Raw genomic sequence first — 56,411 nt, forward strand, 5'->3', positions numbered from 1 at the left:
CTGTAACGGTCCTGAAGGGGCGATACAGAGAGGAGATGAGCCAGATGGGAAAACAACCCTTCCTTTTGTGGACGAACCTCGTCCCTTAGGAATTGATAACCGTTCTTTTTGACTTTCCTCGTAGTCACACCGTGTTGAAGAACTTTGCTGTTCTGCGGATAGTCAGGATCGATGACGATGAGCCATCCCTTCAACAGATGAATACAGCCGTAGAACAGCAGCAAGGGCTTAATGGACAGGGGTGTCTTCGCGGCCGATTCATAAAACAAGCGTGCTTGTTTCCATGTGTATAGAAAACGCGTGCTTTGTTGAAAAGCGAGTCGCTCAGCCTGCGAGATACCTTTGCTGTGATAGTGTTTGTATAAAAAAGCGCGTGCCGCCGGTTCTGTTTCCAGCAAGCGCAAAGAGGACCAGGCATCCATTTCCATCACCTTTCTAACATTCGTGTATGAGAGCGCTTTCTTGTTATTTTTTTTGATTTATCTGGATAATTGCTTAGATAACCGAACATTAAAAGGTTACCTTGACAGTAAATTAAGCCGTTTGTTACACTTGCATAAAACATTTTGGCGAAAGGAGCTCATACCTGTGCGGGAAGACAAATTCGTAAAAGAGGGCTTAACGTTTGATGACGTTCTCCTTGTTCCAGGAAAATCAGAAATTTTGCCTCGTGATGTAGATACATCGACAAGATTGAGCGAAAAGGTCGTCTTGAACATTCCGCTGATCAGCGCGGGAATGGACACGGTAACGGAGTCTGCACTAGCGATTGCAATGGCCAGACAAGGCGGAATCGGGATTATCCATAAAAACATGACAATCGAGCAGCAAGCCAGTGAGGTTGACCGGGTAAAACGCTCTGAAAGCGGAGTCATCACCAACCCGTTTTCCCTCAGTTCGGAGCACACCGTCGCAGACGCGGACGCGTTGATGGGCAAGTACCGCATCTCCGGGGTTCCTATTGTCGACAGCCAAAATCATCTGGTCGGAATTCTTACCAACCGCGACCTTCGTTTCGTTCATGACTTTTCGATTCCGATTAAAGATGTAATGACGAAGGAAAATCTGGTGACAGCTCCAGTAGGGACTACCCTGCAGCAGGCTGAAGCCATTTTGCAAAAATACAAGATCGAGAAGCTCCCGTTGGTGGACGAGCATAATGTGCTAAAGGGCCTGATCACCATCAAGGACATCGAAAAAGCGATTCAGTACCCAAATGCAGCCAAAGACCAGCAGGGACGTCTGCTGTGCGGCGCGGCTGTAGGTGTATCCGCCGATACTTTCGAACGCGCAGAAGCATTGGTGAAGGCGGGCGTTGACGTTCTGGTCGTGGATACAGCGCACGGACACCACATCAACGTCAGCAACGCAGTGAAAAAACTGAGACAAGCATACCCGGATCTCACCATCGTAGCCGGTAACGTAGCGACTGGCGAAGCCACTCGCGATTTGATCGAAGCCGGTGCGTCTGTCGTAAAAGTAGGGATCGGACCCGGATCAATCTGTACGACGCGCGTTGTGGCGGGGATTGGGGTACCGCAAATTACAGCCATTTACGACTGCGCCCGCGTAGCCAGGGAATACAATATTCCAATTATTGCCGATGGCGGGATTAAATACTCCGGTGATTTGCCAAAAGCAATCGGTGCAGGCGCATCAGCGATCATGATCGGCAGCCTGTTTGCCGGAACAGAAGAAAGCCCGGGCGAATTCGAGATCTTCCAAGGCCGCCGCTTCAAGGTATACCGCGGCATGGGCTCCATCGGTGCGATGAAAGCCGGCAGCAAGGATCGCTACTTCCAGGAAAACGCGCAAAAGCTCGTTCCTGAGGGTATCGAAGGCCGCGTACCTTACAAAGGACCATTGGCCGATGTCGTCTATCAACTGATCGGTGGCCTCCGCGCAGGTATGGGCTACTGTGGTACGAAAAACATTCAGGAGCTCATCGACAATTCCCGGTTCATCCGGATTACCGGAGCTGGTTTGCGCGAGAGTCATCCGCACGATGTTCAAATTACGAAAGAAGCGCCAAACTACTCTATTTCGTAGGACTATCGAATCAAAAACCCCTTTCCGTTTGCGAAAGGGGTTTTTTTCTAGCCATTCCTACCGGGAAACTAGTGGAAACAAGCTTCAAGTGGGGTTGCTTTCTATGGTACACTTACAAATGTGTGTCCGTGCCTTTAGTGGCCAAGACCGACAGAAGTGGGAGGGTGAGAGATTCAAATGAAACCGAGAACATGGACGAAGCGATTGACGGGTCTGTTCCTTTCTGTCGCTGTTTTTATCACTGCGTGGGGTTCCATGACAGCAAATGCAGGAGCTGCCCCGCAGGCTGACTTGCAGTTGGCTGCCAGCTCGGCAATATTGGTAGAGGTATCAACAGGAAAAGTACTTTACAGCAGTAATCCAGACCAACCGTTGCCACCAGCGAGCATGAGTAAAATGATGACAGAATATCTCGTGCATGAAGCGGTGAAACAAAAGAAAATTAACTGGGACGATAAAGTTCCGGTCAGTGAATACGCGTTTTATATTGCCAAAATGCCAGATTCTTCGGGCGTCTATCTAAATATGGGGGAATCCCATACCGTTAAAGAATTGTACAAGGCAATGGCCGTCGTATCTGCCAATGATGCGACTGTACTTCTGGCGGAAAGAATAGCAGGCAGTGAACCAAACTTTGTCGCGATGATGAACAAGAAAGCCCAGGAACTTGGGATGAAGAACACGAAGTTTGTTACATCGACCGGGCTGCCTGCCAATGAGCTTGGCCCTTACTCCGTAAAAACCGACCAAACAGAAAACTTAATGTCTGCACGTGATTCGGCCATTCTGGCTCGCGCTCTGATCCGCGACTTCCCGGAAGCGCTGGAAATTTCTAAAATTCCTCGTCTTACCTTCCGGGCAGGTATGCCAAATGAGATGAAAAAGCCAAACTACAATTGGATGCTGCCGGGACTAAACCAATATTATGAAGGTGTAGACGGTTTGAAAACAGGTCACACAGATGCTGCGAGATATTGTTTTACCGGTACTGCTGTTCGTGGAGACATGCGATTAATCAGCGTGATCATGGGAGCAGGAAGTGAGACCAAGCGTTTTGTCGAAACGAAAAAACTGCTTGATTACGGCTTCAGCAACTTCAAGCTAACCAAACAACTCGACAAAGGCGTGCCAATCAAGGGGTATGAAACCGCTCCTGTGAAAAACGGCGTGGAGCTGACTGTGCCGGCAGTTACAAGCAATGCGGTAATGACTCTGACAAAAATCGGGTCAGAGAGCAAATTCACCCCAACCGTCACGTTCCAGGAGCTCACTGCTCCATTGAAAAAAGATCAGGTAATCGGAAAGGTAGCCTTTGTAGAAGAGGGAACAAAAGAAACCGACTACCTGCAGCCAGAGGACATGGCCAAGGCTGGAGTCGACCTCGTAGCTGGACAAGAAGTCGAGGAAGGCAGCTGGATCCGCCTGTTCTTCCGCAGCATCATCCAGTTCTTTAGCAATATTTTCAGCAGCTTAACCGGCAAATAAGGTTGTACCCAAAATCAAACTTGGATTACAATGGTGAATATTAAGACAGCCATTACAATGTGATGCAGGCATTACAAGACAATTGGGTAGGGGGCTTAGAAATGGTACAAGTAGGAACTTCCCGCGTTAAAAGAGGTATGGCGGAAATGCAAAAAGGCGGCGTCATCATGGACGTTGTCAATGCGGAACAGGCAAAAATTGCAGAAGCAGCCGGCGCTGTTGCCGTTATGGCACTGGAGCGCGTACCGTCTGATATTCGTGCAGCAGGCGGGGTAGCCCGGATGGCTGATCTGGGTATCGTGGAAGAAGTATTGAATGCTGTATCGATTCCGGTTATGGCAAAAGCTCGGATCGGACATTTCGTCGAAGCTCGCGTTCTCGAATCCATGGGTGTTGACTACCTCGACGAGAGCGAAGTCCTGACTCCTGCTGATGACATGTACCATATCAATAAAAAAGAATTCACTGTCCCGTTTGTCTGTGGCGCACGCGACCTCGGCGAAGCTCTTCGCCGCATCGGTGAAGGCGCGTCCATGATCCGTACCAAAGGTGAACCAGGTACAGGAAACATCGTGGAAGCTGTTCGTCACATGCGCACCATGCAGTCGCAAATTCGCAAAGTGCAAAGCATGTCCTACGATGAATTGATGGCAGAAGCGAAAAACCTCGGTGCTCCTTACGATCTGCTGGAATACGTACACAAAAACGGCAAGCTGCCAGTGGTCAACTTCGCAGCAGGCGGTGTAGCGACCCCTTCCGATGCGGCTCTGATGATGCAGCTCGGCGCTGATGGCGTATTCGTAGGTTCCGGTATTTTCAAATCGGAAAATCCGGAGAAATTTGCTCGCGCGATCGTAGAAGCAACCACACACTACACTGACTATGAACTGATTGCCCGCGTCTCCAAAGGACTGGGTACAGCTATGCCGGGTCTGGAAATCTCCAAGCTGCGTGAAGCAGACCGCATGCAAGAGCGCGGATGGTAAGGTGACCGATCATGAAAATTGGCGTTCTTTCCTTGCAGGGAGCTGTCGCTGAGCATATCCGCATGCTGGAGGCAGCAGGTGCGACGGCAGTTGCAGTTAAAAAGGTGGACGAGCTTGAAGATCTGGACGGATTGGTCATTCCCGGCGGAGAGAGCACGACCATCAGCAAGCTGATGCATAAATACGGTTTTATCGAAGCGCTGCGCGAGTTTGGCCAAGCAAGAAAACCGATATTCGGTACATGTGCGGGAGCGATTTTGCTCGCCAAACGCATAAACGGCCAAGACGACTGCCATCTCGGATTGATGGATATCAAGGTGGAGCGCAATGCCTTTGGCCGCCAAAAGGAAAGCTTTGAGGTCGAGCTTCCGGTCGCAGGAGTAGCGGCGGATTATCCAGCCGTTTTCATCCGCGCGCCGTATATCATGGAAGTAGGCGAAGCCGGTCAGGTACTTGCCAAGTATGAAGAAAAGATCGTGGCTGCTCGGCAAGGACATTATTTGGCGGCAGCATTCCATCCGGAGTTGACGGAGGATGCACGGCTGCATCAATACTTCGTCGACATGGTGAAGGAATACCGCGGCTGATTGTCCGTAAAAGATGCATGTCCAAAACCGGTACCGATAATGGTGCCGGTTTTTTTCACGATCTTTACACAGGTATAGAACCTGTAGTACAGTTAACAATAGAAGATAACAAACAAGGAACGCGATGAAGAGACTAGTACTTTGCAAGCGCTTGGCCCAGAGAGTCGGTGGCAGGTGAAAACCGACCCAGTCTGCAAGGGAATCCATCTCTGAGTGGCAAAGGATCAACTTTGCCCGGCACCGCCCCGTTACGGCGGATTCAAGCGGGTATATGCCGGGAAACGGAAGCAGGCATATATCAACAAGGGTGGCAACGCGGGTTACCAACACTCGTCCCTTACCATAGGGGACGGGTGTTTTTTCATTGCGTGCAAGAAGAATCAACGATGTTGGAGGGGTATCTATGTTAGATGTAAAAGTGTTGCGCAACGATTTAGACGGAGTAAGACGCCGTTTGGCGGATCGCAATGAGGATATTTCTGCACTGGATCAGTTTGCCGAGGTGGATGAAAAGCGCCGCCAGTTGATCCAGGAAGCGGAAGGCTTGAAGAACAAACGAAATACCGTATCCGAACAGGTAGCGGTATTGAAGCGCAACAAAGAGAACGCTGACCATCTGATCGCAGAGATGAAGGAAGTAAGCGACCGAATCAAGGTGCTGGACGAAGAACTGCGCCAGCTCGATGAACAGCTTGAGCAAATTCTGCTGAGCTTGCCCAACCTTCCTCATGAGAGCGTTCCGGTAGGCACGTCGGAGGATGACAACGTCGTTGCCTGGACGTGGGGCGAGCCAAGAAAGTTTTCTTTTGAGCCCAAACCGCACTGGGAGCTTGGTCAAGAACTGGGCATCATCGACTTCGAAACAGCGGCAAAGGTGACCGGCAGCCGATTTGTTTTCTACAAAGGACTGGGTGCCCGTCTGGAGCGCGCGCTGATGAACTTTATGCTCGATCTGCATACGACGGAGCACGGCTATGAAGAGCTTCTGCCGCCGTATATCGTGAACCGGACAAGCATGACGGGAACAGGTCAATTGCCAAAATTCGAGGAAGACGCATTTAAGCTGGAAGGACCAGATTACTTCCTGATCCCGACAGCAGAGGTGCCGGTAACCAACATGCACCGCGACGAGATCATGGATGGTGCAGAGCTGCCTCGCTACTATGCGGCATACAGCGCTTGTTTCCGTTCGGAAGCGGGATCGGCAGGCCGCGATACGCGCGGACTGATTCGCCAGCATCAATTCAACAAGGTCGAGATGGTGAAGTTCGTCAAGCCGGAAGATTCCTATGAGGAACTGGAAAAGCTGGTGAAAAATGCGGAGAAGATCCTGCAGCTGCTCGGTCTGCCTTACCGTGTCATGAGCATGTGCACCGGCGACCTCGGGTTTACAGCGGCGAAAAAGTACGACCTGGAAGTGTGGATTCCGAGCTACAATACGTACCGGGAGATCTCGTCCTGTTCCAACTTTGAGGATTTCCAGGCGCGTCGGGCCAACATTCGTTTCCGCCGCGACAGCAAATCGAAGCCGGAGTTCGTGCACACATTGAATGGATCGGGACTGGCGATTGGCCGGACAGTTGCCGCGCTGATGGAGAACTATCAGCAGGAGGACGGCACCATCCTGATTCCGGAAGTGCTTCGTCCATATATGGGTGGTCTGGAGAAAATCGCTCCCAAATAATGCAGATCAAAATGATTTCTGGCTATCTAGAAAAGCAGTTTTCTGTTCTAATACAGAAAGCTGCTTTTTTGTCTGCAAAAACAAAGAGTTAAATGAGTGGCGGAATTTTTAGAAAATGTGTTGCACAACAGAAATGACTGTTATATAATAACTTCAAACATTACGAATATTGTATTAATACAGTTGATGGGAGGAGTTAACGATGAATTGTTATCGTTGTGAAGGAAACGGTGAGCAGAATTGTCCCCAGTGCGGCGGCGCCGGGCGCGATGATCACGGGTCAGCATGCCATCACTGCCATGGTGACGGATGTATCTCCTGCAGTCATTGCAGTGGAAGCGGGCTATTGGATTAAAGCCATTTTTTTTGAACCTACTGTACTATAATACACAAAGATTAATTTACCTGTATTATAACGTTTCCTGCACAAGGAGAGGAGGAGATCATATTGACTGCGATTCAAACCAATCAGTACCCGGCAGATGTTTTGATTACAGGCGAAATGCCGCCGCAGTACGCCGATATACTTACGCCGGAAGCGATCTCGTTTCTGATCAAGCTGGAGAGCGCCTTTGGCGGCAGGAGGAGTGAGCTCTTGGAGCTGCGCAGAAAGAAGCAGGAGTTCATCGACTCAGGGCAGCTTCCCGATTTTTTGCCTGAAACAGCCCATATTCGCAACGGCGATTGGAAAGTGAACGATTTGCCGACCGATCTCCAGGACCGGAGAGTGGAGATTACCGGTCCTGCCGGAGACCGAAAAATGGTCATCAATGCGTGCAATTCCGGAGCTCGGGTATTCATGGCTGATTTTGAAGACGCCAATTCTCCCACATGGGCCAATACGATCGAAGGCCAGATCAACATGCGGGATGCCGTAAGGAGAACGATTTCCTATACCAGCCCTGAGGGAAAACAGTACGCCCTCAAGGAGAAAACAGCCGTACTGATTGTAAGGCCGCGCGGTTGGCATTTGGATGAAAAGCACATAAGGCTTCACGGAAACCCGATGTCCGGCAGCTTGTTCGATTTTGGCCTTTATTTCTTCCATAATGCCCGGATATTGCTCGATTCGGGAAGCGGCCCCTATTTTTATCTGCCCAAGCTGGAAAATCATCTGGAAGCGAGGCTCTGGAACGACGTCTTTTGCTTTGCCCAGGATGAGTTGGGCATACCGCGAGGCACTATCAAGGCAACGGTTTTGATCGAGACGATTTTGGCCGCTTTTGAAATGGAAGAAATCCTGTACGAGCTGAGAGAACACAGTGCAGGGCTAAACTGCGGCCGCTGGGATTACATCTTCAGCTACATCAAAAAGCTGCGGAACCGGCCCGATGTGATTGTGCCTGACCGGTCAACGGTGACTATGACGGTGCCCTTTATGCGGGCGTACACGACACTGGCGGTCAAGACCTGCCACAGGCGGGGAGCACCATGCATCGGCGGGATGGCCGCACAAATTCCGGTAAAAAACGACCCGGCAAAAAACGAGGAAGCGCTGGCAAAAGTGAAAGCAGACAAAGAGCGGGAGGCGTACGACGGACACGATGGAAGCTGGGTGGCCCACCCCGGACTGGTTCCGGTGGCGATGGAAGTCTTTAATCGCCTGATGCCGGAAGCAAACCAGATCTGGTATAAGCGCGAGGACGTCCATGTAACTGCCGCTGACCTGCTGGCCGTACCGGAAGGCCAGATCACCGAAGAAGGAGTCCGCACCAACATCAGGGTAGGGATTCAGTACATCGAGGCATGGCTTCGCGGCTATGGCGCCGTGCCGATCAACAACCTGATGGAAGACGCCGCAACAGCGGAAATTTCCCGCGCTCAGGTGTGGCAATGGATCAAGCACCGCCGGGGTGTTTTGCCGGATGGCCGCAAGATTACGACTGCTTTGGTCACCCAGTGGCTGAGCGAAGAGCTGCAAACCTTGAAACAGCAAATCGGCCAGGAACGGTACGAAACCGGCAAATACAAGCTGGCAGGGGAATTGTTCCTCCAGCTGGTGACGGCCGACGAGTTTTCCGAGTTTTTGACCGTTCCAGGCTATGCCTATCTTGATTAAAAAAAGGGAGTGGGAGAAATGAACAAACAAGAGGCTATTCGACAATTAGAGGAAAGCTGGAAGACAGACCGGTTTAAAGGGGTGCAGCGTCCGTATACGGCGGAAGATGTAGTCAGACTGCGGGGCTCGGTCCAAATCGAGCATACGCTTGCCCGGATCGGGGCAGAGCGGCTGTGGCAGTTGCTCAACACGGAGCATCACATCAAGGCGCTTGGCGCTTTGACCGGGAATCAGGCGATCCAGCAAGTAAAAGCGGGATTGAAAGCCATCTATCTAAGCGGCTGGCAAGTAGCCGCCGACGCCAATCTGGCCGGACAGATGTACCCGGACCAGAGCCTGTACCCGGCAAACAGTGTCCCGCAGGTGGTCAAACGGATCAATCAGGCACTGCAGCGGGCAGATCAGATCCAACAGTCCGAAGGGACGGGCGACACCTATTGGTTTGCACCCATCGTGGCAGATGCGGAAGCCGGCTTTGGCGGACCGCTCAACGTCTTTGAGCTGATGAAAGGCATGATCGAAGCGGGAGCATCGGGTGTACACTTTGAGGATCAGCTCGCATCAGAGAAAAAATGCGGCCATATGGGCGGCAAGGTATTGATCCCGACACAGGCGGCCATTCGCAACCTGGTAGCGGCCCGTTTCGCGGCAGATGTCATGGGTGTGCCGACTGTGATCGTAGCCCGGACCGATGCAAACGGAGCGTTTTTGATCACAAGTGACATCGACGACAGCGACAAGCCGTTTTTGACCGGGGAGCGGACACCAGAGGGCTTCTTCCGAATGAGAGGCGGACTCGATGCCGCGATCGCCCGCGGACTCAGCTATGCTCCATACGCCGATTTGATCTGGTGCGAAACGTCTGAGCCGAACCTCGAGGAAGCACGCCGTTTTGCCGAAGCGATTCACGCCAAATACCCTGGCAAATTGCTGGCTTACAACTGCTCGCCGTCCTTCAACTGGAAGAAGAAGCTGGATGAAGCAGACATCGCCCGTTTCCAAAACGAGCTGGGCGATATGGGCTACAAGTTCCAGTTTGTCACGCTGGCCGGCTTCCACGCCCTCAACTACAGCATGTTTGAACTGGCACGGGGCTATCGCGACCGCGGCATGGCTGCTTACTCTGAGCTGCAGCAAGCGGAGTTTGCGAGCGAGGCGTACGGCTACACGGCTACGCGCCACCAGCGGGAGGTAGGCACCGGGTATTTTGATGAGGTCGCGCAGGTAATTGCAGGAGGCACATCGTCGACGACGGCATTGACTGGTTCTACTGAGGAAGAGCAGTTTACTCACCATTAAGGTGTTTAATTAAAATAAATAAAAAGGGAAAGGACCAGGGATAAGCTCTCTGGTCCTTCGTTTGCAAAATGCGCGAAATCGCCCTATAATAGAAGGAGTGTAAACGAATATGTCCCCGTAGCTCAGCAGGATAGAGCGTCAGTTTCCTAAACTGTAGGTCGGAGGTTCGAATCCTCTCGGGGACGCCATTGGAAAAGTAGAAATGGCGCGGGTCTTAGTCGGATGGCTAACCGCGCCATTCTTCTGTAAGTGCCTGTTTGCAAACATTTTACAAACTTTTATTAAACTAAAGTGCATGTTGGTACATTACAACTGAACGGCTGAACCCGAAAGGATGTAATTTGTAGAAGATACCGGAACAACTGATAAAATACAAGTATCCCTGTCTACGGAAGACAAACATAACCGGTAATTTAAGCCCTCCTACGGATGTAATAGTCTATGATTATTCTTCATTATGATATCTCCAGTTGGTTGTTTAGCTTTACTGTCAACATTAGATACCTTGGACCGATTCTTTCAACTTAAATATTGGTATAACCGAAAACTTTGGTGTGATTGATTGGATACTTAGAAAGGAACTGTCCACCCGATGTAAAGACTAGTTGCGAAAGCCAAATATATGGATCGGTTTTATAATCGTCGGAGAAATGATACCACCCTCGAACGCTATTGGAAATTTAAAAGATGTAAAGTGACTTAGATGTAGAGCGGTTATGTAAATTAATTCGTAAAGAGAGCGAAAAAAAAGGTGAAGTGACTGTATTGGTCACTTCACCCATATATTTATTAATCAATTTCTCGGAAGTAGTCGTAAAGACCAGCGACAATTGCGAATGCCGCTCGCTCAACTTCCTCATCATCATCGTACCAGGATTGGTTGATCTTTCCGGTTTCAATTAATGCTTTTGCTCCAGCAACCTTAGTATCCCTCAATATTGCAAGGTCAGCCTCACCATACCCTGTATTACCCATAAAGGTTGCGTATTTTCTTGCAAGATTTTCAGCCAAAATCTTGGAAGCTTTTCCTTTCTCGGGATAAAGGACACCAACTCGGCTAATCAACCGCTCAGTATTTACATGAATACTAAGCAATACGTCAATACCCTTACCGGAGTACCTTTCATTAATGTATTTTACCCGCTTGTTGATATCGTCATCTAAATTTTTACCACCAAAGTCCTTATCACGAGTACGAGTCATGTAGACGGTTGCCCCTTCTTCTTCAAGCAGGTTTTCGAGAGCTTTACTAATCTTCAGAGTACAATCTTTTTCTTGTCGACCTTTATATGTCTTACCAGAAAATTCGCCGCCATGTCCTGGGTCGATAAGAATCTTTTTTCCACTCAAATCCATTTGAACTCCACCTTTATAAATGAGATAAAGTAATCTGGCCAGAAATTACTTTTCGTATATATAAAGTGAAGTTTCTAGTGATTTTACAACCCGGGATGAGTGTTTTATTTTTTTCTTATACTCTGGTAGTAATCCTCAATTTTCTTTTCAAACGTTTCCACCTTGCTAAAATCAATATTTTCTAACTTTGCTTTACCTCCCTCAAGATCACTTTTATCATAGTATGTTGTTTCTATAGTATCTTTCCATTCTTGGAGCAAATCCCCAATTCTGGTGGAATTCTGAGATAGGTAAATACCTTGTTGGTTATTTTGCACCTCGCTAAGCAAAGAGAAGACCTGTCTAAACTTATATGCTACGTTGTGAAGAGAGTCATTCCCCAAAATGCTATCAATGCTCATGGAATATCCATATATCTCAACTAGTTTCTCATCAATTTTCTTAAATGTTTGACTGTTCACATTCTCTGATCTGAGCATATCCTCAACTTCTTGGGAAGAAGTCAGTAATAGGAACAAATTGTGACCTACTGTAGATTCCAACTTTAACTCTAGATGCCTTTTGTCGTGGTGAAGGCTAAAAATATAAACGAATAAAACGAGGATTATTGCCCCCACTGTAAGCGCCATCTTTCTTATGATAATCAACTCCTTAAAAATGGATTTTTAACGTGGGTTAATCTACATGATGACCATGCAAGAGTGATTATATATTTTTTTCGATTGCCACATCAACTGAGATTTGAACTATTTACCAAAAATTGTTACTGCTAAACGGGTGTATTTTATGAGTTTAAGAGATTCCAGACTGGAGAGGTTATCAGAAAGAAGATAAGCCCTTCTCCATAAGAGGGGCCTTTCTGTGCAAACATTGCAAACCCAATTGCAAACCAACTTTACGGAATGAAAGGGAAGTTATCGGATTGAAACCGAGTCAAAATTTAACTGTAGCAAGGGTTTTGATAGACTCTCAGGTACTCATCGGCATAGTCCGGAATGGACGGTGTATAATTCCTAAACTGTAGGTCGGAGGTTCGAATCCTCTCGGGGACGCCATTGGAAAACCGCATTGTGCGCGGTTTTTTTATTTTACAATCGTGTTTTCCCACGAGACTATGAGTCACTTTGGATTATGTTGAAACCATCTTGACCTACTTTTGAAACAGAACTGAGAAGCCTTTTTCCCAAACCCATGATAATCTTGTACTGTAAGCAAAATATGGAAATCCACCCGGAATCAATCCGAGTGGCTTTTTTGTTTTCTTACCATCCGATATCTGGCTTTCTCGCTTATACGATTCAATGGGATGGTGATGCTTTCAAAGGTGACTTTATTTGTTAAATACTGAGCGTAAAAAGTAACTGTAAGCTTATCAACGATTGAGAGTCTTTTTACGTTAAATGTAAAACATTCCTGTTTTTATGCACATCTAAATTGAGAGTTGTAGAGGAATGGGTGAGGTATAGGTAGCAATTCTGGACCTGTTGGACGTAGATCCATCCAAGATAAGCGCTTCTTTTAATTTCATAGCCGAATTGAATGAAGGAGATGACATTGAAGATCAGGAAAACTGGTAAAAGGCAAACCCGAACCTTGGCCTTACGCTAAAGCCGGAAACTCTGAATGAGGAATGGGAGTCACGCAAGCACATTCCAAAAGAGCGGTCAGACTGCATCACAAAGAGGTTCAACATCTTTGTCAAACCTGATGCAGGAATCCATCCTTTCATTATATAAACCATAAATTTAAGTCGAGCTGAATAAATTGGTTGAAAATATCGAAATATGTACAATAATCAAGAACGAAAGTGCCTGTTAATGATGGGAATAGATTGATTCATCATGGAAAGCCTCAACTTCCCACTAAAAAGGAGGCTTTGAATTTTGGAAATCAATTTATTAAGGGATAATGCAATCCGAAACAATAAAGTCATCAAATTATTTTTGGAAATACCTGAGAACAAAAGTTTATATGATCAAGTAATTGAATCAAAACATAATGAGAATGCACTGAAAGAACTCAATAAACGCTTTGTTGACTTTTACTTGGAGATCAGACTTGTAAAATACATTTCGACCATAATTCATAACTCTGTAATCGAGTTGGATTTACGAAGTAGTAAAAAAGAAAAATCCCTATTGCCATATGATGAGACGATACACGACAAGCATTTCTCTACTACGAACACAGCCCAAGACACAATTCTCGACAATAAAATACCTATCGAATGTTTCAAATCACTTACTAAAAAAGAAAAAAACATCATCTATTTTATTTTTTATAAGGAGCTAAAAGAAGCAGAGATCGCACGGTACTTAAACATCTCTCAACAGGCAGTTTCAAAAACAAAGCGGAGGGCACTACAAAAGATCAGAGAAGAACTGAAGAAGGAGGAACAACGATGAAATTACTTCAATTGGTAAGTCGAGCAAAGGAACGTGACGATGAAGCGATGATGGTGATAATTCAAATGTTCGAACCAAAAATCAGGAAATCTCTGAGCGGAATAAATTACGATGTGAGAGAGGATTACAGACAAGAAGTGTGTATAAGGATCATTAGAGGGGTTAGAAAATACAACCTTGAAAAAAAACCAGATCTTATAGATTACATCAATGGGTTAAAAAATAGACGGATAGAAAAGGCTTAATAAAAAATCTCTGTTAAACAAAATCCGCCGTTGAAGTGCACCCCTTAGAATGGACATTGGATTAAACCCCTGGTAAATCCGATGAAATTTAAGGGGTGCATTTTTTATGGTGAAAAAGGGGCAAACGTTTAGAAGTTATTCTCACGAATTAAAGGTGGAAGCCATACGACTGCATATCGAAGAAGGATGGACATACCGTCGAATCATGGAGCATCTGGGGATTCCGGACCGCCACCGGCTTAAAGTATGGATGAAAAAATATAAACAGTTAGGCGAATTTGGGTTGATGGATCAACGAGGTAGACGTGAAGAATATGTTGATCAAGATCGATATGTTAAAAAGCTAAAACGAGAGAACTCGATGCTAAAAAAGTGTTTGAAAATCTGGATGCGGGAGGTGCAGCCCATAAGTATGAGGCGATCAAGCAAGTAGCTGGTGAGTATACGACTAGTGAACTTTGCAAGCTGTTTGGAGTCTCAAGAAGTGGATACTATGCATACTTGAAACGGCAACAAGCGGACCGGGACAAGCCCGTGAAAGACCTCATCAAAGTAGTTTATAAGAAGTATGATGGTAAATATGGGTATCGACAAACCCAGCTGTTTCTCTTACGAGATCACGGGGTATGGGTCAACCATAAGAAGGTACTACGTCTGATGCAAGAAATGAAGCTCCGTTCTCGAATACGCCGCAAATATCGAGGTCACTATGCTTCAACCGAAGGTGGACGAGTCGCTGAGAATGTGATGCAGCGGAATTTCAAAGCGGATGCACCTAATCGAAAATGGGTAACCGATGTCACACAGTATCGTGTCGCGGATACGTGGCTCTACCTGTCTGCTATTAAGGATTTGTTTAATAATGAGATTGTGGCTTACCACATTGGAGTTCGCAACGACAATCAGTTGGTCCTACGGACCTTTGAGAAAGCCTTTAAAAAGACGAAAGACGTGACTGGACTGATCGTTCACAGCGATCAGGGATTCCAGTACACGTCCTACGCTTACCACGACATGTTGCCGAAGGTTGGCGCCCAAATCAGCATGTCTCGGAGAGGCAACTGTTATGATAATGCCTCGATGGAGAGCTTCTTCTCGCATCTCAAAACGGAAGGGCTCTACCCTTATGATATCCGAAGTGTGGATGAGGCACAAAGGCGAATTGAGGAATATATTCAATTCTACAACCAAAGTCGACCACAACGAAAATTAAAAAGGCTGACGCCTGTTGAATTCAGACGTCAGCTGTCGGTCTAACGGTCGGGTTTTTTCTTACTGTCCACTAAATGGGGTCTTGACCATTATACGCTGGGGTGTTTTTGATACAAAAACGGAATACCTCGATGAAAGTTAATTGATAAGGTATTTACAAGATGAATATTAACTGCTTCTGCGATCACACCCTCAGAAAATAATTTTCATTCTCTACATAATCGTAGTAGGAGATGGTAAGGGTGACGAGAGATGAATGTAAGAAACTGTTGCAACGTATTGCTTGGAATCTGAATTACAGAGAAAGAAAACGTCTCAAAAAAGAGTGTCCTATTTTAGACGACTTTGGTAATCGGCAAAGTGCTTTCGATAATGTGGGAGACTCGTTTTTTGTCGATGAATTGTTGCAACAGCTTTCAAATGAAAAAGAGCGATACATCATTCGAAAAATCGTCTTAGAGGGATTTACAGGTAAAGAGATTGGTAGAGAACTTAACATGGGTGAGAGAGGAGTGATTCAATGCAAGAATCGCGGTCTAAAGAAGTTGAGGCAATATCTAACCACTCATTTAGCAGAATGATAGAACGAGCAAAATGTGGAGATAATGATGCGCTAACGATGCTTTTACTGAAGATGGAGCCAGAGATCCAACATTTAGCTGGTTTCCTGAAAATGTCGAAGGAAGATGGCATTCAAGAAATAAAAACGAAGTTTATCGAAAAGTTGAGGGGTTGAACAGATGTACTTTTTGGGGGAGTCAGAACAATCTTCAGCTTGATATGATATAAACCTCCAAAGTTACTTTGTGAAATACCCGTCATTTTTTTATGAAAGTTGTTCCGTTCTATCCCCAAAATTTTCCTAGATAGGTGAAAGCGACGATGCCCAGTTAAAACGTCGTTTATCACCAACAAAAGGGGAAATGAAGAATGGCTTATCAAGTGGCAGTTCGTGTAACAGCATTTATTCCAGAGGAATGGATTGAATTTATGCGAACCAGTAAAGTAAGAATTCTCTATAACGGGAATAATCGGTATTTCAAATATGATACACTAAACGATAAACATGCATATAAGTTGTGCTCACATGTACAGGTGGATTTTACCAATAAGAGAGTTTATCATTATCCTGGCGTAGGACCTACAATCGAGCGGACCGTCGATATTGAAACTGGTAAACCAATTCGCCCAGATATTACTGGTCAAGCATCTGATTCAGGGGTGAAATGTACTTTTTGGCAATTTAGTCCTAATGGTGAGCATGTAGACATCCTCTTAGAGGCAGCTGTAAATATTCCGACGTTTAATCCTTCACCGGATATTGACTGGAAATACAATATTCGGGTATATAGAGATGGAAAAGTAACTGTACAAGGAACACATGATGCTTATCCGGCTCATGAAATTTGGAAAAAGGTTGATAATGAAAGGCCACTACCTCTCCACACGTACGACCCAAGAAGTACTGGAGAAACCGTCTATACAGGTCTACTGAAATTCAATCAGAAAGTTAGTGTTATACGGGGTTAAAAAAAGGGATTTCACAAAAGGGTAATTCCAAAAGACAAAATCCAGAAAAGAGAACGAAAACCATCTCGTTTCACGGCCTGAAGTGGACGAGATGGTTTTATTTATCGCTTAATTACCCTGAAAGTGTGTAGGGGACAACCTCTTTTATTCTGTAAGTGTTTTTTTTGATAAAAACAACCCGATAGAAAAAGCAATGGCTGTCGCCGCAAAAAAAGAATAAAGTAATATAAACAATTCGGATTGGAAATACTGTGAATTTAAGTAAATGAAACCGAAACCACCCAAAAAGGGGACAAATGTAGATGGGATGATTCCAAACAGTATTAAGGTTATTCCCATTAATATTATTGAACGAATCTGAAACAACCGAAATAAAGACATAATAAAAAAATACGCTGGAAGAACAGTGAAAATGAAGAATAAGTTTATCCCTGTGAATAGTAAGTCGTATTCGCTCCCCTCTGGGATAGAGAGTAGGTTATACGTAGCCTTAAAAGCTAAAATACCAGTAATGTAACTGGCAACAACAATCAGTGTGTAAATTAAAAATCTCTTCATATAAAAATCAACCTCCTTTGTTAACTTCTTACAACAACACATTACCTAATAAGACGGATTTTATTGGCAAAGGTTTCAAGTGTATATCATTTAGGAAAGTTTGGTACCCTTTATAAATGTCTCAGCCCTACCCTTGAGAAGAGCTCTTTTTCTGCAAACATTGCAAACCAAATTGTTACGGAATTCAAAGGGTTACAGAGAAGTCGAAGGTTTTTATGAGTGGAAGATCACGGACCGTGGGAAACAACCGATGAGGATCACCATACGAAACGGGGAACCATACGCCTTCGCTGGTTTGTTCGACACCTGGACACGCCCAGAAGGTCAGAAAAATATGTACCTGACTGTATTAAGGAAATAATTGAATCAGCGTGAAAAAGCCCTTCTCTGTTGAAAAGGGCTTCTACACATTTTTCTACTATGGCTTCTACTATAGAAGATACAAACTAACGAGGCAGAATGGAGGGGATAAGGAGAGAACCTTGATTTTACAACGTTTTTTGAGAAAAGATAACCGCCGACAGACAAGACAAGACGCACCGCGTAAAATTCCTAAACTGTAGGTCGGAGGTTCGAATCCTCTCGGGGACGCCATTGGAAAAGTAGAAATGGCGCGGGTTTCAGCTGGATAGCTACCCGCGCCATTCTTTTGTTAATGTCTGTTTGCAAACATTTTGCAAACGTCGAAATTTCGGGCGCTTATTGAATACTTTTAAACTAATAATATTTTTCCGGTCCGTTTATTGCTTTCAGCAAACTGCACTGCTTCTTTTACGCAATGCAAAGCAAATCTTTCGGTAGGTGCTGTGAAATTAAGTTGACCATTTTGTACAAGTTCGATGACCTTCTCAAAAGTGTCGTGCCATCTAGACAAGGAAATTTGTTGAATCCAGTGTCGCAACAAGAATAATTGTGGATGAACGCTAAGTTCTTTTGAAATTCTCGCCCAATCTACTTGAGTCCCGGATAAAAGACCCAAAGCCAAGAAAGTCCCCCCGGGACGTGTTGACCGAGCCAACTCAAAACCATCTAAACCACCGATCGAATCAATAGAGGCATCAGCGCCTTGTCCATTTGTAACACTCATCGTTGCATCGTAAATAGACATTCTTGAGCTATCGATTACATACCACGCTCCAAGATTAAGCAACTCCTCTGCATATCGTGTATGACGGATGATCGCGATAACTCTGAACCCAAATAGAGAGGATAATTGAATGAATAGACGGCCAATTGATGAGTTAGCGGCATTGACTAGCAAAACCTGATCAGAAGTAATCTTTAACGTCTCCGTGCAAATAACCCACGCAGTTATTGGATTTATGTACAAGCGGCTGGCTGCATCATCGTTGATTTGGTCAGGAACCTCAATCGCTAAAACCGCTCTTGATATGACGTAATCTTGCCATGTCCCCGCACCTCGTAAGGGCAGAACACGTTTCCCTATTATGTTTATGGCAGGATAAAAGTGCAGAGAATTGCGGCGGAAAACTGCAGAGTTCCACCGCAATTCTGAGGCCATGAAAAAGGCACTTGCCAACATCCCCCTACAAAATCTACCCTTGGATTTGGCTAGAATCTGAGGGAGTGAGAGGAATGTTGAAAGTGCCACAACAACAGTATATCCGATTTTTGCGGGAAGTCGAAGGGTGTTCGATTCAGGAAATTGCGGAACGTGTCCAGGTGAATTGGCGAACCGCCAAGAAATATGCGGATCGCGACGATTGGAATGAACCGGTATGCAAGCGAAAAGGCCGCCATCCGGTGTTGGGACCGTACTTAGAGATTATTGACACATGGCTGGAGGATGATGAGCGTCTTCCACGCAAGCAACGCCATACAGCCGTCCGCATGTTTCAGCGGTTACGGGATGAGTACGGCTTCCCTGGCGGGCAGCGAACGGTATCCGAATATGTCTCCAAACGGAAGAAAGCCATGGCAGCCGAACGAGCCGAACATTTTGAGCGTTTGGAGCATCCAGGCGGGGAAGCCCAGGCTGACTTTGGGACGGTGTACGTGGTCAAGTCGGGAGAACTGGTGGAGCGGAAAGTATTGACCCTGTCGTTTCCGTACAGCAATGCCGCCTTTGTGTTCCCGGTTCCGAAAGAAAACACGGAATGCTTTCTGGAGGCCTTAGGGCGGCTATTTCAGCAAATGGGAGGGGTTCCTCGCAAGATTTGGTTTGACAACTTGTCCGCTGCTGTTGTGTCCATCCAGCAAGGCGGAAAACGAGAGTGTACGGAAGCGTTTCGGCGTTTCTGCGCCCATTACCGCTTTGAGCCCCTGTTTTGCAATCCATACAGCGGCCATGAGAAAGGCCATGTGGAAAACAAAGTGGGGTATGGACGCCGGAACTGGTGTGTTCCGCCACCGGTTATCGATACGCCGGAACAACTGGAGACGTATTTGGCGGAAGCTGCCCGTGCGGATATGCAGCGCCCTCACTATGTGAAAAAGCAAACCATTGCCGAGTTGTGGAAGCAAGAAAAATGCAAGCTGCTGACGCTGCCGACGACACCGCTGGAGATTTTCCGGCTGGAGACGTGCCACCTGAACAAATACGCTGAGCTGTCGTTTGACGCGGCTCTCTTCCCGTTGCCGCAGTGTCGGGCCATGCAGCCGGTTTTGGTGAAAGTCAAGTGGGATGTGCTGGAGGTGTTAACGGCAGACGGGACATACACCCCGATTGTGACATTGCCTCGTCCCTATACGGAGAAAGTCATTCCAGTAGATTGGAAGGCGGTATTGAAGAGATATGAAAAACGCCCGCGGGCGGTGATGTATTCTTCCTTTACCAATATGATGCCTCAGGCGCTCCAAACGTTTTTGACGGTGGAAGACATGAATGCACGAAAAGCACGAATTCGCCTGCTCCATCGATTGCTCGACACCTATACGTTGAAGGAAATCGGGCAAGTACTGGGAGAATTGTCGCATCAGCAAGAGCATCTGGCTGTTGCCTTGGAGCATGCCCTTTACGCGATAAAACACCCTGTTTTCCGCCCGGAACCGTTTTCAGAGTCGCATACACCCCCTGCCCTTCACGGGCAGATACCCATACTGGATGAGTACGACCGGATCCTGGGGGTGAGGGTGGAATGAGAGAAGAGCTGGCAAAGGTGTGCAAAACTTTGCATTTGGCGCATGTGATGGAAACCTATGAACAGGTGCCGTTTGAAGATCGGGAGAGCTTCTTGCTGGGAGTCTTGCGGATGGAGATTCAACGGCGGGAGGAGACAAAGCTGAAGCGACTGATAAAGAAAGCCGCGTTTCCCCAACTGAAGACACTGGAAGATTACGCTTTTGAGGCAGTCACCTTACCGGAAACATGTACAAAGGAGGGATTGATCGACCTACGTTTTTTGGAGCGCAAGGAAAATGTGCTGATGCTGGGAAAAGTGGGCACGGGGAAGACCCATCTGGCAACAGCGCTTGGCGTAGAGGCGTGCCGAAGGGGATATGCCGTTCGATTCTTCCGTGTTCCCGATCTGGTTGCGCTCTTGCAGGAAAAACACGCGAATGGGGCACTGATGCGGTTTCAAAAAGAACTGGCAGACTGTGAGTTGTTGATTTTGGACGAGGTTGGGTTTGTTCCCTTTCACCAAACGGGGGCTGAGCTGTTGTTTCATGTTATCTCGGCCTGCTATGAGAGAAACAGTGTGATTGTGACGTCGAATTTGGAGTTTGGGCAGTGGAATACGGTGTTTGGAGATACGCGATTGACGGCAGCCCTTGTGGATCGCCTCGTCCACCACGCCCATATTCTGGCGTTTACCGGAGAAAGCTACCGACTGCGCCATGCTCTATCCAGCATGAAGTCTTCCTAAATTCTTTTGTATTGATGTTGGCAGTGTTCTGCATAAATTGGCCGCCAAACTCTGCATTTTTGAGTTGCAAAATACACCCTATTAAAGTGGAGGAAGCTAAGGGACCTGTTTCTACAACGGTACCTACCCCTTCATATCCTGGTACTGCGGGCAGACATATTCGATGCCTATATGCACCACGAATTGAAATTAAATCAGAAGGATTAATAGGCCGAGCATCCATTTTTACCAAGATTTCATCTTGTTTCAAAGGTTCAATAATTCGCTGTTCTACTTTCTGTGAACGGCACTGTTAAAATCCTCAATAACGGCACTTGAAAATTCCCCACTTTCGGCAGAAAATCTCTCCCTGGAGGAGAGAAAATATGCTTAAGAATGGGGAGTTTTACTTGATCAAAGACATGAGACAAAGAGGAATGAATATCACACAAATTGCTGATTCATTAGGGAGGGATCGAAAAACAATTCGTAAGTGGCTGAAAAAGGATGAGCCTTCGAAATACCAACGATCTGTTAAAAAAACAAGCATTCTCGATCCATTTAAACCCTATATCAAAGCGAGAATGGAAGAAGGCTGCTTCAATGCTGTCGTTTTGTTTGATGAGATCAAAGCCCAAGGTTATCCAGGGCAAATTCGGCTCCTTCGCTCATTCATGGAACCATTGCGCCCGGTTGTTAAGACCAAGGCAACGCTCCGTTATGAAACGGCACCCGGAAAGCAAGCGCAAGTAGACTGGGGACATTTTAAGGTAGAGTGGAATGGTGGATATAAACGGCTGTACGCCTTTGTCATGGTTTTGGGATACTCGAGAATGTTGTATGTGGAATTTACAGAGAATGAACGGCTTGATACCCTCATCGGCTGCCACTTGCGTGCCATGCAATACTTTGGCGGCAGACCGGAAACATGCTTGTATGACAATATGAAAACCGTCATTGTCGGTTACGACGATCAAGGGCATGTATTGTGGAATGAACGATTTTCCCAGTTTGCAAGCCATCACGGTCTTACGCTGCGACGCTGCGCTCCCTACCGTGCACGAACAAAAGGGAAAGTGGAAAATGGAGTAGGATATGTTCGCAAGAACTTTTGGCCTCGGGTGCAGACGTTTACCAGCCTTCGTGACTTGAATCAGCAAGTACGTCATTGGTTGGATACGGTGGCTAATGTACGGGTACACGGCACCACGCATGAAAAACCAGTAGATCGATGTGTCAATATCGATTTAATTTTCCCCAAAACTATCGGTTGAAAATTCCCCATTTTTGTCGCTACTGGTTGTTTACTTCAGCAGGCTCCGGTCGAAAGAAACCTGCTTTTTTCTTTTCCTTAATGCGATAACTTTCCCCTTTGATATTGATCGTACTGGAATGGTGAAGCAGTCGGTCCAAAATCGCAGTGGCCAAAATGGTATCTCCGAAAATCTCTCCCCAGGCTCCGTACGATTTGTTTGAAGTCAAGATCAATGAACCTTTTTCATATCGTTCAGATACAATCTGAAAAAAGAAGTGAGCAGCAGTTTCGTCCATTTTGCGGTAACCAATTTCATCGATGATCAACAAGTCTGGTTTGGTGAGCGCCCGCATTTTTTGGGCAATCGTGCGATTGCCATGGGCCGTCTGAAGCGACTGTACCAGATCGTGGGCAGTGATAAAATAAACCGTATAGCGTTGCTTGATTGCTTCCAAACCAAGCGCTACGGCCAAATGAGTTTTACCGACACCGGGTGGCCCCAAGAAGATGAGGTTTTCCTGATGCTCAATAAAACCTAGAGTCGCCAAATCACGGATACGTCTTTCATCAATGGAAGGTTGGAAAGAGAAATCAAATTCGTCTAGTGTTTTTTTGAACGGAAGCCGTGCTAATCGAGTTCTTGTATGCAAAAATCGTTCGTATTTAGCCGCTAATTCCTCCTGCAGAAGCTTGTCCAAAAACTCCAAATACGATATGTTGTGTTTGGATGCTTCTTCGGCGTGATCGTGGAGGATCTCGGGGATGCGTATCCATCCAAAATGACGGGACGCTTCCAACAGGCGTTCTTGCAAGATCATTGCAGCGTCACCTCTTCTTCCGCCAGTTCTTCATACGCCGTAAGAGAGCGTTCCAACACTTCGGGTGTTGAATTCGCCATATAACGAGGTGTAGGTTGGGGAACCGGTTTGCTCGTAGATGTGCGAATTCCTTCGAAGTGTTTTTTTATGCTTACGGTCTGATGACGCCCCCACTGTTTGGAGTGTTCAGCGATTAGATGGCCATTGCAATAAAATCGCAAGACTCCATTTTTCTCATCTTGAATTTCTACTACTCGACCGATGTGCTCCCATGGAACAGAGTAACGATTGGCTTCAAAAGAAACATAAGCATCACTCATCACCTTCCGGTAATGCCGGTCCACAACAGCAAAAGGCACGTGGTTCAAAGGTTGGAGGTCTTCTACTTTCCATCGTTCATTCGGCATTTGATGGGTGGTTCCGTGAAGGCGACAATTTGCAACGGTGTCCAGCCAATAGCGTACTTGTTGATTGAGATCTTGTAGCCCGGTAAAAGTGCCGATGCGAGGCCAAAAGTTCTTTCTGAGATAACCCACCCCATTCTCCACTTTTCCCTTCGTTCGAGCCCGATAGGGCTTGCAGCTCAGCAGCTTGCACCCATAGTGGCTGGCAAAGCGGGCGAAACGCTCGTTCCAGATCACCCTACCATTGTCATCTCGACCAGAAACAACTGTTTTCATGTTGTCGTACAAACAACTTTGAGGGACACCCCCAAAGTACTGCCAAGCCCGAAGATGACATCCGATGAGAGTTTCCAGCTTTTCGTCCTCGGTAAATTCTACATACATCATGCGTGAATAACCCAGCACCATGACGAAAGCGTAAAGACGCTTTTGTTTTCCGTTGACATTTGCTCGAAAATGTCCCCAGTCTACTTGCGCTTGTTGTCCAGGTTTCGTTTCGTATCGTACGGTTACTTTTGAACGAAAGTGGGGACGCAGCGGCTTCATGAAGTCTCGTAAGATGGTGTCCTTTCCGGTATAGCCACGGGCTTTTATTTCTTCGAAGATGATGCGGGCATTTTGACAGCCCTCCGCCATACGAGTACGGATGAAATCCTTAAAAGGATCCAACTTGCTGGGACGTGGTTTGCGAGTAGGAAAGCTCTCTGGCGTATCTTTCAGGAGCCATTTTCGAATCGTTTTTCGATCCCGTCCCATCTCTTCAGCAATTTGGGTAATACTCATACCTTTCAGACGCATTTCTTTGATCACAAAAAACTCCCCATTTTTCACCATATTTACTCTCCTCCCGGAGAGTATGTCGGCTTTTTCTGGGGAATTTTAAACCGCTGATATTGGGGATTTTACAACCGATTTTGACAATGGAAACACGAACAGTTGAAGCCACTTAACCCGATCCCATTCGAAGAGGTAGAACGCCATACTCGAAGAGTATCGAATGATTCACTCGTTTCTTACGGAGGAAGCCGGTATTCAGTCCCCTATGTTTATGTAGGTCATACGGTAGAAGTACAAGATCTCCAGAATGGCCATATCCGGATCTATCAGGGCAACATGATCATCGCTGAACATCCTAAAGCTACTCGTACCAAGCAAGTCATAACCAATAAAAAACACTTCGAGGGGATTCAAAACCAAATTGGCGCGAAGGCTCCCCAACCTATGCCGCGTTTGGTTCCCAATCCAAGCCCCGAAGTGGTGGAACGTGATTTGTCTGTCTATGAGCAGTTTGCTGACGAGGAGGTAATCGTACAATGATACTCCAGGCCCGTTTAGAAGAAGCCTTTGTACAGATGGGATGGGTACGAATCCCGGAAATTATTCACCACCACGCAGAAGAAGCTGCTGCTCAGAATATATCGTATTTGGAGTTCTTGGACAAGCTTTTGCAAGAAGAAATCATGGCCAAGAGGGATCGGTTTATCCGCATGAAAACGCGATTGGCTCATTTACCCTACCATAAAACGTTGGAGCAATTCGATTTCAGTTTCCAGCCCTCCATTGATGAAAGACGGATTCGTGATTTGGCAACCCTCCGGTTTGTACAACAACAAGAGAATCTCATTTTACTTGGTCCGCCAGGGGTCGGCAAGACTCACTTGTCTGTTGCTTTGGCTCTCGAAGCTATCAAACAAGGGTTGACGGTTTACTTTACAACTGCTCATGATTTGGTTCAGACGCTCCAGATTGCTCATCAAAACAATAGCATCAAACAAAAAATGCGAGCATTTATAAAACCGAATGTACTCATCATTGATGAAATTGGATATCGCAAAATGGATGAAACCGCAGCTCACTTTTTCTTTCAAATTGTATCAGAACGTTATGAATCCGGCTCAATTATCCTTACTTCGAACAAATCCTATGGTTCGTGGGGAGAGATATTTGGGGATACAGTACTTGCTACAGCCATCCTTGATCGATTATTGCATCACTCCCACACGATCAACATTAAAGGGGAAAGTTATCGCATAAAGGAGAAGAAAAAAGCAGGTTTCTTTCGACCCGAGTCAACCGAAGATAAAACAGAATAAACGGAATTTTGGTCGCCACCCGCCCCCCTCAGAGGGGGCATCATTCAGATAAACCTATTGCCTATAATGGGGAAAATTCGAGTGCAGATAATGGGGAATTTTCATTTGCAGTTGACATTTCAACACGTTTTGGGGATCGCCAAATTGATAGTACCGTACAACCTGAGCATACATGATTTATTTTGCCCTCCCTTCTTCGACATAAACAAGGGTATAGGACACGAAGTCAGTTAGCAAGTGGAGGGTCTATTTAACAAAATCATTTATTATTCCGAGCGTGATGCTCCCCTACCTGCCGAGAAGGTAGCGTGCGAACCACCGGAAGGCTGATTTAACAAAGCAATCGATTTGTAATGGGGGGAACAAGAGCGGAGAAACAAATCATAGTTCGAGTCTTTTAAACTGCTGTCGATTATCAAATCCAACGCTCTGTTTTGATATCAGAAGGGCTGTTTACAGTAATTTTTACTGCCCCACCTGTCGGATATTCGGCGAAACATCTGCTCCCCCTTGATAAAAAGCAGCTTCCCTACGGTTTTAGCCGACCCACCGACGATATAATCTTGATCTACTTTTGAAACAGAACTGAGAAACCTTTTTCCCAAACCCATGATAATCTTGTACTGTAAGCAAATATGGAAAGCCACCCGGAATCAATCCGAGTGGCTTTTCTGTTTTCTTACCATGAATGTCCGGCTTTCTGGCTTATAACGATTCAATGGGGTGGTGGTGCTTTCAAAATAGTGAGCGTAAAAAGAGAAGCTTATCAATGATTGATTTTACCGTTAAGGACGAGTCCGGTATTCTCTGGATTTGCGAACGTCTCATGCCCTAAGTGACATGGAAAATTGCATTATGTTTACCGAAGAATGATCTGAAAAAGCGTGTTTTATGAAAAAATGTTAAGGAGAGATGTATATGAAAAAGATTCATTTGGTAACCTTTAAACACCATAACCAAGGCATGAACAAGACAAAACTTGAAAACCATGTGAGCAAGCATGCCGCGAATGCCGTCTCGAAAGGATTGGCTAAATGTCCGAATATTAAAAGTGACCTCCCAAATCTCCCCAGTGTGTTCATCATTGAAGATGCTGAGAACGCATTGTTGGACGAGCTTCGTAAAGATCCAGATGTAGTTGCTGTGACAGAGGACATACTTTACAAACCTGACATGGCACAATCTACAGAATGGTCACACGGATCAAACTTTATGGTTATTAATGACTACAGAACCCGTGGTTACACGGGTGCAGGGGTTAAGGTAGGTATTATTGATTCCGGTTGTGCGAATCACGAGGACTTGGTCTGGGCAGGACGCTACAATGCATATACGGCTGTTTATGGTGGTACTACACCAGCGTCTGCTGATTTTTTGGGCCACGGTACTGCTGTTGCAGGTATCATTGCCGCAAAAAACAACAGTGTTGGCTATCAAGGCGTTGCCCCAGATGTATCCTTGTATGGGGTAAAAGTAGACGCAAATAATGGTAAGGGAGGTTTCAATTCTTCCGCGATCATTAAGGGTGTAGAATGGCTTGTGTCTCAAGGAGTGAAAATTATAAATTGCAGCTTTAGTGGTGATCTGTATGATCCTGCATTGGAAGCAGCTTTCAGAAATGCTCACGATATTCATAATGTCTTGTTCATCTGCAGTGCTGGGAATAAAAGGGCAGAGGAATCCAACCCGAACGACAGTGTAGGTTACCCGGCTCGTCATGATTTTGTAGTGGCCGTAGCTGCTCTGAGACCAAGTAAGGAGCCAGCCTACTACTCCAGTCGCGGTCCAGAGGTTGACTGTGCGGCTCCGGCTGATTCTGTAATGACAACAAGACCAAGCGAGAATAACAAAAATGGAACGAACTTTAATGAGGTAAGTACCCTTTATACCTCCTTCAATGGTACTTCTTGTGCTGCACCACATGTGACTGGAATCGCTGCTTTGAACAGACAAGCTGATCCATCACTAACCCTCCCCGCTGACTTGAGAGCATCTTTTGAGATTACTGCGGAACGATTGGGTACAGGTACTAAGAATGCTGACTTCGGTTATGGTATGGTGAAGTCCCCTTGGACTACTCATCCTAACTACCCCGGTAAGCTAACGACGAACGCAATAACGCTGCCTGAAACAGGAATCACCGAGTCAGTCTCAAACGGGTTGGGGAAATTCTTTAAATTTGTACCTACTAAATCAACTCGTTACACGTTTAAGACTACCAGTTCGCTAAACTTATACATGCGATTGTACGACGCAGACTACAACCAACTTAGTCAAGATGATGACTCCGCAGGTAGTGGAAACCCGTCCATTACTCATTTCCTGAGTGCAGGCCAAACCTACTATGTCAAAGTTAGCGGATATAGTGGAAGCCAAAATGGCTCTTACTCGATTAATGTCATTGCTACAGAGCAAATCATCAGAGAAGACTTTGAGGATACCGTTTTTACTATCCCTTTCACAGGTGACTGGTACCGTTGGGCTTTCCCAGTCGGTGTTAACGACTCTGCCTCATTCAGAAGTAAAGCTTCTCTTGGCCACGGTCAGACTTCTCAAACATCCTTTAAAGTTACTGTACCATCTGGTAGAACAGCCAAGCTGAGTTTTTACTACATGACAGCATCCGATGTTAATGACAAATTCTACGCTACCGTAAATGGAACTGTCATCGTTACAGCGTCCGGAACAAACAACAATTTGACGAAGCACGAACATACCCTGAGTGCTGGGACTCACACCGTTGTGTTCAAGTTTGTAAGAGACGCAAGTGGTGACGGAGGTAGCAACCTTGCACTTGTCGATGATGTTGAGATCATTGGTAACGGTTGTACAGTATCGGCAGGATAATTTCGGGCCCTAATAATCGTTAGGGTTTTTATTATTTGCATTTTTGGAAGTTTCTTTCCCAAAAGTGGCCCAATAAAATAAAAATCTAATGTGAATGTCAACCAAAATGTTGACCACAGTGCTCATCAAAAAATTGACCACCATGGCAAAAATCAATCCACCCGTCGGGTGGGTAACTTTTTCATGATCACGATCTTTGAATGCTCTGCTTAAAGCGATAGCTGTCTCCATTCATTGCAAAGATATGGGCACGATGGGTAAGCCGATCAACCAGGGCTGACGTCATTTGCTCATCTTTGAAAATCTGTGTCCATTCCGTAAATTCCAGATTACTGGTAATGATCATGCTTCCTTTCTCATAGCGGGCCGCACAAAATTGGAATAATAACTCCGCCCCGGTCCGACTCAGAGGGACAAACCCGACTTCATCCAAAATAATCAAATCTGTTTTCAACCATTGCCTCTCTAGCTGGAGGATTCGCTTTTGGGACTGAGCTTCCATAAGCTCGTTACATATTTTAGCGGCAGTCCAAAACTGAACGGAATAGCCATGATGGCAAGCTTCCTTCCCGAGTGCAATGGAGAGATGAGTTTTGCCAGTGCCAGAGTTTCCGATAAACATGATGTTCTCTGCCTTTTCGATGTACTCACAACGAGCCAGTTGAAGCAATTTGGGCTTATTGAGGGACGGAATCGCCGAGAATTCAAATTGATCGAGCGTTTTCATAGAAGGGAATTTGGCGTGCTTGATGCGACTCGCGATTTGGTTAGCATCCCTTTGCTGAACTTCTTGCTCTAGTAGGGCTAAGAGGAACTCCTCGTAGGGAATTTGCCGTTCAGCAGCATCATGGGCGATTTCCTTATAGACACGTTTAATCGCAGGTAAGCGAAGGCGTTTCGCGTAGGTTTCAAGCAGGAAACTCGTACTCAATGAACCACACTCCTTTTCTGTAACAAACGATTGTACTGGCTAAGATCTGGGGCCTTTACCTGAATACGTGGAACAGAGCTATCCTCCGCCAACGAGAGTTGGGGCAAACGGTGTTCCGGCAATGTTCGCTGAAACAATAATTGCCTTACGGCATCATACTGGAACATCCCTTTTTGGCAGGCCTCCCCCAGTGCTTCTTCGACGAGAGAAGTATCGAATTCACGGTGCAAAAGCAAGAGTCGAACGAACTCCTTCATCCCTCCTGGTCGGTTACGGCACTTGTCCAAGAACTTTTGGTAAATGGCGGGTAATCCTGCCTGATGCAATGGTCTAGCATAAAGAACTGCTCCTGGGCGAATAAGAAGTAAATCCAGATAATGATCGTATTGCAAAATCTCCTTTCCCTTTTCCAAACACCGCTCATGCGTCGCAATCAGGCTTTTTCCGTGATACACCTCAACTTTTTCAGCAAACACTCGGCAAGTAAGCTGGGTCGATGCATAGGAAACGGGGACGGAATAGGCATTTTTCTCAATGTGGATCATGGATAGCGTATTGCTTTTCACGGGTACAACACGGAAACAATCCAATGGCCGTGGAGGCAATGGAAGCATGATAGGCAACTCTTGAGCAAATGCTTCTCCAACCGTTAGTGAAGACCTTGGAACGGTTGTATTCTCGTAAGAGATACATTTTTCGAGGAGGATTTGATTGAGCTCCTCCAGAGAAGAAACACTGGGTACAGGGGTAAAAAATTGCCTCTGAGCAAACTGTACGAGGTTTTCCACCTGGCCTTTTTGATGCCCTTTTCCGGGATCACAGAAATAGCTTTCAAACAGGTAGTGGGCACGTAGCTGAGTAAATCGCTCTTGTTCCTCGCGATTTTTACCCTCCAATACCTTCTTAACGGCTGTTGTCAGGTTGTCGTATGTGATGACTTGGGGAACAGCACCGAAAAATTCAAAAGCATCTACATGACCTTGGAGAAGAGCCTCTTGCTTCTGATGAGCAAATGTTTTGATAAAAATCTTTCTGCTGTATGTGCAACGCATACAAAAGACTTGAACCTTTACTTGTTTCCCTTGTAAATGAACCGTAACCTCACCCCAGTCAAATTGAGCAAAGCGCCCTGGCGGGAAATCGAGAGGGACAAATGCTTTAGGGGGAGAAACCCGCAACTCTCTGACGTAGCGTCGTACAGTAGATTCACCGCCGGTGAATCCATGTTCGTCAACGAGTCTCTGGTAAATGCGTTTGGCAGTATGACGCTGCTTCGGGGGAGCTTGTTCATCTTGATGCAGCCACTCCAAGATGATGGGCTTGACAGAATCAATGACTGGCTTTGGCTTCGGTTTTGAAAGCTGATACACAGGAATCTCAGAGGATTTCAAAGCCTTTCGTATCACTTGACGGGAATAGCCGGTCTCTCGAGAAATTTGGCGAATCGACTTTCCTAGCAGAATGTGTTGTTTCCTGATAAACTCGTAATTAGCCATCTGAAGCATTTCCTTTCCTCCTATATCTTGTGGTCCGACAACTTCAAGATACAGGAAAGAGGTGCTCAGGTGGTCAACTTTTTTATGAGCAATGTACCACTAGGTGGTCAATTATTAGATTAGCATTCACAATCTAATAAACACAGAATGCTCGGGATAATATCCGGGCATTCTGTGCTATGTATGAACGATACAAAATAACTTATGCCTATTGTGCAGTACTAAATACATTATCAATATCTAACTCGGGATTATTCAATATTTCATAAACAACAGTTTCCTCAGTACTATAGCCATATAGTTTAAATAGATTTCCAGAGAGATAAATCATTTCTACAAGATCACCATTATTGTCTTCCAGTTCTATAAAATACTTTTGCTTATTACCACTGCTATTAGACTTTTTAACATCAGACGCCAGTCTTCTTTTACTAAATTCCATCTTGGTGAAATCATTCAATACTTTGTCTATAATGTTTGGATCTGTTACATGTATTTCTTTACTGCTATTTCTAATGTAAATTGAAGAGATTTTTTCTTTATCAAATGTGATAATTTCATCAAAAGACAAATTTTTAAAACCTGGGAAGTAAATGAAATTGTTGAGAGCAATAATAAACACAATAATTAGCAGAAGAGAGACGACTAGGGTTATTATTTTTTTCATAGAGGACACGTCCTAAAAATAAGTATGGAACTGAACCCCATTATAAATGAATTATGGGAATTGATCTCCATTTTTCAATATAGTAATTCCGAATATCAGCCTAAAAAGTAACCTTTGGCGAAAACATCCATGTCATTCACATCGACCGGAGAAATCCCTTCCATATAAGAACCACTTACATTTTTTGTGCCGTATTTGAAAAATATAGCTCCTGTTGATTTATCTACAAGGATTTCATAAGGTCCACTCAATATCCAGTATCCCGCTGTCTCATCCTGGTAGGAGATACTGTTTATCCTTTGTTTGATTTCAGCCAATGTCTTATTGGAAGTATAGCTGCCATCTGCATATTTCCCGTTTTTCAAAAATGTTGCGAATGCCTGGATCATGGCGTTGCTGGCTAATTGGATCGCCTTTTCCTTCGTCACATTTTTCGCTCTGGTATCAATCGATAACAAAGGATTTGAAAAAGGCATAATCCCGACAGTATAGCTGATGTCTGCCCCAAATGCTTCTGCGACGGTTCTTGAAGGGACATAAACTCTATTGTCAATCAATTGTGGAGCAAATGGTAAAACGACCGGTTTGCCATTGATGACTGCATTTCGATCTCCTGCTTTTAGTACTATTTTTTTGCCTATAGTGCCTGAAGATTCTATGACTACCGTATTGTTCATCGTATCCCAGTTCACCCGGCCCCCTAATTCTTCGGTGACCAGTCTGATTAGAACCAGGGAATATCCATTTTTGATGGCAATATCCGCGTTAGGTATAAAATTATTGTTTAACATCAGGAATGGAAATGTATCTCCTTCATTAATCGTTGTCGTTGCCCCATTTTGATACGTGATTGTTTGTACCCAATGTTTCCCGTTTTCAAAATCGGTAAGGCTTGGATCAATCGTACATTGATACTAATAGTTGTTTTGCGTTTGTCCAAAAGCCATAAGCGGCACAAGTAAACTGAACACTACGATTAGTAGAATTGTTAACTTCCTCATTGCCTTTCCCCCTCCTCAGGGCATCTCTTCTCAGTGGTCAAGTCTACACTCAAGGGCTGTGTACAGTAATTTTTTACTGCACCACCTGTCGGGATATTCGAAGAAACATCTGGCTATCTTCACTATGGTTTAAGTAAGTCACCGATGATTTAATCATGATCTACTTTTGAAACAGAACTGAGAAACCTTGTTCCTAAACCCATGATAATCTTGTACTGTAAGCAAATATGGAAAGCCACCCGAGTGGCTTTTCTGTTTTATTACCATCTGATTTGTCACCGCCGGGTTAAAATTGACCCAGGTTCGCCGGAATGAAAATGACCCACCCCTGTAGAATACCTCTCTCTGAAATTACCGACCAAAGTAGCTTCAGAGGGGAGACATATGCTAAGGAGTGGGACTGTGATCAGATTACACGAACTTCAAGTGAGCGGCAAGAGTATCCGCGAAATCACAAGGGAAACGGGTCATTCCCGTAATACCATACGAAAATACCTCCGCGCAGAAGGAATTCCGGAACCTCGTCCGCGTAAGAAGAGAGTCTCAAAACTCGATCCGTTCAAAGCCTTGCTGGATCTATACCTCGAAAAGGGAATTTTCAATTGTGAAGTGCTGCTGCGTCTCTTGAAAGAGCGAGGTTACACGGGGGGCATTACGATCATCAAGGACTATGTGAAGCCCCGTCGACCTCCAAAACAGGCACCTGCGGTGCAACGCTATGAGACAAAAGCCGGACACCAAGCCCAAGTGGACTGGAAGATTTGCGAGTACATCGATTTAAACGGTGAAGTGCGTAAAATCCCCGTTTTTACGATGGTGTTGGGTTACTCCCGAGCGATGTACATCGAATTTACAAAGCGCTGTGACATCCACAGTTTCTTACGCTGCTTGATGAACGGTTTGGAATACTTCGGCGGTGTTCCAAAGACCATGCTAACCGACCAAATGAAGACCGTTATTCTTGGCATGGGCGATGATCGAAAGCCGAGATGGCATCCGTTGTTTGAAGATTTTGCTGCGGCTATCGGCTTGATCCCCAAAGTTTGCCGCGTACGACGTCCCCAAACGAAAGGAAAGGTCGAGAGAAGCGTTCAGTTCATCGAGCAGAACTTCATGCCAGGGCGATCATTCACCGATCTTGGTGACCTAAATCGCCAAGCCAGACACTGGTGCGATGAGCAAAACCGTCGTATCCACGGTACAACTGGGGAAAGACCGATCGATCGCTTGGCACAAGAGAAGCTCGGTATGCTTCCGTCTCCGGAACGATGGGCAAAGTACCGGTTTGAACCGAGGAAAGTAAGCCGTGACGGATTTGTGAGCTACGACGGCGTTCGTTATGGCGTTCCATGGCGGTATAGCGGACGTGAAGTAAAGGTACGAGAGGTAAACAGATTCGTCGAAATATACTGCGAGAAGCAGCTCATCGCCCGGCACGAGAAGCAGTACCAATCCCGAAGGCTAGTGATGTGTGAGGACCAATACACGAATTTGAGTACAGCTCAGGGATATGCTTATCCAAAGCCGCAAGGCGTTCAGATTCCTGTACAAGACGTGGAAGTGCGTCCGTTGGACGTGTATGAACGTCTTGTGGAGGTGGGCGCATGATTGAGCTCGAACAAGCCCGCCAGCGTCTGGAGGAACTTGGTTTGGGTCAAGCCGCCCAATCGCTTGATGCCAAGCTGGAAGCTGCCAGCCGGAGCCAAAGCACGTATCTCTCTTTCCTCAATGATCTACTGGACGCTGAGATTCAGGATCGCCAGCGCCGAAATGTAGAGGTCCGCATGAAGCTGTCTCACCTCCCTTATCGGCGTACGCTCAACGAATTCGACTTCTCGTTTCAACCGGGGATTGATGAACGACTGATTCGTGAACTGGCTGCGCTGACGTTCGTTGGGAGGCAAGAAAACGTGTTGTTTCTCGGGCCTCCCGGCGTGGGGAAAACGCATTTAGCCGTTGCTATCGCTATGGAGGCCATTGGACAAGGATTGCCTGTGTATTTCGTCTCTCTCGCGCAGCTCGTGGGCGATTTACGAAAAGCTTATGAAGAGAATCGCCTGGACAAACGAATGAGGGTATATCTCAGGCCACGCATCCTCATCGTGGACGAGGTGGGCTACCTCCCCCTCGATCCGCTCGCTGCAAACCTGTTTTTTCAGTTGGTTTGTGCACGCTACGAGAAAGGAAGCATGATTCTGACTAGCAACAAGAGCTTTGGCGAATGGGGCGAACTCATGGGCGATCCCGTTCTTGCTACAGCTGTTCTCGACCGCTTATTGCATCACTCCCACGTCGTGAACATCCGGGGGAACAGCTACCGGCTCAAAGAAAAACTAAAAACCGGAATCTATTCGACACCAGGCGCACAGGTGGGTCAAAATTATACCGGCGCTCGTGGGTCAAATTAATTCCGGCGTTGACAGATTAAAACGATTTTACTGGGGTGGTGGTGCTTTCAAATGGAAGTCGTTCTTGTTTGGATATAAATCCGAATTGATAGTCGTTTAGGAATTGACTTGGTATGAAAATCAATTCTGGTTGAAGTTGTTTGAAGAATGAACGGAAGGTAAAAATTCCCCTGTATAGAATACTCTCAACTAAGGAGGGGATTCTTTCTATATGGACATATTTGGAGGAAAGAAAGAAACAAGTAATGAGTCTCGCATCTTAGTGATTACCTCTGATCATTTAAACAGGGACTATGAACCATTAGGGACTGTTATTGTAACGTCTGCAAAAGTTACAAATGACTTTAATTTTATCGTTGATTTAATCGGGGAAAAGGCAAAAGAGCAAGGTGCAGATGCAGTAATTTGTTTTAGGTATAATCTAAATGGGGCTTTGCACACAGGCTACGGTACCGCAGTTAAATTCAAGTAAATGCGGTAAGACGCTCTTCATACGAGGAGTGTTTTTCATTGGAGGCAGGTGAGATGAAAAACATCATCTTGAGTTTTAGATCACCTAGAACGACAACACGGACAAGCTTCATCCACCTGCCATTCACGGGGAAGAATATCAAGCTCCGCACAAGTTGAACAACAATAGCGAACGCCATTCCTCAACTACGAGTGAAGGCGTTTTTTTATGGGGAGCTGCGGCTCCCCGACTTTTTTTCCTAAGGGAGGGATGATAAGCATGAAAGACTCAATCATATCTGGTGCAGCTGGCGCCGCTTGTATCTCGGCTTTTCATTTTTTATACGGAGAAAATCCCGTGAGGATGTTAATCATGACATGGTACGTCTTTCTGATCGCCATGGACTGGATAGCGGGATACAGGGCCTCCAAAATTGATGGTTCTTACGCATCCGAATACGGAATCAACGGGGCTTTTCGGACAGCATTCCTGCTCTTCATGCCGGCAGTAGGTCACCTGATCGATACGGTAATCGGAACACCGGGGATTGGCTTTGGTTTTCTGATTGCGGCATTCGGCTTGCACATTTGGAAAAGCATGACGGCCAATGTGGTTCGAGCTGGTTGGGAAAAGTGGGTACCGGAGTGGGCGATGAATGCCGTTTCGGATGAGATCGAACACAAGCTGGCCAGAGCCATCAAGCGGAGACAGGAGAAGGAAAAGCATGGGGATGGTGATATGTCGTGAAGATAGCGATAGATGCAGGACACGGCCCGGAAACACCGGGAAAGCGAACGCCGGACGACAGCATGCGGGAGTTCCACTTCAACAGCGTGGTCGCCCGTTATGTCCGTGATGAATTGAAACAATACGATGGGGTAGAGACGCTGTTTACCCACGCTGACGACGGCAGCCGGGACGTGCCGTTACAGGAACGCACAGACAAGGCCAACGCCTGGAGGGCAGATGCATTCGTCTCCATTCACGCAAATGCCTTCGGGAATGATTGGAACGACGCAAACGGCATCGAGACGTTTGTCTACACATCGCGGCCTCCCGCAGCCGTAAAGCTGGCCGAAGCCGTTCAGCGTGCGCTTGTCCTCGCTACCGGCCGGAAGAACCGCGGGGTCAAAGCAGAGAATTTCCATGTGCTGAGGGAAACAAACATGACCGCGATCCTCGCGGAGTGCGGGTTTATGACCAATAGGGAAGAAGCTGAGCTGTTGAAGAGCGATACGTACCGGCGTGCGTGTGCAAGAGCGATAGTAACCGGGCTTGCTGAAGTTTATGGGTTGAAAAGGGCAATCGCTGCAGGTACGCTGCCTCAGAAGGTAACGATTGAAATAAACGGAGTTCAGCTTTCGGCTCAGGGGTATCTCCAAAACGGAGTTTCCCTCCTGCCTGTTCGAGCGGTTGCGGAAGCGGTTGGAGTGGTTCCTGCATGGAATCCAGCGGCGAAGCAGGTCAGCGTAAATGGGCTTGCTTTGAACGGAACGATTGAGTCCGGGACGGCATATGCTCCCGCTCGAGAGCTCGCCTCGGCACTTGGCTTGAAGGTGGAATGGGACGGAGCCACAAAAACTGTAAAACTGTCGAAAAGCTGCATATGTCGATGAAAAAATGAGAAGAGCCCTCCTGCGGAGCCATCCGGGGAGGGCTTTTTGCCGTGGCAGCTGCTTGCTCGGCTTGTCGTAAAGCCGCGTACGTTCTAAACTGGCTCCTTCTAAACCACCCGCCTTTCAAAAACAACAATTTCAAAACGATTTGTTAATGCTTTTGGCGAGGCGACGTATTAACATACGTAAAACTTCCCTATACAAGATGGACAAATGGGAAGGGAGAAAGGCAGAAAGGAGGAAAGGAGTTGGAAAGTGCCAGAGTACATATGGAAATCTGCCACGATCAAAAAGACAGGCTCCGTGAGGGTGTTTTATCTACAGAGCAGTTTTCTCAAATTTACGAAATATACTTCGATCGCGTGTACAAGTATATCTGCTACCGGATTCACAATCAGTACGAGGCAGAAGATATTTGCAGTCAAGTTTTTGAAACGGTCATCTCCAAATACCACAGTTTCTCGGAGGAAAAAGCAAAATTTGATGTATGGCTGTTCGCGATTGTCAGAAACACTGTGACAGATTACTATCGCGCCCGGAAAAAAAGATTCCACTTTTCGCTGGATTCCATAACAGAGCTGATCATGCCCAAGCCGTCTCCCGAAGAGCTGGCAATCCGGGACGATGATCATCAGGCACTGTTTAAAGCACTGGCAAAGCTGCGCGATAAAGAACGCAATATTATCGCAATGAAATTCGCTGCCGGTCTGAAAAATTCAGAAATAGCCGAGCTAATGGGTGTAAGCGAGTCCAATATCGGTGTCGTGGTCTACAGGAGTTTAAAAAAGCTACACAAAATCTTGGAGGCAGGTAGGTTCAAGGATGAGTGAAAAACATGATCCGAAGACATATGGAAACGTCGTTGAATTGCTTGAAAAGGCGGAGATCAATAACAGCTTGGCCAAGGAGCGCATTTACAAGCGTCTGGTAAACAAAATCGAGACGGGAACCATTCAACTCCAAAATACGAAAAAGGGTGGGAAAGCTCTGATGAATAGAAAATGGAAAACGGCCGCTGCGGCTGCTGCTGTTATAGTTCTCATTGGCGGTGCGCTTTCGACGACCTCCTACGCGCAAGGCATGATCCAGTCAATCCTGGCACGTTTTCAAGTTGGGAATATGGAAATTGTCCAATACAAGGAACTGCCGGTTTCTGAAAAGAGTGTATCGGCCGGGCAGGATAGGGGAGCGGATTCCGCAGTGACAGAATGGCCGGCATCTCCAAAGCTGACTCTGCAGGAAGCTCGCTTGGCAACAGGCATGAATTTCCCCGCGCCCTCCTGGATCGCAGATTATGAATACGTCAACACTGTCATTCACGGAAAAACCATGGTGGAAGTACAATACAGTCACGGCGAGAAAACGGCTGATTTCTTGATCTCTCAGGGCGGTGAAAATGGCATCGGCACTACTGACCCGGTCAAGACTGAGGTTATTGAAGGGGCCAAGGTCTATTTCGCGAACGGTATCGTGATTTGGGAGCATGAGGGATTCACGGTAGAATTGTACACTCGTGATGATTTTGACACTGCAACGCTCGGAAAAATAATCAAGGGCTTTGCGGTTGGAGCGCCGCCTACGCAAGAAGAAATCGATATGGCAAAATCAAAAGGGGACAGTATGACGCAAACAGAAAAAGCCGGCCCTGCCCCTGCCCCAGCGTCTAAGAATTAATCGGAGTCTGATGTCGGCTTCGTCTCCCCAAACAGTGTTCAAGCTTTTATGTTATGGACGAACCCGGTTCTCTACGTTTTTGGAGAACCGGGTGTTCATTTTTTGATCGTTATAAAGCAACAAATTGAGGTCTTTTCCCGCAAGACGCAAATGTTGGCCTAGCGTGTTAATGAAAAAGGCACTGGCGGTTCGTTTGCGATGATGGCTAGCCTGCCGCTATATCGAGGCAGCGGCCGGACGCGCGCCTTTCGCGAACACATTGCGGCGCTGCACGGCGGTGGTCGGACTACATGCTTTGTTGCAAGACAAGTATCTATCCTGCTCTTCCCCACATAAGGTATGCATAGGCAATCATCCAGAAGGGGAGTAATTTTGATGGGCTATTACGTTGCGGTTGAACAAAATGTAAATCTTTACGTGGAGGATCTCGACCCGGGCAATGGAAAACCAGTGCTGTTTATCCACGGCTGGCCGGTTAATCACAAAATGTATGAATATCAGTTCAACCAGCTTCCCCAAATGGGGTACAGATGCATTGGAGTCGACCTGCGCGGATTTGGAAAGTCGGACCGTCCCTGGAGAGGGTATTCCTACGATCGATTGGCAGATGATATTCGGGTGGTCATAGACACCCTGGAGCTGGAGAATATCACTCTCGCCGGATTTTCCATGGGAGGAGCCATCGCGATCAGATACATGGCCCGATACGGAGCAGATAAGGTTTCCAAGCTGGCTCTTTTTGCGGCGGCAGCCCCTCTGTTTACCAGACGTCCGGATTACCCGTACGGAATGACAAAGGAGCAGGTCAACAGTCTCATCCAGGCAACCTATACAGATCGGCCGAAAATGCTGAATGACTTTGGGGACATGTTTTTTGCGAGCTACGTGACGGAGGGTATCAAAGACTGGATGCACGGACTGGGTATGGAGGCATCTGGTCACGCAACGGCAATGTGCGCCGTCTCTCTGCGAGATGAGGACCTGCGCCGGGATTTGTCCGCTGTTTCCGTTCCAACCGCTATTTTCCATGGCGTTCAGGACAAAGTATGTCCGTACCCCTTTGCCGAATTTATGCATGCCGGTATCCAGGGCTCGGAGCTGGTCCCATTTTTGTACAGCGGGCATGGGTTGTTTTATGACGAGTTAGAGAAGTTTAATCGGGAGCTTGTAAGTTTTTTGGCAAAATAATAATTGGTCATTTTCTTTGTCAGAAGTAGCATTAGTAATGCTCTAATTCCTATAATCAAAATCCCCCTTGGAGGCAGACTCCTCGGGGGATTTTCTTTATTCAAAAATCTCACGAGACTCTTTTACGGTAATAATGTTTTTCGGAGTACCCAATCCATTCAAATTCGCATTGTGATGGGCAATGATATCCGCCGCCTTCAGGACGGCGTCATCGGTCGTAGAGTGACAATCACCGGCAAGGGTGACTTCGTAGCCGTGCGAGACTGCCGTTCTGCATGTCGTATCAATACAGTACTCGGTCTGAAAGCCGACGATCACCAAATGATCGATGCTGCGAGCCTTTAATTCGTCTTGCAAGGAAGTTTCGAAGAACGAATCGCATGCCGTTTTTTGAATGATCGGTTCATCCGGATGCGGGCAAAGGGTGGGATGTATCTGCCATCCGGGGGTGCCAGTGGCGAGCGGGCTGCCTTCGGGCTCGTTATGCTGGACAAAAAGGACGGGAATGTTCGCATGCCGTGCTTTTTCGAGAAGCGTTTGAATCCGTTCCACCACTTTATTTCCCTGATAGCAGTATTCCACGATCGAGGATTGAACATCGACAATAATCAGTGCCGTTTGTGTGCTCATTCGAAATTGCCCCTTCCGGAATGGTAGGATTTCTTTTCCATCATACAACTATTCGGAAAGGAATTTGATAAGCTCTTCACCGTAAAACGTGCTTGATCTCCCTCTATCGCAGTTTTTCGTAGTTATGTAGCCGGTTTACACTCCAGTCTAATGCGAATCTTGAATCTCTCTAGATTGCGGTAGCCGTAGGCTCTTCGTTTGATCACCTTCACTTTGTTGTGTGTCCCTTCAATCTTGGCATTCGTTACCCGAAAGGAGAAATAATTCTGAATGGGCTCTCGCCACTGGACAATCGTTTTGGCAATGGAACGAACCGCAGGAGTCGGAGAATAGAGATGGTCGTCAATCCATTTCTGAAGTGCTTCCTCGCCTGCCTCTTGGGTTTGAACGGCATACACGGTTCTTATGTCTTGAAGCGCAAAGTAGAGTCGTTTGAGGTGTGGATCTTCTGCTAACCAATTCTTCAGTTCCTGAAGCTCTTCGGGCTTCAGCTTGTCAGGGATCGTATGGAGCAGGCGTTGCTCATGTCTGCCCCGACGATGTGTTCCACGAGCATGAGTGCGTTTTCGGGTAGCTTCCAACGCTTTCGAGAAAAGCTGGATCACGTGAAATTTATCTGCTACCACAAGGGTATGCTTCCAGACTTGGCGTACTGTTTCAGCCATTCCTGGAGCCAAATCCGTGACAACTACATGGGGAGCCTTACGAAAGGGCCATTGCTGCAGGGCGTTTCGTACCTGTTCACGTGAACGTCCTTCTGTGACTTGCCAGATATGACCGGTTTGAGCATCCATGAGGTTCACGCCGTACTTATGTCCTTTTTGCAACGCAAACTCATCCAGACAGACCACTTCAGGAGCTTCATGTTCTTTTGGTTGAGCAAGGCGTTGGGGGGCCAGTTGGTAGTACCAGCGTTCGAGTGTCGAGTAGGCCACACTCAATTGCTTGGCAACCGAGAGCAAATCCCGGCCGCGGCACATATCCACCGCCATCTCTTGAAAAGCAGAGGTGACCAATCCTCGAGGCGGGATACCGTTCCATTCCACTGTCCATGTAAGCCCACAACTCGCACAGCGCTGGCGATACACGGGAACGGATACCCAGACGGTCCCCCAAGAAGGAACGAAACGATGACGAAGAATACGCCGTCCAGGACGGGCATGGTTGGTACTGGCTCGGAGACAGATCGGACAAAGATAACAAGCAGAATTCGGTTCCAGAACAGCGATCCAATCCGTTTCCGTTGTTTTTTCCCAATGAGTGAGATGGAATGATGGAAGTCTGACAAAGTCTGTGCTAAAATCAAGGCACAACGCAGATTTCCTCCTTTTCAGTGGTTGTCTCGACAACTCCCACGATAGAGGAACATCTGCGTTTTTTCAATGTCTAGCACGGGTTATGGTGATGAATCATTTGATAATATTTTTTGCAATACTTGGGAAACCATTTCTTTTTGTTAACGAATATGGTTAGCCCATAGGGAGGAAGAAATGAAAAAGTCGTTTTTTGCTGTATTGAGTATGCTGTTCGTCGTTCTTAGCCTTGGTGGTTTTGCCTCCGCTCAAACCGAAGGTACCCATGCTTCAACGGAAGAAGAGAAAGTTGTTGTTGAGGACCTAACTTACGAAGAAGCAACACAACGTATTGCCAAATATAGTGGAAGGCCGTTGGAAGAAGTGAAAAAAGAACATCCTCAAAAACTGCAGTCTTTAGACGCTTTAAGCGCTGCATGTGGATACGGTGAAGTGTCCCAAAGGTTAAAAGTCTCGGATACTTATCGACCCAGATTTATTGCTATTGTAAACAAATGCAGAGATGGCAGTGTGTCGCAAATGCTTTAAAACATTACCGATACTTCTATAGTGGATACAAGTATCTTTCTGTCACCGGAAATTACATGACACAAAGGGGCATTCCAAAGTCAAAAGAATGACGAGGGATAGCCCCTTTTTCGGCGTAGTTATTAAACATTTATAAGCTAGTTCGTTTTTCTTAAGACAAATTCATTTATAATTAAAAATATTTGTGTACAAAGCTTTAAGATTCTCCTCTGTCTTCTCTCCATTTTTTAAACCATACTCAAATATTTTAATCTGTCCATCCTCATAAATCATCCCAGTTGCATACATACCTGAATGTGTTGAGGGAGCATTGGAATAAGTTAAAGTTTCCTCTGTGAATGGGTAATATGACTTTGTAGATCCGATAAAGAATACGGGGTATTTTACACTTTTCTAGAGTTTGGCATATTGCGCATGTGATGCTTCTTCGAGTTTCTCCGGCATGATAAATAGAGCATCGAAATCCGTATCAGTGGCGTTACTCAGCTTTTCAAATGTTGTTTCTGTGAAAACAATATTTGTTTCAGTAACGGCGGGAGACTGTCCAATGACTCCAATTTTTAACGTTTGCTCTTTTATTGAGTCATCGGGTAATAAGTTGTCGTTTTTAACACATCCAGCCGTCACGAATAAGCAGGTAAATATGAAAAATAGGAACAAATTCCGCAAATCATCAACTCCTTTCAAATATATTTTACATATAATACCATCCCCTTTGTCTTCCAAGCAAATTTATTGGATAGAGCACTTTTTTCTACAATTATTCTTGGCTTGGAGTATGGCCCCCAGCCATCGATTGGATGTTGAACTAGTTTGCCTTTGTTGATCTACCTCAGCCTATTCCTGACGAATCTGCACTGGCGTACCAATGGGAACCAGCTTGGCCAAGCTCTCTACATCTCGGTTATGCATGCGTATACAGCCGCGTGAGACGTAATGGCCGATCGATGATGGATTATTGGTGCCGTGAATGCCGTAATGAGGCTTGCTCAGCCCCATCCAATAGGTGCCGAAAACGGACAATGGACCTCCGCGGTAAGAATTGGGGTAGGGAACCTTGTTGATGATCGTGAAGTTGCCGCGCGGGGTAGAGGTCGCAATTTTGCCCAGACCGACGGGATAAGAACGGATGAGGCGATTGCCGTCAAAGAGATAGAGGCGGAGTTTATTGATCGAGATGCGTATGCGGTATGCCGGGATGAAAATCACCTCCCTTTTTAAAGAACCGGGATTGTGCTTCTATTGCATCGTATGCGGTTGGGAAAAAGCGGTCCCCGCCGCATGTGGCGATCCACACAAAAAACCTGCCGTGCAAAGCGTAGCGGCAGGTTCCTGTTTTGGCTGTAATGAATCCGGTAAAACCGGGAAAGATGGGAGATCACGGAGCAGGATGCGGGAGAGTCGGGCGCAGGAGGTCCAGACTTTTGAATTCGTACCCTTGCGCTCGTGCGGCGTCAATAATCTTGCAAAGCGCCTCGGCGTTATCTCTTGAAACCGAGTGCAACAAAATAACCGCTCCGGGATGAAGCTGGGCGAGGACACTGTCATAGGCGTACTTCCAGCCCTTTTGCGCTTTCGTATCCCAGTCCTTGTAGGCTATCGACCAAAAAACATTCGTATACCCCAGTTTCTTGCTGACCGCCAGTGTACGATCACTGAAAATTCCTCGCGGCGGACGCAAAAAGGCCATCTCTTTTTGCCCGGTAACTTCGGCTACAGCTTGTTTTACCTTATCCAATTCTTCCTTGATCCGCTCATTGGATATCTGTGTCATATCCGGATGGCTCCAGGAGTGGTTCCCGATGATATGCCCCTCAGCGGTCATCCGTTTTAACAGCTCCGGCTGATCCTTTACATAATGCCCGGTAACAAAAAAAGTGGCGGGTACCTTTTTTTCTTTCAAGATATCCAGAATACGAGGGGTGAACCCGTTTTCATAGCCATTGTCAAACGTAAGAAACAGCTCTTTTTTGGAGGTATCCCCGAGAAAAATGGCTTCGTGCTTATCGACGATGCCTTTAAAGCCCTCCTGGTCAATCGAGGGAAGCTGTCCACCCTTGCTCTTCTTGAATCCAAAGTGGTAGGGGACATCCTGGTTGGCTGCGGCATGGACAGTGAACAGGGACAAAATCAGGACAAAAACGGTGAGAAAGGTTATGCGTTTCACAGCGAAAAGTCCTCCTATTGTTGATGGGATTGCCTGAACATCGGGTAGGGATTTGATCGCATCCTTAAAACGGTATGTAAAGCTCCTCAATCCTCTTGCCAAGGAACCGGATGTGCGCGGGGAATCGGATACTGCTCGTCTGGTTGGGATCTGACCACTTTCCGCTTGTCAATCGAACCTGCGGGCACCTCGGTTTCAGGGTGGTAGATAATGTTGCTGCGCTTGTTTTGGTTTGGCATCAAAGACTCACCTCCTCATCGTTACTATCATGTGTACCCGGGCCCAAGAACATGCCGCCTGCAGAGAAGTTCCGGTCAAAAGTTGGTGACTGAGCGCAAAAAAACCGAATGCACCGGATTGTCCCGGCACCATTCGGTTTTTGCAATATGCTGCGGTCTTTATTTGCTTGAACGGCGTTGAAACAAAAGGCGGTCGAGGGAATAGAAGGACGGTCCGGAGAGAACGAAAAGCAGCAGGATAAAGAATAGAAGCAGATCCAACTCATATCCAGGACCACTTTCCCCACCGAGGAAGCCCATTGCAATTTTCACCTTGATCGTAGCGACGGCCATCACGACTGCCAACAGAGCTGCCAAAATTCGGGTGCCAATGCCCAAAATCAAGCCAATTCCGCCCAAGAGCTCAAGAAACGCGACGACATAAGCGAAAAAGCCGGGAATACCCATGCTGCCAAACCAACCGGCAACCTGATCGAGTCCCATTTGGAATTTTGACATTCCGTGCATGACAAACGCTATACCTGCAACTACGCGCAAGAGCAAAAGCCCCCACTCGGTACGTTGATCAAATTGTCTTTCCATAAAGTGACCTCCTACGGTTATTCAATATAGTAATTAGGTTACATTTCGTTAGTAAGTATAAATTAATAATTATAACACGTCAACACTTTGAAGGATTTTCAAAAGAGCGTTATACTGGAATTGAATCGAGGTGATTACTATGAAGCAGTCCTCTCTCTGTCCGAAGTTTGAAAAAGGAATGCAGCTCTTGGGCAAGCGGTGGACTGGTTTGATCTTGTATCAGTTGCTTTCCGGACCGCAGCGATTCTGTGCCATCGAAGAGGCGCTTCCGATCAGCGGAAGGCTTTTGTCTGAGCGGCTGAAGGATTTGGAGAAAGAAGGCTTGGTACATCGTCACGTGTATACAGATTCTGCCCCGGTACGGGTGGAATATTCGCTAACGGAAAAAGGGCTTGCTTTGGAACCGGTCATACTGGGGATCGAGAAATGGTCGCAGGCCTGGATCGAATTAACATAAAAAAAGTGTCGGATTATTTTCTCCGGCACTTTTTATTTGTTTGCATACATCGCGGTTTCTCATTGAGCACTTTTCCTTTTCCTCGTTTTTCCTCCCCTTCGTATTCCCTCAGAAATAATTCGCCGTTTAATCTGGGCAATACGCTTGTCAGCCAGTTCCCTTGTCACGCCAAATTCCATCGACAAGACCGAGGACGGTACCCATTCACGGTAGGCGAGAAGCAGGGGCGCCAGGAGAAAGAAAGGCATGGCCGCATAGAGAACAAATTGCTCGGCTTGCGCCTCCTGCAACTGACGAAAAGCGGGATTCATCTGGTGCTGCTTCCCGGTATGCCCCCGTAAAATATGGCCCAGCTCATGAAAAAAATGTTCGCGCTGAACAGGCCTTGGCAGGGTTGAATTGACCGTAATGCTGCGGTAATTGCCGGATTCATAACGCATCGAGGGGCAGGGACGGTAGTACAATTCGATGCCAAGCATCTCGGCCAGCGGCCTTTCTTGCAGGTCGCCACAATGACTGATGCCAACATCCGCATATATTTGGGTCAACCAGCGTTCCAAATCCGTTTGCCGGTAATGAGAGAGCATGTGGTGATTCCCCCTTCCGAAACAACAGAGAACGTATGTTCCTTTTTATGGTGTAAAAAATGCCGCAGGGTGCAATGTTGCCTGGCACAGAAATAAGGCGGCCATCACAACGAAAAATGCTTGCGGCTTTTTCCAGCTTTATATTCGAGCAGAGCAGGACAATTGTGGATGACCGCTGCTACTTGTTTGTTCCTTTGTTACCGTGCAGCGCCTTCCACCTGAGGTACTCGATATGCTTCTTCACTTCATCAATTTCCGTTTCGGATAGCCCCTCCAGGTCAAAAAAGGAGATGTGCTCATCTGACCCGGTTGTTTGCGATGTCCCATTGCGAGTAGGGTTTTCCGTTTTTCCGAGCAGAAAATCAGTCGTAACCGAAAATACGTCAGCAGCCTTGGATATCAGGTGATTATCCACGCTTTTTTTCTCGCCCGATTCGATGCGGGAAAGAACGGTATTGTGAATGCCCAATTTTTCGGCCAATTGGATTTGGGACCATTTATGTTTTTCCCGAAGGTATCTGATCCGTTGACCGACGATTGACATAGTGTCACAACCTTTCCATCATAGCAATACTATTCTACCAATTTTCCATAATGGAAAATAGCGGTTTGTTGAAATGACAAGGATATGCTTGACTTTGCTGAAAATGAAAAGGTAAGATATGGATAATAACATTTTGCTTATTTGGCAAAAAAAGGGGGTTTACCGTTGGAGAGGATAAACCTGAATTTCATTGCACGAAGAAGGATGGAAATCGGCATTACCCTAAAGGAAATGGCTGCCGCTTTAGGGTTCAAGAATGCGTCTACGTACCTCAAGTACGAAAAGGGGGAGTACGATTTTAAAGCCAATCACCTTCCCGTGCTGACACGTATGTTGAAATGCCAGCTGCGAGATTTATTTATCTGTCTGACTTTGCTGTTATAGCAAAATGGAGTGGCGATTGCAGGAAAGAGATTTCGTTAACGATGTAGCGAGGGGTGGGAGAGGTGGACGTTCACGAAGCGAATCGGAAGCAGCTGGATATATGGAAACGAACAATTGCGTATGAGCTGGCCATGATGGCACCGAGGAGTGAATCTGCCTGCGGAGAATTTCTAAGCCGTCTGGAGCGGTTTGAAAAGCAGATAACAGGAGGACCTGCAGATTGTCCAAACATCGAGCGGAAAAGAGAGTGTATCCGAACATAGAATGGATGTCAGTTTACAGAAAAAAGCGGTTCTCCCCGTGAAAGAACCGCTTCGGCATGCTTCGGCGTGATCAATCGCTGCCTGTCGTCTTGCATCTGTTTTTAGCAAGCTTTCATACGCTGGGCCCATATCGTTTAGCCGAAAGCCGAGTTACCGCAATACAGAAGAAGCCATACGGACGTAAGTGTGGCGCTTGCCGCGCACGGTAATCGAGTAGTGCATGATATTTTCCGGGATGGCGATTCCGTTGTACCCGGCATCCCCGATATGGTATAGGTCGGCACCTGCCATCTTGCTGGCAAGCGCGATCTGCCGGATCGTGGCCTCATCGGAGCCTTCCTGGCTGGTTCCTGTCGCGAGCAGAGCCAAAGCTCCGTGGGCATGAACTGTATCGACCATGGCCTTTGCCGAGTCGAGAGTGATGCCGGGAATTGTGCCGGGGGAAGGCAGCAGGATAATGTCCGCTCCTGCTTCGATAAAATCGATGATCGTCTGCTTTGCGACCAAATCACCGCCAGCTTCCCCTTCCACGCCGGCTCCATGCATTTTTCCCGCGATAATCAGCATCTCTGCTCCCATCACTGTCCGGGCTGTTTGAATTGCCTCCCGGATTTCCCGGTTGGTAACCCCTGTCTTGGGGTTTCCGGTCAAGCAGATGAAGTCAAAACCGAGATCTTTGGCAGCGGCAAACGTTTTGGCAGAAGCAAGTCTGCCAGGAGGCAGGGAGTGGAGCTGCTCCGCTTGTCTGGCGTCTGGGTCGACCGGCTCCAGATTCAGCCCCACAGGCCTTCCGATCAGCCGCTTGAGGTCCTGGACTATTTCTTCAGGCTTTGCGCTTGTCAATCCCTCGACATGAGGAGAAAAGACGTCAAAGAAATTGAGCAGGATCATGTCGGCCCCAAAAGAAGCTGCCAGCTCAGCATTGCTCACGCTCGGATACAGCGGAGTGAAGGCGGAAATGACCTCGGCTACCAGGACACGGCCTTCAGAGGCTTTGATCGACTGCTTCAAATCCTGTCCCGACATCCGCGCAAAGTCGGACGCCGTGCAATCCAACAAACGTTTCATTGGCATTCTTCCAGCCCTTCATCTGTTTTACAGTTTCTTGATTTCGTCCTTCAGCACCTCGGACTGAGTGCCAAAAACCACTTGCACGCTGCCCTGTCCCAGCTTCATGACACCGGCAGCCCCCAGATCCTTCAATCCCTTTTCATTGACGATCTTGTCATCCTTCAGCACCAGACGCAGACGTGTTATGCACGCGTCGACGCTGACTACGTTTTCCTTGCCGCCGATCAGAGAGAGAACGGCCTGGGCTTTATCATGCATGGACGTATTCCCCGCCTTTTTCTCAGTCTCTTCCTCATCATCTTCCCGTCCCGGCGTTTTCAGGTTGAATTTGACGATGATGAAGCGGAACAGGAAGTAGTAGACGACCGCAAAGGCAAGACCGATCGGGATGATCAGCCACGCGTTTGTAGAGAAGTGGAAATTGACCAGATAGTCAATGAGACCGGCCGAGAAGCCGAATCCGTGCTTGATGCCCAGAGACGTCACGATGAAACCGGAGAGTCCGGTCAAAACAGCATGCACCAGGTACAGCAATGGTGCCGCGAACATGAAAGCAAATTCAAGCGGTTCCGTGATTCCTGTGAGAAAAGAAGCGAGCGCCGCACTCATGAAAACCGAGGCGATCATTTTGCGCTTCTCTTTTTTAGCCGTATGAATAATGGCAAATGCTGCGCCGGGAAGAGCAAACATCATGATCGGGAAGAAACCGGCCATAAACATCCCGGCTGTTTTGTCACCGGCAAAATAGCGGTGCAAGTCCCCGTGAGCCACGTTGCCGGCCGCATCGGTAAACGAGCCGATCTGGAACCAGGCAATCGCGTTGAGTACGTGATGCAGGCCAAACGGGATAAGCAGGCGGTTGAAGAACATGAAGATTCCGGACCCGATCGCACCCAGACTGACCACCCAGTTTCCAAACATATCGAGAACGTTCTGGATCGGAGCCCAGATCATCCCGAGAACGAGGCCGATCACGACCATGCTGAGCGAGGTGATGATTGGCACAAAGCGTTTGCCGCTGAAAAACCCGAGCCAATCCGGCATCTTGATGTCGTGATACCTGTTGTAGAAGAATGCCGCAATCGCACCGGCCAAAATACCGCCGAGAACGCCCATTTTCAGCACGACGTTATCGTCGATGAAAGGCATCGCAGCCGGCACTTTAGCCAAAATGCCGACCAGCACCTGATAGGCCATGACCGCCGCCAATGCCGCGACCGCATCGCCTGCCAGACCGATGGCGACACCCACAGCGAATATCAGGGCCAGGTTGTCGAGGATGGCCAAACCTCCCGCATGGAGAAACGGAGCTACGTATTGATTGAGGAAGCCTCCCACCGTCGCACCGAGCGGAATGTTCTTCTCGTAGTCGAGAAGCCCGAAGGAAACCAGAAGTGCGGCCGCCGGCAATGCCGCGACTGGGAGCATGAGCGCTTTCCCAATCCGTTGCAGAAAAGCTAGCATAATAATACCTCCTTGTTGAATGTTGTATATCAGAAAGCCGTTCTCCGGTGAGAAAGTGATAATGGATGGACAAAAGCAGGGCGTACCGGAGAATCGGACTGCCTGACGAGACGAAAAAGACAGCTACAGGAACATGCATATGACTGCAAGCGCTTACAAGAGGCAGGGACAAAACAGGTTATTCTGTTTTGTCGCGTAGATAGGAGTAGACCTCCTCTGTGCTGGAAAGCGAGAGTACGTGCCGTGCTACCTGTTTAGCCTGATCCATCGTGGTGCTGCGGATGCGCGCCTTTACCTTCGGCATGACGGCTGCTGCTCCGCTAAACTCATTCAGCCCCATTCCCAACAACAGCTCGGTTGCCAGCGGATCACTGGCCATTTCCCCGCAAAGCCCGGTCCAGATCCCTGCCCGGTGGGAGGCGTTGATGACGTGTGAGATCAGTCTCAGAACCGCCGGATGGTAGTAGCTGTACAGGTGGGCGATGTTCTCATTCATGCGGTCTACAGCCAGTGTGTATTGAACAAGATCATTGGTTCCGATACTGAAAAACTGCACCTCTTTGGCAAAGGCGTCCGCCTGAAGGCAAGCGCCGGGAATTTCCATCATCATCCCGATGGCGATCTCCTCGTCAAACGGGGTTCCGCTCTTCCGCAGTTCTGCTTTGACCTCCTCCAGGAGCCGCTTGGCTTCGCGAAGCTGTTCCAGATGAGAAATCATCGGGAACATGATCAGGAGGCGGCCGTACGCGCTCGCCCGAAGCAAGGCTCTTAGCTGGGTGCGGAACAGCTCCGGCCGAGCAAGCGAGATGCGGATAGCCCGGAAACCGAGAAAAGGATTGTCCTCCCGGGGCAGAGCCAGTGCAGGCAGATGTTTGTCTCCCCCTACATCCAGCGTCCGAATGATGACAGGCTTTCCTTGAAACGCGGAGACCACGCGCTGATAAGCGGTAAATTGCTCTTCTTCATCCGGCAGATTGGACCGGTCCATAAACAGGAACTCGGAGCGGAACAGTCCGACGCCGTCGAGACCGGAGGCGACCAGTGCCTCTGTTTCCTCGGGAACCGCCATGTTGGCCACGACATGCACGCGATGACCGTCCAGTGTGACAGCCGGCAAATCCTTCAATGCCTCCAGCGTTTCCCGGTCGGCCGCTTCCTGTTCCGCCCTTTCCCGGAAAGAGGCGAGCTGTCCCTCATCGGGATCGAGAAACAACTCCCCTGTAGCGCCGTCGAGAATCATCAGCTTGCCTGTTTCCGCAGCAGTCAAAAATGCTTCGCCGCCGCCCATTACGGCAGGAATGCCAAGCGAGCGGGCCAGGATCGCGGCGTGAGAAGTGGGGCCGCCTTTTGCAGTGGCGATGCCTTTGACATGGCTGAGCGGGAGCTGAAGCGTTTCCGAAGGGGTGACATCCTCGGCAACCAGGATGAACGGTTCTTCAGGATAACCGATGGAATGGCTGTCACCGCCCGACAAGTTTTTCAGCAGGCGGCGGCTGACGTCGCGAATGTCATCCGCCCGTTCTTTCATATAGTCGTTGTCCATGCCCTCAAACAAAGCGACAAACTCCCCGGCGACCTGCTGGACTGCGGCCTGGGCCGAACAGAGTTGGTTCTCGATGCGAGCTTTCATTTCGCCTGTAAATGATGGATCATCCAAGAAGGCGATATGGGCAGACAGGATTTCCGCCTTCTCAGGCCCCAGCTGATCCAACGCTTTTTCCTTCAGTTGGGATAGCTGTTCTTTGGCCAGCTCGATACTTTGCTCCAGGCATTGCCATTCTTCCGTTTTGCGGCTGGGATCAATCTTTTCATCGTTTGCCGCGACCGCAGGCTGGGCCGTCAGTCTGGCGATTGGAGCTATCGCGATGCCGGCCGAGACCGGGATTCCTTTAAACATACTGGTTCACCGTCCTGGCTCATCAATTAGCTTTCGAATTGCTTGTCGAACAGTTCCTTGAGCGCGGCAGCGGCTTGCTCTTCGTCCGCACCTTCAATTTCAAATGTCAGCCGGTCTCCCAGGGAAGCACCCAACGTCATGATGCCGAGAATGCTTTTCCCGTCCGCCTTCTTTTGATCTTTGATCACCGTGACTTTGGATTGAAACTGTCCTGCTTTGTTGACCAAGAGGGCTGCAGGACGAGCGTGCAGGCCACCCTCGGCTGTGACATGTACGTCAAAACGAATCATGATGCTCCTCCTTTGACGATCACCTGCATGAGAGGCTCCTGGCCTGCCCGCACGCTGCCGGTTGACACGACTTTTTTCTCGGCGACCAGATCGCCGTTGGTAATCACGACCGGAGTAACGATCGGGCAGCCCGCTTTCTGGAGCACATCCAGGTCAAAGCTGATCAGCTTGTCGCCCGGTTTTACCTGATCTCCGGCTTTGACATGGGGAGTAAATCCCTCTCCTTTCAGCTTGACGGTATCGATGCCGATATGAAGCAAAATTTCCAAGCCGCTTTCGCTTGTCAGCGCGATGGCATGATGAGTCGGGAACAAGTGAGTGACACTTCCTGCCAAAGGCGATACCAACACGCCTTCAGTCGGAATAATGGCTGCACCGTCACCCACCACCTTCTGGGCAAAAACGGGATCGGGCACTTCGGTCAAAGCAACGACCTCGCCAGTCAAGGGGGCCAGTAGCGTCACTTCCTGCTGCTGTTTTTTACGAGAGAACAAACCGCGTAACATAAGCTCCTCCTTTTGCGTCTGAGAGTACGAAAAAAGGCATGAGTCGGGAAACATACGGCATCCTTACTATGCCGTACGATATCACCGCTCATGCCTAGTCGAACTAGTAACACGCTGGTTTTTCATGCTATTTTGCTTTTCTTAAAGACGAAGGCTTATTCGGTCGGCTGATTGGTCAGCCGGAATACATGCATGGCCATGTACCCCACTTCGTCATCCGGCACGGGGGAATCCAACCGGGAAGCAATGTGCCGGGCCAGCTCTTCCGCCAGCTCGTAGGAATCGGGAATGGTGGCTTTGACCCGATCCAGCAGGGGGTTTTGAATGGATTTTTGCTGGCGGATGCGTTCACAGGCATAACGCAGATGTGTGATCAAGCGGACGTAATCCACTGTACTTCGCTCAATCGTTTTTCCCGTACGCTCTTCGATAATGCCGACGAGCTCCGTAATCAGATTGGTAAACTGGACGGCTTTATTAACCGGCATATAGCTGATCGCAGAGTGAATGTGCAAGGCCAAAAAGCCGATCTCGCTCTCGGGAATATCCAGCGAGAAGGAGGATTTGATCATGTCGGCTGCCCTTTTGGCCAGCGCAAACTCTTTGCTGTATAGCGTTTGGATTTCAAATAAAAACGGGTTGACGATTTCCATGCCGTTGCGCAGGCGGTAGATGGCAAACTGGATGTGGTCGGGCAAGGCGACATGGATATGCTCGTTCAGCTTCGGAGTAATTTCCTTGGCGATCAGCGCGATGATTTCTTCGGCAATGCCGACGACAGCCGGGTCTACCTGACTCAGCACCGTTTGGTATTGCTGCTGGTGACTTTCATTTTCCAAGCGGAAGCGTTTTTCCACACGTGCGTCATGGGGAAGAATGGTGTTCCCGGGTTTGGCGCCAAATCCGATCCCTTTGCCGAACAAGACAATTTCCTGTCTGGAAACAGGCTCTTCGGCAAGCACGACGTTATGATTCAAAACGCGCGTGATTGTATGAGGTTTTTCCTGTTCACGGGTCAACATCCACCACCTACCTTATAAGACAAAAAAGAGCCGAAAAAACCTTTTTGTGTAAAAAAGATCTTCTCGGCTCATGCCTGCATGACCAGTAACACGCCTTTTGAAAACGCTTCAATTAATCATTATCATAATGCACGAAAAAACGAATGTCAATTCATTTGCAAATGCGCTCCGGGAAAGGAGCCGCGGCAGGAATGAATGGGCCGATAAACGAATATGTCAAACAGGGAGGGCCTCATTCTTTCCGTAAAAAAAGCGGAACGCATCAGAGCGAACCGCATGGAGATTGAGTAGCTCATCCTACTTGGTAAACTTGTCGGCAATCGTTGAGGCGCAAAACGAGTACGGCTTGATTTCGGCCCGGAAGTGATTGGTTTCCGCTAGGCTTAGCAGTTGTTGGATAAACTTTCGGGTAGGGCCGTTTTTTCCAATGTCAAAATGGAGGCGAATCGGTAAGTCGATTTCGTGCTCACGCAAGTATTGGCGCAGCTCGGAGGCGAGGTTTACCGCGTACATCGCTTCCTGAAAAATGCGCTGCTGCAGTGACGTATACCGTCGCTCCTGAAATTTGTGGTAAAAAAACATGCCGCCGCGCCCTTGTTGAATCAGCGTAATGACAATCGCAAAAAACGTCCCCCGGCTGCGCAACTGGGAGTCCGCTCCGACAATCAATTCGTAGGTTCCGCTATTTGTGGATACGGTTTGCTCGATGTTGGAAAACACGTCAGCCTTGTCCAGAAGCCCCCGCGATGGACTGTGAAATCGGTCAAACAGAACGGGGCTTTCATAGGTTAATCCCACTCACATCCCCCCTCGGTAGAGGTATGATTACATTCGTTCGCTTACACTGTTAATGTATGTAATCATGCGGAGAGTATGTGAGTGAGGAAGACCAAACTGTCATGGATCATCAAAAATAAAGTATGGAGGGACAAAAAATGACGAAATCTCATTTCCCTGAGGTCGCCGAAAACCGAAGTGCGGCGTATGAAATTGACCCTGTTTTCCTTAACAGATGGTCTCCGCGGTCTTTCAAGGAAGATCAGGTGCCGGATGACGTTTTGTTCAGCCTGTTTGAAGCAGCGCGCTGGGCACCGTCCGCGAGCAATGAGCAGCCGTGGCGATTTATCGTTGCCCGGACAGCGGAAGACAAACAGCGGTTTTATCCGTTCATCGCCGAAGGGAACCGCATCTGGTGCGAAAAGGCTCCTGTATTGGCTTTGATTCTGTCCAAGACTGTAAGCGGACGGGGTACTTTCAATCGCGCCCATGCTTTCGATGCGGGAGCAGCCTGGGGCTATCTGGCGCTGCAAGCAACCAAACTAGGCCTGATCACCCATGCCATGGGCGGCTTTGACCCGGAAAAAGCGAAAGAGGTACTGGGAGTTCCGGATGACTACGAGCTTCATGCCGTGATCGCCATCGGGTATCAGGGGGAAAAAGAAGCGCTGCCTGAGCAGCTGCAGGAGCGGGAAAAGCCGTCTGGCCGCCGGGAACTGTCGCAAACCGTATTTGAAGGAGTATTTGAAGAAAAGTGAATAAAGAGCAAAGCATACACGAAGGCGATCATGAAAAATACATGAGAGCCGCAATGCAAGAAGCGGAGAAAGCGGCAGCACTGGGAGAGGTGCCAATCGGGGCGGTCATCGTCCGGGATGGAGAAATTGTCGGACGGGGCTTTAATTTGCGCGAGACCAAAAAGGACCCGACACTTCACGCTGAGATGATCGCGATCCGGGAGGCGAGTGCCCGCTTGGGAGGATGGCGGCTTATCGGATGTACGCTGTACGTCACGCTGGAGCCGTGCCCGATGTGTGCGGGAGCGATTGTCCAAAGCCGGATCGAGCAGGTCGTATACGGAGCAAGGGACCCCAAAGCGGGCTGCGCGGGGACGTTGATGAACCTCCTCGACGAGCAAAGGTTCAACCATCAGGTGCCTGTTATTGAAGGAGTGCTGGCCGAGGAGTGCGGCCAAATGCTCAAGAGCTTTTTCCGTGGATTGCGCAAAAAAAGGGGGCTCCCTCAGGATTGAGCGGGCCCCTCTTTTTGTGTATAGGCTTTCAGGAATTCCATTTCCTCATCGGTTAATTCGCGGTACTCGCCTGGCTTGAGTGATTCATCCAGCCGGATGGGGCCCATGCGAATGCGCTGCAGGTAAATAACCTCCAGGTCAAAGGCGGCAAACATCCGTTTCACCTGATGGAATTTTCCCTCCATGATCGTGACGCGGATTTCGGAAATTTCCCCGGAGGAGAGCACCTCCAGCTTGGCGGGAAGGGTCGTAAAATCCTCCAGCTCTACACCGCGGGCGAATTCCTGGACATGGGTCTCGGTCACACGTCCTTGGATGCGGGCAAAGT

63 protein-coding genes, 1 tRNA gene, 1 pseudogene and 1 other annotated feature (2 of these 66 only partly in view) are annotated in these 56,411 nt (G+C 47.5%); of the genes and pseudogenes, 36 read left to right on the forward strand and 29 right to left on the reverse strand.

What is annotated here, in order from left to right; genetic code table 11:
- On the reverse strand, window positions 1-422 hold the beginning of the coding sequence (locus tag NST96_RS00090) for a YaaC family protein (RefSeq protein WP_031933539.1). 577 nt of this gene lie to the left of the window's left edge; 422 of the gene's 999 nt are visible here — the first part of the coding sequence; its start codon is at window positions 420-422; its stop codon lies off the left edge, out of view.
- Between the two features lie 166 nt (window positions 423-588).
- Here NST96_RS00090 and guaB point away from each other — a divergent pair, with 166 nt between their 5' ends.
- The 9 genes from guaB (at window position 589) to NST96_RS00135 (ending at window position 10,337) form a co-directional block, all read left to right on the forward strand.
- Complete coding sequence (gene guaB, locus NST96_RS00095) at window positions 589-2,049, forward strand: IMP dehydrogenase (RefSeq protein ID WP_003392661.1); 1,461 nt, start codon at window positions 589-591, stop codon at window positions 2,047-2,049.
- A 255-nt stretch (window positions 2,050-2,304) separates the two neighbouring features.
- Window positions 2,305-3,534 carry a D-alanyl-D-alanine carboxypeptidase family protein gene (locus tag NST96_RS00100; RefSeq protein ID WP_311067903.1) on the forward strand — a complete coding sequence of 410 codons (1,230 nt, stop codon included), beginning with the start codon at window positions 2,305-2,307 and terminating at the stop codon, window positions 3,532-3,534.
- 101 nt (window positions 3,535-3,635) lie between these two features.
- On the forward strand, window positions 3,636-4,520 hold the full coding sequence (gene pdxS, locus NST96_RS00105) for a pyridoxal 5'-phosphate synthase lyase subunit PdxS (RefSeq protein WP_003392664.1): 885 nt from the start codon (window positions 3,636-3,638) through the stop codon (window positions 4,518-4,520).
- Between the two features lie 8 nt (window positions 4,521-4,528).
- Window positions 4,529-5,107 (forward strand): pyridoxal 5'-phosphate synthase glutaminase subunit PdxT, encoded by a 579-nt coding sequence (gene pdxT, locus NST96_RS00110; RefSeq protein ID WP_171505955.1) that lies wholly within the window; start codon window positions 4,529-4,531, stop codon window positions 5,105-5,107.
- Between the two features lie 115 nt (window positions 5,108-5,222).
- Window positions 5,223-5,448, forward strand: a binding site (T-box leader).
- A gap of 62 nt (window positions 5,449-5,510) precedes the next feature.
- Window positions 5,511-6,791 carry a serine--tRNA ligase gene (gene serS / locus NST96_RS00115; protein WP_003392668.1) on the forward strand — a complete coding sequence of 427 codons (1,281 nt, stop codon included), beginning with the start codon at window positions 5,511-5,513 and terminating at the stop codon, window positions 6,789-6,791.
- A 230-nt stretch (window positions 6,792-7,021) separates the two neighbouring features.
- Window positions 7,022-7,177 (forward strand): hypothetical protein, encoded by a 156-nt coding sequence (locus NST96_RS00120; RefSeq protein WP_172920533.1) that lies wholly within the window; start codon window positions 7,022-7,024, stop codon window positions 7,175-7,177.
- Between the two features lie 62 nt (window positions 7,178-7,239).
- Complete coding sequence (aceB, locus tag NST96_RS00125; RefSeq protein WP_031933540.1) at window positions 7,240-8,850, forward strand: malate synthase A; 1,611 nt, start codon at window positions 7,240-7,242, stop codon at window positions 8,848-8,850.
- An 18-nt stretch (window positions 8,851-8,868) separates the two neighbouring features.
- A complete protein-coding gene (gene aceA, locus NST96_RS00130) occupies window positions 8,869-10,149 on the forward strand; it encodes an isocitrate lyase (protein ID WP_003392671.1) in 1,281 nt (426 codons plus the stop codon).
- A 111-nt stretch (window positions 10,150-10,260) separates the two neighbouring features.
- Window positions 10,261-10,337 (forward strand) — tRNA-Arg (locus NST96_RS00135).
- 601 nt (window positions 10,338-10,938) lie between these two features.
- Here the strand turns inward: NST96_RS00135 and NST96_RS00140 are convergent.
- Window positions 10,939-11,505, reverse strand: coding sequence for an N-acetylmuramoyl-L-alanine amidase (locus NST96_RS00140; protein ID WP_051925676.1), 567 nt, complete (start codon window positions 11,503-11,505; stop codon window positions 10,939-10,941).
- A gap of 104 nt (window positions 11,506-11,609) precedes the next feature.
- A complete protein-coding gene (locus NST96_RS00145) occupies window positions 11,610-12,122 on the reverse strand; it encodes a hypothetical protein (protein ID WP_152562278.1) in 513 nt (170 codons plus the stop codon).
- Between the two features lie 1,266 nt (window positions 12,123-13,388).
- Between NST96_RS00145 and NST96_RS00150 the strand changes: the two genes are divergently transcribed.
- The 6 genes from NST96_RS00150 (at window position 13,389) to NST96_RS00175 (ending at window position 16,897) form a co-directional block, all read left to right on the forward strand.
- Window positions 13,389-13,910, forward strand: a complete 522-nt coding sequence (locus tag NST96_RS00150; RefSeq protein ID WP_031933610.1) for a sigma-70 family RNA polymerase sigma factor — start codon at window positions 13,389-13,391, stop codon at window positions 13,908-13,910.
- Window positions 13,907-14,155, forward strand: coding sequence for a helix-turn-helix domain-containing protein (locus NST96_RS00155; protein WP_031933611.1), 249 nt, complete (start codon window positions 13,907-13,909; stop codon window positions 14,153-14,155). Before NST96_RS00150 ends, NST96_RS00155 begins: the two co-directional genes overlap by 4 nt.
- 106 nt (window positions 14,156-14,261) lie before the next feature.
- Complete coding sequence (locus NST96_RS00160) at window positions 14,262-14,588, forward strand: helix-turn-helix domain-containing protein (protein ID WP_024985204.1); 327 nt, start codon at window positions 14,262-14,264, stop codon at window positions 14,586-14,588.
- On the forward strand, window positions 14,528-15,412 hold the full coding sequence (locus NST96_RS00165) for an IS3 family transposase (protein ID WP_155808033.1): 885 nt from the start codon (window positions 14,528-14,530) through the stop codon (window positions 15,410-15,412). Before NST96_RS00160 ends, NST96_RS00165 begins: the two co-directional genes overlap by 61 nt.
- A gap of 197 nt (window positions 15,413-15,609) precedes the next feature.
- Entirely contained in the window at window positions 15,610-15,948 is a 339-nt protein-coding gene (locus tag NST96_RS00170) for a sigma factor-like helix-turn-helix DNA-binding protein (RefSeq protein ID WP_170208409.1), read from the forward strand.
- Window positions 15,949-16,297: 349 nt separating this feature from the next.
- Window positions 16,298-16,897, forward strand: a complete 600-nt coding sequence (locus tag NST96_RS00175; RefSeq protein WP_122957704.1) for a DUF3238 domain-containing protein — start codon at window positions 16,298-16,300, stop codon at window positions 16,895-16,897.
- 144 nt (window positions 16,898-17,041) lie between these two features.
- Here NST96_RS00175 and NST96_RS00180 read toward each other — a convergent pair whose 3' ends face one another.
- Window positions 17,042-17,455 carry a hypothetical protein gene (locus NST96_RS00180; RefSeq protein ID WP_122957705.1) on the reverse strand — a complete coding sequence of 138 codons (414 nt, stop codon included), beginning with the start codon at window positions 17,453-17,455 and terminating at the stop codon, window positions 17,042-17,044.
- 172 nt (window positions 17,456-17,627) lie between these two features.
- Here NST96_RS00180 and NST96_RS00185 point away from each other — a divergent pair, with 172 nt between their 5' ends.
- The gene (locus tag NST96_RS00185) at window positions 17,628-17,816 is read left to right on the forward strand and encodes an SOS response-associated peptidase family protein (RefSeq protein WP_228006915.1); all 189 of its coding nucleotides are present in this window, start codon (window positions 17,628-17,630) and stop codon (window positions 17,814-17,816) included.
- 351 nt (window positions 17,817-18,167) lie between these two features.
- On the opposite strand, the gene NST96_RS00190 is transcribed toward NST96_RS00185, so the two are convergent.
- Window positions 18,168-18,998: a zinc-dependent alcohol dehydrogenase family protein gene (locus NST96_RS00190; protein WP_342405143.1), complete on the reverse strand. Its 831-nt coding sequence runs from the start codon at window positions 18,996-18,998 to the stop codon at window positions 18,168-18,170.
- Between the two features lie 53 nt (window positions 18,999-19,051).
- Here NST96_RS00190 and istA (NST96_RS00195) point away from each other — a divergent pair, with 53 nt between their 5' ends.
- On the forward strand, window positions 19,052-20,557 hold the full coding sequence (gene istA / locus NST96_RS00195; protein WP_023555239.1) for an IS21 family transposase: 1,506 nt from the start codon (window positions 19,052-19,054) through the stop codon (window positions 20,555-20,557).
- Window positions 20,554-21,282 (forward strand): IS21-like element helper ATPase IstB, encoded by a 729-nt coding sequence (gene istB, locus NST96_RS00200; protein WP_023555238.1) that lies wholly within the window; start codon window positions 20,554-20,556, stop codon window positions 21,280-21,282. The genes istA (NST96_RS00195) and istB (NST96_RS00200) overlap by 4 nt, the downstream gene beginning before the upstream one ends.
- A 58-nt stretch (window positions 21,283-21,340) precedes the next feature.
- Here the strand turns inward: istB (NST96_RS00200) and NST96_RS00205 are convergent.
- Window positions 21,341-21,559 (reverse strand): annotated as a pseudogene (locus tag NST96_RS00205) (alcohol dehydrogenase catalytic domain-containing protein); the annotation flags it as partial.
- Window positions 21,560-21,647: 88 nt separating this feature from the next.
- Between NST96_RS00205 and istA (NST96_RS00210) the strand changes: the two are divergent.
- Complete coding sequence (gene istA / locus NST96_RS00210; protein WP_342405144.1) at window positions 21,648-22,535, forward strand: IS21 family transposase; 888 nt, start codon at window positions 21,648-21,650, stop codon at window positions 22,533-22,535.
- 19 nt (window positions 22,536-22,554) lie between these two features.
- Here the strand turns inward: istA (NST96_RS00210) and istB (NST96_RS00215) are convergent, their stop codons facing one another.
- Together istB (NST96_RS00215) and istA (NST96_RS00220) are read right to left on the reverse strand one after the other, a co-directional pair.
- The gene (istB, locus tag NST96_RS00215; protein WP_003386482.1) at window positions 22,555-23,334 is read right to left on the reverse strand and encodes an IS21-like element helper ATPase IstB; all 780 of its coding nucleotides are present in this window, start codon (window positions 23,332-23,334) and stop codon (window positions 22,555-22,557) included.
- Entirely contained in the window at window positions 23,331-24,572 is a 1,242-nt protein-coding gene (istA, locus tag NST96_RS00220) for an IS21 family transposase (protein ID WP_311067719.1), read from the reverse strand. Before istA (NST96_RS00220) ends, istB (NST96_RS00215) begins: the two co-directional genes overlap by 4 nt.
- A gap of 102 nt (window positions 24,573-24,674) precedes the next feature.
- Between istA (NST96_RS00220) and NST96_RS00225 the strand changes: the two genes are divergently transcribed.
- The 3 genes from NST96_RS00225 to NST96_RS00235 all read left to right on the forward strand — a co-directional run bounded on the left by NST96_RS00225 (window position 24,675) and on the right by NST96_RS00235 (window position 28,678).
- Window positions 24,675-25,055: a hypothetical protein gene (locus NST96_RS00225; RefSeq protein WP_342405145.1), complete on the forward strand. Its 381-nt coding sequence runs from the start codon at window positions 24,675-24,677 to the stop codon at window positions 25,053-25,055.
- The gene (istB, locus tag NST96_RS00230) at window positions 25,052-25,831 is read left to right on the forward strand and encodes an IS21-like element helper ATPase IstB (protein WP_024985201.1); all 780 of its coding nucleotides are present in this window, start codon (window positions 25,052-25,054) and stop codon (window positions 25,829-25,831) included. The genes NST96_RS00225 and istB (NST96_RS00230) overlap by 4 nt, the downstream gene beginning before the upstream one ends.
- Before the next feature lie 918 nt (window positions 25,832-26,749).
- Window positions 26,750-28,678 (forward strand): S8 family serine peptidase, encoded by a 1,929-nt coding sequence (locus NST96_RS00235; protein ID WP_003392675.1) that lies wholly within the window; start codon window positions 26,750-26,752, stop codon window positions 28,676-28,678.
- Window positions 28,679-28,865: 187 nt separating this feature from the next.
- On the opposite strand, the gene istB (NST96_RS00240) is transcribed toward NST96_RS00235, so the two are convergent.
- From istB (NST96_RS00240) to NST96_RS00255, 4 genes are all read right to left on the reverse strand, one after another.
- On the reverse strand, window positions 28,866-29,609 hold the full coding sequence (gene istB, locus NST96_RS00240; RefSeq protein ID WP_025846873.1) for an IS21-like element helper ATPase IstB: 744 nt from the start codon (window positions 29,607-29,609) through the stop codon (window positions 28,866-28,868).
- Window positions 29,606-31,114 carry an IS21 family transposase gene (gene istA / locus NST96_RS00245; protein WP_342405147.1) on the reverse strand — a complete coding sequence of 503 codons (1,509 nt, stop codon included), beginning with the start codon at window positions 31,112-31,114 and terminating at the stop codon, window positions 29,606-29,608. Before istA (NST96_RS00245) ends, istB (NST96_RS00240) begins: the two co-directional genes overlap by 4 nt.
- Window positions 31,115-31,313: 199 nt before the next feature.
- Window positions 31,314-31,772, reverse strand: a complete 459-nt coding sequence (locus NST96_RS00250; RefSeq protein ID WP_003392677.1) for a hypothetical protein — start codon at window positions 31,770-31,772, stop codon at window positions 31,314-31,316.
- A gap of 95 nt (window positions 31,773-31,867) precedes the next feature.
- Entirely contained in the window at window positions 31,868-32,563 is a 696-nt protein-coding gene (locus tag NST96_RS00255; protein ID WP_172920698.1) for a copper amine oxidase N-terminal domain-containing protein, read from the reverse strand.
- Between the two features lie 594 nt (window positions 32,564-33,157).
- On the opposite strand from NST96_RS00255, the gene istA (NST96_RS00260) reads away from it, so the two are divergent.
- The 8 genes from istA (NST96_RS00260) (at window position 33,158) to NST96_RS00295 (ending at window position 40,110) form a co-directional block, all read left to right on the forward strand.
- Window positions 33,158-34,381: an IS21 family transposase gene (gene istA, locus NST96_RS00260; protein WP_024982953.1), complete on the forward strand. Its 1,224-nt coding sequence runs from the start codon at window positions 33,158-33,160 to the stop codon at window positions 34,379-34,381.
- Window positions 34,378-35,181: an IS21-like element helper ATPase IstB gene (gene istB / locus NST96_RS00265; protein WP_024982952.1), complete on the forward strand. Its 804-nt coding sequence runs from the start codon at window positions 34,378-34,380 to the stop codon at window positions 35,179-35,181. Before istA (NST96_RS00260) ends, istB (NST96_RS00265) begins: the two co-directional genes overlap by 4 nt.
- A gap of 211 nt (window positions 35,182-35,392) precedes the next feature.
- Complete coding sequence (locus NST96_RS00270; RefSeq protein WP_172920160.1) at window positions 35,393-35,653, forward strand: hypothetical protein; 261 nt, start codon at window positions 35,393-35,395, stop codon at window positions 35,651-35,653.
- A gap of 351 nt (window positions 35,654-36,004) precedes the next feature.
- Window positions 36,005-36,379 (forward strand): phage holin family protein, encoded by a 375-nt coding sequence (locus tag NST96_RS00275; RefSeq protein ID WP_161785234.1) that lies wholly within the window; start codon window positions 36,005-36,007, stop codon window positions 36,377-36,379.
- On the forward strand, window positions 36,376-37,248 hold the full coding sequence (locus NST96_RS00280) for an N-acetylmuramoyl-L-alanine amidase (RefSeq protein ID WP_081924492.1): 873 nt from the start codon (window positions 36,376-36,378) through the stop codon (window positions 37,246-37,248). The genes NST96_RS00275 and NST96_RS00280 overlap by 4 nt, the downstream gene beginning before the upstream one ends.
- Window positions 37,249-37,496: 248 nt before the next feature.
- Window positions 37,497-38,078, forward strand: a complete 582-nt coding sequence (locus NST96_RS00285; protein WP_003392689.1) for a sigma-70 family RNA polymerase sigma factor — start codon at window positions 37,497-37,499, stop codon at window positions 38,076-38,078.
- Window positions 38,071-38,922: a hypothetical protein gene (locus NST96_RS00290; RefSeq protein WP_003392691.1), complete on the forward strand. Its 852-nt coding sequence runs from the start codon at window positions 38,071-38,073 to the stop codon at window positions 38,920-38,922. Before NST96_RS00285 ends, NST96_RS00290 begins: the two co-directional genes overlap by 8 nt.
- Window positions 38,923-39,297: 375 nt before the next feature.
- Complete coding sequence (locus NST96_RS00295) at window positions 39,298-40,110, forward strand: alpha/beta hydrolase (RefSeq protein ID WP_003392693.1); 813 nt, start codon at window positions 39,298-39,300, stop codon at window positions 40,108-40,110.
- Between the two features lie 96 nt (window positions 40,111-40,206).
- On the opposite strand, the gene NST96_RS00300 is transcribed toward NST96_RS00295, so the two are convergent.
- Entirely contained in the window at window positions 40,207-40,740 is a 534-nt protein-coding gene (locus NST96_RS00300) for a cysteine hydrolase family protein (protein WP_039071279.1), read from the reverse strand.
- Between the two features lie 122 nt (window positions 40,741-40,862).
- The gene (locus tag NST96_RS00305) at window positions 40,863-42,053 is read right to left on the reverse strand and encodes an ISL3 family transposase (RefSeq protein WP_172920624.1); all 1,191 of its coding nucleotides are present in this window, start codon (window positions 42,051-42,053) and stop codon (window positions 40,863-40,865) included.
- A 177-nt stretch (window positions 42,054-42,230) separates the two neighbouring features.
- Here NST96_RS00305 and NST96_RS00310 point away from each other — a divergent pair, with 177 nt between their 5' ends.
- Window positions 42,231-42,581, forward strand: a complete 351-nt coding sequence (locus NST96_RS00310; RefSeq protein ID WP_024985356.1) for a hypothetical protein — start codon at window positions 42,231-42,233, stop codon at window positions 42,579-42,581.
- 393 nt (window positions 42,582-42,974) lie between these two features.
- On the opposite strand, the gene NST96_RS00315 is transcribed toward NST96_RS00310, so the two are convergent.
- The 5 genes from NST96_RS00315 to NST96_RS00335 form a co-directional block, all read right to left on the reverse strand.
- Window positions 42,975-43,250, reverse strand: coding sequence for a hypothetical protein (locus tag NST96_RS00315; RefSeq protein ID WP_327970365.1), 276 nt, complete (start codon window positions 43,248-43,250; stop codon window positions 42,975-42,977).
- Window positions 43,251-43,418: 168 nt separating this feature from the next.
- Window positions 43,419-43,790 carry a L,D-transpeptidase gene (locus NST96_RS00320; RefSeq protein ID WP_003392701.1) on the reverse strand — a complete coding sequence of 124 codons (372 nt, stop codon included), beginning with the start codon at window positions 43,788-43,790 and terminating at the stop codon, window positions 43,419-43,421.
- A gap of 169 nt (window positions 43,791-43,959) precedes the next feature.
- The gene (gene pdaA / locus NST96_RS00325; protein WP_243015067.1) at window positions 43,960-44,739 is read right to left on the reverse strand and encodes a delta-lactam-biosynthetic de-N-acetylase; all 780 of its coding nucleotides are present in this window, start codon (window positions 44,737-44,739) and stop codon (window positions 43,960-43,962) included.
- Between the two features lie 95 nt (window positions 44,740-44,834).
- Window positions 44,835-44,987 carry a hypothetical protein gene (locus tag NST96_RS00330; RefSeq protein WP_342405158.1) on the reverse strand — a complete coding sequence of 51 codons (153 nt, stop codon included), beginning with the start codon at window positions 44,985-44,987 and terminating at the stop codon, window positions 44,835-44,837.
- A 159-nt stretch (window positions 44,988-45,146) separates the two neighbouring features.
- Window positions 45,147-45,569, reverse strand: coding sequence for a DoxX family protein (locus NST96_RS00335; RefSeq protein WP_024985353.1), 423 nt, complete (start codon window positions 45,567-45,569; stop codon window positions 45,147-45,149).
- A 139-nt stretch (window positions 45,570-45,708) separates the two neighbouring features.
- Here NST96_RS00335 and NST96_RS00340 point away from each other — a divergent pair, with 139 nt between their 5' ends.
- Window positions 45,709-46,026, forward strand: a complete 318-nt coding sequence (locus tag NST96_RS00340) for a helix-turn-helix domain-containing protein (protein ID WP_003392707.1) — start codon at window positions 45,709-45,711, stop codon at window positions 46,024-46,026.
- A 59-nt stretch (window positions 46,027-46,085) separates the two neighbouring features.
- On the opposite strand, the gene NST96_RS00345 is transcribed toward NST96_RS00340, so the two are convergent.
- Both NST96_RS00345 and NST96_RS00350 read right to left on the reverse strand, forming a co-directional pair.
- Complete coding sequence (locus tag NST96_RS00345; protein ID WP_003392709.1) at window positions 46,086-46,613, reverse strand: ImmA/IrrE family metallo-endopeptidase; 528 nt, start codon at window positions 46,611-46,613, stop codon at window positions 46,086-46,088.
- Window positions 46,614-46,791: 178 nt separating this feature from the next.
- A complete protein-coding gene (locus tag NST96_RS00350; RefSeq protein ID WP_003392711.1) occupies window positions 46,792-47,157 on the reverse strand; it encodes a helix-turn-helix transcriptional regulator in 366 nt (121 codons plus the stop codon).
- A 165-nt stretch (window positions 47,158-47,322) separates the two neighbouring features.
- Between NST96_RS00350 and NST96_RS00355 the strand changes: the two genes are divergently transcribed.
- The gene (locus NST96_RS00355; RefSeq protein WP_003392713.1) at window positions 47,323-47,541 is read left to right on the forward strand and encodes a helix-turn-helix transcriptional regulator; all 219 of its coding nucleotides are present in this window, start codon (window positions 47,323-47,325) and stop codon (window positions 47,539-47,541) included.
- A gap of 62 nt (window positions 47,542-47,603) precedes the next feature.
- Window positions 47,604-47,804: a hypothetical protein gene (locus NST96_RS00360; RefSeq protein WP_003392715.1), complete on the forward strand. Its 201-nt coding sequence runs from the start codon at window positions 47,604-47,606 to the stop codon at window positions 47,802-47,804.
- A gap of 150 nt (window positions 47,805-47,954) precedes the next feature.
- Here NST96_RS00360 and NST96_RS00365 read toward each other — a convergent pair whose 3' ends face one another.
- From NST96_RS00365 to NST96_RS00395, 7 genes are all read right to left on the reverse strand, one after another.
- Window positions 47,955-48,872, reverse strand: coding sequence for a hypothetical protein (locus NST96_RS00365; RefSeq protein ID WP_003392717.1), 918 nt, complete (start codon window positions 48,870-48,872; stop codon window positions 47,955-47,957).
- A gap of 27 nt (window positions 48,873-48,899) precedes the next feature.
- On the reverse strand, window positions 48,900-50,339 hold the full coding sequence (gene nagE, locus NST96_RS00370) for an N-acetylglucosamine-specific PTS transporter subunit IIBC (RefSeq protein ID WP_003392719.1): 1,440 nt from the start codon (window positions 50,337-50,339) through the stop codon (window positions 48,900-48,902).
- A 178-nt stretch (window positions 50,340-50,517) separates the two neighbouring features.
- Entirely contained in the window at window positions 50,518-52,236 is a 1,719-nt protein-coding gene (ptsP, locus tag NST96_RS00375) for a phosphoenolpyruvate--protein phosphotransferase (protein ID WP_003392720.1), read from the reverse strand.
- A 26-nt stretch (window positions 52,237-52,262) separates the two neighbouring features.
- Window positions 52,263-52,526 carry an HPr family phosphocarrier protein gene (locus NST96_RS00380; RefSeq protein ID WP_003392722.1) on the reverse strand — a complete coding sequence of 88 codons (264 nt, stop codon included), beginning with the start codon at window positions 52,524-52,526 and terminating at the stop codon, window positions 52,263-52,265.
- On the reverse strand, window positions 52,523-53,032 hold the full coding sequence (locus tag NST96_RS00385; RefSeq protein ID WP_003392724.1) for a PTS glucose transporter subunit IIA: 510 nt from the start codon (window positions 53,030-53,032) through the stop codon (window positions 52,523-52,525). The genes NST96_RS00380 and NST96_RS00385 overlap by 4 nt, the downstream gene beginning before the upstream one ends.
- A 155-nt stretch (window positions 53,033-53,187) precedes the next feature.
- On the reverse strand, window positions 53,188-54,054 hold the full coding sequence (locus tag NST96_RS00390; protein WP_003392726.1) for a transcription antiterminator: 867 nt from the start codon (window positions 54,052-54,054) through the stop codon (window positions 53,188-53,190).
- Between the two features lie 297 nt (window positions 54,055-54,351).
- Window positions 54,352-54,852 (reverse strand): ribonuclease H-like YkuK family protein, encoded by a 501-nt coding sequence (locus NST96_RS00395; RefSeq protein ID WP_024985348.1) that lies wholly within the window; start codon window positions 54,850-54,852, stop codon window positions 54,352-54,354.
- 137 nt (window positions 54,853-54,989) lie between these two features.
- Here NST96_RS00395 and NST96_RS00400 point away from each other — a divergent pair, with 137 nt between their 5' ends.
- Window positions 54,990-55,589, forward strand: coding sequence for a nitroreductase family protein (locus NST96_RS00400; RefSeq protein WP_024985347.1), 600 nt, complete (start codon window positions 54,990-54,992; stop codon window positions 55,587-55,589).
- The gene (tadA, locus tag NST96_RS00405; protein WP_003392733.1) at window positions 55,586-56,083 is read left to right on the forward strand and encodes a tRNA adenosine(34) deaminase TadA; all 498 of its coding nucleotides are present in this window, start codon (window positions 55,586-55,588) and stop codon (window positions 56,081-56,083) included. Before NST96_RS00400 ends, tadA begins: the two co-directional genes overlap by 4 nt.
- Here the strand turns inward: tadA and NST96_RS00410 are convergent.
- Window positions 56,074-56,411: the 3' end of a pseudouridine synthase gene (locus NST96_RS00410; RefSeq protein WP_338463005.1), read on the reverse strand. Its footprint extends 403 nt past the window's final position; 338 of the gene's 741 nt are visible here — the last part of the coding sequence; the start codon falls outside the window, past its right edge; it ends in the stop codon at window positions 56,074-56,076. The two genes, tadA and NST96_RS00410, sit on opposite strands and share 10 nt — an antisense overlap.

It is taken from the genome of Brevibacillus sp. FSL K6-2834, from assembly GCF_038592925.1.
Classification (GTDB): domain Bacteria; phylum Bacillota; class Bacilli; order Brevibacillales; family Brevibacillaceae; genus Brevibacillus; species Brevibacillus borstelensis.

Excerpts from the sequence above, each read along its gene's own strand:
- NST96_RS00100 (WP_311067903.1), top strand. The coding sequence starts at position 2,305 with ATGACAGCAAATGCAGGAGCTGCCCCGCAGGCTGACTTGCAGTTGGCT.
- pdxS (WP_003392664.1), top strand. The coding sequence starts at position 3,636 with ATGGTACAAGTAGGAACTTCCCGCGTTAAAAGAGGTATGGCGGAAATG.
- serS (WP_003392668.1), top strand. The coding sequence starts at position 5,511 with ATGTTAGATGTAAAAGTGTTGCGCAACGATTTAGACGGAGTAAGACGC.
- aceA (WP_003392671.1), top strand. The coding sequence starts at position 8,869 with ATGAACAAACAAGAGGCTATTCGACAATTAGAGGAAAGCTGGAAGACA.
- NST96_RS00140 (WP_051925676.1), bottom strand. The coding sequence starts at position 11,505 with ATGGATTTGAGTGGAAAAAAGATTCTTATCGACCCAGGACATGGCGGC.
- NST96_RS00155 (WP_031933611.1), top strand. The coding sequence starts at position 13,907 with ATGAAATTACTTCAATTGGTAAGTCGAGCAAAGGAACGTGACGATGAA.
- NST96_RS00160 (WP_024985204.1), top strand. The coding sequence starts at position 14,262 with ATGGTGAAAAAGGGGCAAACGTTTAGAAGTTATTCTCACGAATTAAAG.
- NST96_RS00175 (WP_122957704.1), top strand. The coding sequence starts at position 16,298 with ATGGCTTATCAAGTGGCAGTTCGTGTAACAGCATTTATTCCAGAGGAA.
- NST96_RS00180 (WP_122957705.1), bottom strand. The coding sequence starts at position 17,455 with ATGAAGAGATTTTTAATTTACACACTGATTGTTGTTGCCAGTTACATT.
- NST96_RS00190 (WP_342405143.1), bottom strand. The coding sequence starts at position 18,998 with ATGTTGGCAAGTGCCTTTTTCATGGCCTCAGAATTGCGGTGGAACTCT.
- istA (WP_023555239.1), top strand. The coding sequence starts at position 19,052 with ATGTTGAAAGTGCCACAACAACAGTATATCCGATTTTTGCGGGAAGTC.
- istB (WP_023555238.1), top strand. The coding sequence starts at position 20,554 with ATGAGAGAAGAGCTGGCAAAGGTGTGCAAAACTTTGCATTTGGCGCAT.
- istA (WP_342405144.1), top strand. The coding sequence starts at position 21,648 with ATGCTTAAGAATGGGGAGTTTTACTTGATCAAAGACATGAGACAAAGA.
- istB (WP_003386482.1), bottom strand. The coding sequence starts at position 23,334 with ATGATCTTGCAAGAACGCCTGTTGGAAGCGTCCCGTCATTTTGGATGG.
- istA (WP_311067719.1), bottom strand. The coding sequence starts at position 24,572 with ATGGTGAAAAATGGGGAGTTTTTTGTGATCAAAGAAATGCGTCTGAAA.
- istB (WP_024985201.1), top strand. The coding sequence starts at position 25,052 with ATGATACTCCAGGCCCGTTTAGAAGAAGCCTTTGTACAGATGGGATGG.
- NST96_RS00235 (WP_003392675.1), top strand. The coding sequence starts at position 26,750 with ATGAAAAAGATTCATTTGGTAACCTTTAAACACCATAACCAAGGCATG.
- istA (WP_342405147.1), bottom strand. The coding sequence starts at position 31,114 with ATGCTTCAGATGGCTAATTACGAGTTTATCAGGAAACAACACATTCTG.
- NST96_RS00250 (WP_003392677.1), bottom strand. The coding sequence starts at position 31,772 with ATGAAAAAAATAATAACCCTAGTCGTCTCTCTTCTGCTAATTATTGTG.
- NST96_RS00255 (WP_172920698.1), bottom strand. The coding sequence starts at position 32,563 with ATGTTAAACAATAATTTTATACCTAACGCGGATATTGCCATCAAAAAT.
- istA (WP_024982953.1), top strand. The coding sequence starts at position 33,158 with ATGCTAAGGAGTGGGACTGTGATCAGATTACACGAACTTCAAGTGAGC.
- istB (WP_024982952.1), top strand. The coding sequence starts at position 34,378 with ATGATTGAGCTCGAACAAGCCCGCCAGCGTCTGGAGGAACTTGGTTTG.
- NST96_RS00270 (WP_172920160.1), top strand. The coding sequence starts at position 35,393 with ATGGACATATTTGGAGGAAAGAAAGAAACAAGTAATGAGTCTCGCATC.
- NST96_RS00275 (WP_161785234.1), top strand. The coding sequence starts at position 36,005 with ATGACATGGTACGTCTTTCTGATCGCCATGGACTGGATAGCGGGATAC.
- NST96_RS00290 (WP_003392691.1), top strand. The coding sequence starts at position 38,071 with ATGAGTGAAAAACATGATCCGAAGACATATGGAAACGTCGTTGAATTG.
- NST96_RS00295 (WP_003392693.1), top strand. The coding sequence starts at position 39,298 with ATGGGCTATTACGTTGCGGTTGAACAAAATGTAAATCTTTACGTGGAG.
- NST96_RS00300 (WP_039071279.1), bottom strand. The coding sequence starts at position 40,740 with ATGAGCACACAAACGGCACTGATTATTGTCGATGTTCAATCCTCGATC.
- NST96_RS00310 (WP_024985356.1), top strand. The coding sequence starts at position 42,231 with ATGAAAAAGTCGTTTTTTGCTGTATTGAGTATGCTGTTCGTCGTTCTT.
- NST96_RS00330 (WP_342405158.1), bottom strand. The coding sequence starts at position 44,987 with ATGCCAAACCAAAACAAGCGCAGCAACATTATCTACCACCCTGAAACC.
- NST96_RS00335 (WP_024985353.1), bottom strand. The coding sequence starts at position 45,569 with ATGGAAAGACAATTTGATCAACGTACCGAGTGGGGGCTTTTGCTCTTG.
- NST96_RS00340 (WP_003392707.1), top strand. The coding sequence starts at position 45,709 with ATGAAGCAGTCCTCTCTCTGTCCGAAGTTTGAAAAAGGAATGCAGCTC.
- NST96_RS00345 (WP_003392709.1), bottom strand. The coding sequence starts at position 46,613 with ATGCTCTCTCATTACCGGCAAACGGATTTGGAACGCTGGTTGACCCAA.
- NST96_RS00350 (WP_003392711.1), bottom strand. The coding sequence starts at position 47,157 with ATGTCAATCGTCGGTCAACGGATCAGATACCTTCGGGAAAAACATAAA.
- NST96_RS00365 (WP_003392717.1), bottom strand. The coding sequence starts at position 48,872 with ATGAAACGTTTGTTGGATTGCACGGCGTCCGACTTTGCGCGGATGTCG.
- nagE (WP_003392719.1), bottom strand. The coding sequence starts at position 50,339 with ATGCTAGCTTTTCTGCAACGGATTGGGAAAGCGCTCATGCTCCCAGTC.
- ptsP (WP_003392720.1), bottom strand. The coding sequence starts at position 52,236 with ATGTTTAAAGGAATCCCGGTCTCGGCCGGCATCGCGATAGCTCCAATC.
- NST96_RS00380 (WP_003392722.1), bottom strand. The coding sequence starts at position 52,526 with ATGATTCGTTTTGACGTACATGTCACAGCCGAGGGTGGCCTGCACGCT.
- NST96_RS00385 (WP_003392724.1), bottom strand. The coding sequence starts at position 53,032 with ATGTTACGCGGTTTGTTCTCTCGTAAAAAACAGCAGCAGGAAGTGACG.
- NST96_RS00390 (WP_003392726.1), bottom strand. The coding sequence starts at position 54,054 with ATGTTGACCCGTGAACAGGAAAAACCTCATACAATCACGCGCGTTTTG.
- NST96_RS00400 (WP_024985347.1), top strand. The coding sequence starts at position 54,990 with ATGACGAAATCTCATTTCCCTGAGGTCGCCGAAAACCGAAGTGCGGCG.